40 protein-coding genes and 3 pseudogenes (1 of these 43 only partly in view) are annotated in these 46,682 nt (G+C 75.0%); 18 read left to right on the top strand and 25 right to left on the bottom strand.

Annotation, left to right across the window (positions count from 1 at the left end; all coding sequences use genetic code 11):
• Positions 1-813: pseudogene (locus GQS09_RS00440) on the top strand (hypothetical protein); the annotation flags it as partial.
• A gap of 53 nt (positions 814-866) precedes the next feature.
• Here GQS09_RS00440 and GQS09_RS00435 read toward each other — a convergent pair.
• From GQS09_RS00435 to GQS09_RS00420, 4 genes are read right to left on the bottom strand one after another with little or no spacing between them, the layout of a single operon-like run.
• Positions 867-2,135: a sugar ABC transporter permease gene (locus tag GQS09_RS00435; protein ID WP_207957301.1), complete on the bottom strand. Its 1,269-nt coding sequence runs from the start codon at positions 2,133-2,135 to the stop codon at positions 867-869.
• A complete protein-coding gene (locus GQS09_RS00430) occupies positions 2,132-2,884 on the bottom strand; it encodes an ATP-binding cassette domain-containing protein (RefSeq protein WP_165983920.1) in 753 nt (250 codons plus the stop codon). The genes GQS09_RS00435 and GQS09_RS00430 overlap by 4 nt, the downstream gene beginning before the upstream one ends.
• A gap of 50 nt (positions 2,885-2,934) precedes the next feature.
• Entirely contained in the window at positions 2,935-4,245 is a 1,311-nt protein-coding gene (locus GQS09_RS00425) for a substrate-binding domain-containing protein (protein WP_165983907.1), read from the bottom strand.
• Positions 4,242-5,360 (bottom strand): ROK family transcriptional regulator, encoded by a 1,119-nt coding sequence (locus tag GQS09_RS00420; protein WP_313895927.1) that lies wholly within the window; start codon positions 5,358-5,360, stop codon positions 4,242-4,244. Before GQS09_RS00420 ends, GQS09_RS00425 begins: the two co-directional genes overlap by 4 nt.
• A 319-nt stretch (positions 5,361-5,679) precedes the next feature.
• Between GQS09_RS00420 and GQS09_RS00415 the strand changes: the two genes are divergently transcribed.
• The 3 genes from GQS09_RS00415 (at position 5,680) to GQS09_RS00405 (ending at position 8,889) form a co-directional block, all read left to right on the top strand.
• Positions 5,680-6,969 (top strand): ABC transporter substrate-binding protein, encoded by a 1,290-nt coding sequence (locus tag GQS09_RS00415; RefSeq protein ID WP_165983905.1) that lies wholly within the window; start codon positions 5,680-5,682, stop codon positions 6,967-6,969.
• 115 nt (positions 6,970-7,084) lie between these two features.
• Positions 7,085-7,984, top strand: coding sequence for a carbohydrate ABC transporter permease (locus tag GQS09_RS00410; RefSeq protein WP_165983904.1), 900 nt, complete (start codon positions 7,085-7,087; stop codon positions 7,982-7,984).
• Positions 7,984-8,889, top strand: a complete 906-nt coding sequence (locus GQS09_RS00405; RefSeq protein WP_165983903.1) for a carbohydrate ABC transporter permease — start codon at positions 7,984-7,986, stop codon at positions 8,887-8,889. Before GQS09_RS00410 ends, GQS09_RS00405 begins: the two co-directional genes overlap by 1 nt.
• 76 nt (positions 8,890-8,965) lie before the next feature.
• On the opposite strand, the gene GQS09_RS00400 is transcribed toward GQS09_RS00405, so the two are convergent.
• Entirely contained in the window at positions 8,966-10,063 is a 1,098-nt protein-coding gene (locus GQS09_RS00400; RefSeq protein WP_165983902.1) for an epoxide hydrolase family protein, read from the bottom strand.
• A gap of 111 nt (positions 10,064-10,174) precedes the next feature.
• On the opposite strand from GQS09_RS00400, the gene GQS09_RS00395 reads away from it, so the two are divergent.
• Complete coding sequence (locus GQS09_RS00395) at positions 10,175-10,639, top strand: MarR family transcriptional regulator (protein ID WP_165983901.1); 465 nt, start codon at positions 10,175-10,177, stop codon at positions 10,637-10,639.
• Between the two features lie 4 nt (positions 10,640-10,643).
• Here the strand turns inward: GQS09_RS00395 and GQS09_RS00390 are convergent, their stop codons facing one another.
• Entirely contained in the window at positions 10,644-11,549 is a 906-nt protein-coding gene (locus GQS09_RS00390; RefSeq protein ID WP_165983919.1) for a DMT family transporter, read from the bottom strand.
• 51 nt (positions 11,550-11,600) lie between these two features.
• Positions 11,601-12,476, bottom strand: a complete 876-nt coding sequence (locus GQS09_RS00385; RefSeq protein ID WP_165983900.1) for an AraC family transcriptional regulator — start codon at positions 12,474-12,476, stop codon at positions 11,601-11,603.
• A 242-nt stretch (positions 12,477-12,718) separates the two neighbouring features.
• Here GQS09_RS00385 and GQS09_RS00380 point away from each other — a divergent pair, with 242 nt between their 5' ends.
• On the top strand, positions 12,719-14,896 hold the full coding sequence (locus tag GQS09_RS00380; protein WP_165983899.1) for a restriction endonuclease: 2,178 nt from the start codon (positions 12,719-12,721) through the stop codon (positions 14,894-14,896).
• Positions 14,897-14,954: 58 nt separating this feature from the next.
• Here GQS09_RS00380 and GQS09_RS00375 read toward each other — a convergent pair whose 3' ends face one another.
• Positions 14,955-15,263, bottom strand: a complete 309-nt coding sequence (locus GQS09_RS00375; protein WP_165983898.1) for a DUF1540 domain-containing protein — start codon at positions 15,261-15,263, stop codon at positions 14,955-14,957.
• Between the two features lie 207 nt (positions 15,264-15,470).
• Here GQS09_RS00375 and GQS09_RS00370 point away from each other — a divergent pair, with 207 nt between their 5' ends.
• On the top strand, positions 15,471-15,761 hold the full coding sequence (locus GQS09_RS00370) for a hypothetical protein (RefSeq protein ID WP_165983897.1): 291 nt from the start codon (positions 15,471-15,473) through the stop codon (positions 15,759-15,761).
• Between the two features lie 24 nt (positions 15,762-15,785).
• Complete coding sequence (locus GQS09_RS00365) at positions 15,786-16,355, top strand: NUDIX domain-containing protein (protein WP_165983896.1); 570 nt, start codon at positions 15,786-15,788, stop codon at positions 16,353-16,355.
• 82 nt (positions 16,356-16,437) lie between these two features.
• Here the strand turns inward: GQS09_RS00365 and GQS09_RS00360 are convergent, their stop codons facing one another.
• The 6 genes and pseudogenes from GQS09_RS00360 to GQS09_RS00345 form a co-directional block, all read right to left on the bottom strand.
• Positions 16,438-18,573, bottom strand: coding sequence for an MMPL family transporter (locus tag GQS09_RS00360; RefSeq protein WP_165983895.1), 2,136 nt, complete (start codon positions 18,571-18,573; stop codon positions 16,438-16,440).
• Positions 18,574-18,810: 237 nt separating this feature from the next.
• Entirely contained in the window at positions 18,811-19,023 is a 213-nt protein-coding gene (locus GQS09_RS30870) for a response regulator transcription factor (RefSeq protein WP_399552364.1), read from the bottom strand.
• A pseudogene (locus GQS09_RS30865) lies at positions 18,972-19,094 on the bottom strand (hypothetical protein); the annotation flags it as partial. The pseudogene GQS09_RS30865 and the gene GQS09_RS30870, both read right to left, overlap by 52 nt.
• A gap of 169 nt (positions 19,095-19,263) precedes the next feature.
• Positions 19,264-19,494, bottom strand: a pseudogene (locus GQS09_RS30860) (response regulator transcription factor); the annotation flags it as partial.
• A gap of 61 nt (positions 19,495-19,555) precedes the next feature.
• Entirely contained in the window at positions 19,556-20,914 is a 1,359-nt protein-coding gene (locus GQS09_RS00350; RefSeq protein WP_165983893.1) for a sensor histidine kinase, read from the bottom strand.
• A 121-nt stretch (positions 20,915-21,035) separates the two neighbouring features.
• Positions 21,036-21,482 carry a DUF2000 domain-containing protein gene (locus GQS09_RS00345; protein ID WP_165983892.1) on the bottom strand — a complete coding sequence of 149 codons (447 nt, stop codon included), beginning with the start codon at positions 21,480-21,482 and terminating at the stop codon, positions 21,036-21,038.
• On the opposite strand from GQS09_RS00345, the gene GQS09_RS00340 reads away from it, so the two are divergent.
• Together GQS09_RS00340 and GQS09_RS00335 are read left to right on the top strand one after the other, a co-directional pair.
• A complete protein-coding gene (locus GQS09_RS00340) occupies positions 21,481-22,407 on the top strand; it encodes an AraC family transcriptional regulator (RefSeq protein ID WP_165983891.1) in 927 nt (308 codons plus the stop codon). The two genes, GQS09_RS00345 and GQS09_RS00340, sit on opposite strands and share 2 nt — an antisense overlap.
• A 28-nt stretch (positions 22,408-22,435) precedes the next feature.
• Positions 22,436-23,575 carry a CapA family protein gene (locus GQS09_RS00335; RefSeq protein WP_165983890.1) on the top strand — a complete coding sequence of 380 codons (1,140 nt, stop codon included), beginning with the start codon at positions 22,436-22,438 and terminating at the stop codon, positions 23,573-23,575.
• Here GQS09_RS00335 and GQS09_RS00330 read toward each other — a convergent pair.
• The 10 genes from GQS09_RS00330 to GQS09_RS00285 form a co-directional block, all read right to left on the bottom strand.
• A complete protein-coding gene (locus GQS09_RS00330; RefSeq protein ID WP_165983889.1) occupies positions 23,559-25,286 on the bottom strand; it encodes an ABC transporter ATP-binding protein in 1,728 nt (575 codons plus the stop codon). The two genes, GQS09_RS00335 and GQS09_RS00330, sit on opposite strands and share 17 nt — an antisense overlap.
• A complete protein-coding gene (locus tag GQS09_RS00325; protein WP_165983888.1) occupies positions 25,283-26,176 on the bottom strand; it encodes an ABC transporter permease in 894 nt (297 codons plus the stop codon). Before GQS09_RS00325 ends, GQS09_RS00330 begins: the two co-directional genes overlap by 4 nt.
• Entirely contained in the window at positions 26,173-27,126 is a 954-nt protein-coding gene (locus GQS09_RS00320; protein ID WP_165983887.1) for an ABC transporter permease, read from the bottom strand. Before GQS09_RS00320 ends, GQS09_RS00325 begins: the two co-directional genes overlap by 4 nt.
• A gap of 13 nt (positions 27,127-27,139) precedes the next feature.
• Positions 27,140-28,729 carry an ABC transporter substrate-binding protein gene (locus GQS09_RS00315; RefSeq protein WP_165983886.1) on the bottom strand — a complete coding sequence of 530 codons (1,590 nt, stop codon included), beginning with the start codon at positions 28,727-28,729 and terminating at the stop codon, positions 27,140-27,142.
• Between the two features lie 186 nt (positions 28,730-28,915).
• The gene (locus tag GQS09_RS00310; protein ID WP_207957299.1) at positions 28,916-29,743 is read right to left on the bottom strand and encodes a class I SAM-dependent methyltransferase; all 828 of its coding nucleotides are present in this window, start codon (positions 29,741-29,743) and stop codon (positions 28,916-28,918) included.
• Positions 29,740-31,152 carry an MFS transporter gene (locus GQS09_RS00305; RefSeq protein ID WP_165983917.1) on the bottom strand — a complete coding sequence of 471 codons (1,413 nt, stop codon included), beginning with the start codon at positions 31,150-31,152 and terminating at the stop codon, positions 29,740-29,742. The genes GQS09_RS00310 and GQS09_RS00305 overlap by 4 nt, the downstream gene beginning before the upstream one ends.
• Positions 31,152-32,552, bottom strand: a complete 1,401-nt coding sequence (locus GQS09_RS00300) for a mandelate racemase/muconate lactonizing enzyme family protein (protein ID WP_243760976.1) — start codon at positions 32,550-32,552, stop codon at positions 31,152-31,154. The genes GQS09_RS00305 and GQS09_RS00300 overlap by 1 nt, the downstream gene beginning before the upstream one ends.
• Positions 32,549-33,667 (bottom strand): PLP-dependent cysteine synthase family protein, encoded by a 1,119-nt coding sequence (locus tag GQS09_RS00295; RefSeq protein WP_165983885.1) that lies wholly within the window; start codon positions 33,665-33,667, stop codon positions 32,549-32,551. The genes GQS09_RS00300 and GQS09_RS00295 overlap by 4 nt, the downstream gene beginning before the upstream one ends.
• Positions 33,664-34,596: a Rossmann-like domain-containing protein gene (locus tag GQS09_RS00290; protein WP_165983884.1), complete on the bottom strand. Its 933-nt coding sequence runs from the start codon at positions 34,594-34,596 to the stop codon at positions 33,664-33,666. The genes GQS09_RS00295 and GQS09_RS00290 overlap by 4 nt, the downstream gene beginning before the upstream one ends.
• Positions 34,593-35,858: an ATP-grasp domain-containing protein gene (locus tag GQS09_RS00285; protein ID WP_313895925.1), complete on the bottom strand. Its 1,266-nt coding sequence runs from the start codon at positions 35,856-35,858 to the stop codon at positions 34,593-34,595. The genes GQS09_RS00290 and GQS09_RS00285 overlap by 4 nt, the downstream gene beginning before the upstream one ends.
• Positions 35,859-36,083: 225 nt before the next feature.
• Between GQS09_RS00285 and GQS09_RS00280 the strand changes: the two genes are divergently transcribed.
• From GQS09_RS00280 to GQS09_RS00245, 8 genes are all read left to right on the top strand, one after another.
• Complete coding sequence (locus tag GQS09_RS00280; protein ID WP_165983883.1) at positions 36,084-36,803, top strand: response regulator transcription factor; 720 nt, start codon at positions 36,084-36,086, stop codon at positions 36,801-36,803.
• Positions 36,800-38,551, top strand: coding sequence for a cell wall metabolism sensor histidine kinase WalK (locus tag GQS09_RS00275; RefSeq protein WP_165983882.1), 1,752 nt, complete (start codon positions 36,800-36,802; stop codon positions 38,549-38,551). Before GQS09_RS00280 ends, GQS09_RS00275 begins: the two co-directional genes overlap by 4 nt.
• A 40-nt stretch (positions 38,552-38,591) precedes the next feature.
• Entirely contained in the window at positions 38,592-39,212 is a 621-nt protein-coding gene (locus tag GQS09_RS28910; RefSeq protein WP_165983881.1) for a hypothetical protein, read from the top strand.
• Positions 39,209-40,357, top strand: coding sequence for a peptidoglycan-binding domain-containing protein (locus GQS09_RS28905; RefSeq protein ID WP_313895924.1), 1,149 nt, complete (start codon positions 39,209-39,211; stop codon positions 40,355-40,357). Before GQS09_RS28910 ends, GQS09_RS28905 begins: the two co-directional genes overlap by 4 nt.
• Entirely contained in the window at positions 40,354-41,106 is a 753-nt protein-coding gene (locus GQS09_RS00260) for an ABC transporter ATP-binding protein (RefSeq protein WP_313895923.1), read from the top strand. Before GQS09_RS28905 ends, GQS09_RS00260 begins: the two co-directional genes overlap by 4 nt.
• Positions 41,103-42,296, top strand: a complete 1,194-nt coding sequence (locus GQS09_RS00255; protein WP_165983879.1) for an ABC transporter permease — start codon at positions 41,103-41,105, stop codon at positions 42,294-42,296. The genes GQS09_RS00260 and GQS09_RS00255 overlap by 4 nt, the downstream gene beginning before the upstream one ends.
• A gap of 194 nt (positions 42,297-42,490) precedes the next feature.
• A complete protein-coding gene (locus GQS09_RS00250; protein WP_165983878.1) occupies positions 42,491-44,641 on the top strand; it encodes a heavy metal translocating P-type ATPase in 2,151 nt (716 codons plus the stop codon).
• Positions 44,642-44,779: 138 nt separating this feature from the next.
• The gene (locus tag GQS09_RS00245) at positions 44,780-45,496 is read left to right on the top strand and encodes an RNA polymerase sigma factor (protein ID WP_165983877.1); all 717 of its coding nucleotides are present in this window, start codon (positions 44,780-44,782) and stop codon (positions 45,494-45,496) included.
• A 159-nt stretch (positions 45,497-45,655) separates the two neighbouring features.
• Here GQS09_RS00245 and GQS09_RS00240 read toward each other — a convergent pair whose 3' ends face one another.
• Positions 45,656-46,682, bottom strand: the 3' portion of a protein-coding gene (locus GQS09_RS00240) for a class I SAM-dependent methyltransferase (RefSeq protein ID WP_165983876.1). Its footprint extends 62 nt past the window's final position; 1,027 of the gene's 1,089 nt are visible here — the last part of the coding sequence; its start codon lies beyond the right edge, outside the window; the stop codon is at positions 45,656-45,658.

Genomic DNA, 46,682 nt, shown 5'->3' with positions numbered 1-46,682 from the left:
CACCCCGCGCAGCCGTCCCCGCCGCCGCCCACACAGGCCGCGGCGCCCCGGGCGGGCAATCCCTACGCCGGGCCGGCGACCCCGCCGCCACCGGGGGCGGGGCCGCCGGCCGGGAGCTTCGGTGCCGCCGTCCCCTCCACCCCGTATCCGCCGGTCTCCCCCTACGCGCACGCGGGCGGACCCGGCGGGCCCGGCACGCCGCGCCGCTCCTCGCGGACGGTGCTGGCGGTGGTGGGCGCGGTGCTGGCCACCGCCATGGTGCTGACCGGCGGCTGGGTGCTGTTCGGCGACGACGGGAAGGAGACCCGGAGCGGCGGCGAACAGGGCGGGAAGGACAACAGCGGCGGCACCGGCGGCACCGGCGACAAGGACGGCACGGGCGGCACGGGCGGCGTGGAGCAGGCGGACCCGGACGCGCTGCCCGCGGAGTACGTCGGCACCTGGGAGGGCTCGGCCGAGGTGCCGAGCCGCTCCGACATCGACGGCGAGATCACGGTGACGCTGACCCTGGACCCCGGCTCCGTCGACGACCATGTCGGCACCCTCGTCACCCATGCCACCGAGATCCTCACCGGATGGAATCTCGGATGCACCGAGACGGTCAAGCTGATCGCGATCCAGGACGGCTCCATCCGGCTGGAGGGCGCCTCCAGCCGGAACACCGATGCGGAGAATCCGTTCGTCACGGGCTGCCAGGCGGGCAACGTGCACGTGATCACGCTGGACGAGGACGATCCGGACATGGTGCTCGGCGAGACCATCTACCCGGCGAGCGAGGAGCCGCCGATCGCCCTGCACCGGGTGGACGGCTGAACCGCATCATGAACCGTCCGCCGCCCGCCGGCCGGCGCCGCCCGGCCGGCCGCTCAGCGGGAGCGCGGGGCGCGCAGCAGGGTGTCCGCGGTCAGCGCCAGCACCAGCACCAGGCCGGTGACGATGTAGCGGGAGGCGGTGTCCAGGTTCAGCAGGGTGAGCCCGCTGGAGATGGAGGTGATCACCAGCACCCCGACCAGCGCCGACCAGGCACTGCCCCGCCCGCCGAACAGGCTNAGCGCCGACCAGGCACTGCCCCGCCCGCCGAACAGGCTGGTGCCGCCGATCACCGCCGCGGCGATGGCGGTCAGATACGTCTCGGCCCCGCCGGTGCCCTGGTTGGCGGCGGCCAGCCGGCCCGCCGCGAGCACCCCGCCCAGTGCGGCGAAGGTGGAGCAGGCCACGAAGCAGGACACGGTCACCCGCCGCACCGCCACCCCGACCAGCATGGCCGAGCGGCGGTCGCCGCCCACCGCCCGCACCGAGCGCCCCCAGCGGGTGCGGCGCAGCAGCACGTCCACGACGGCGACCAGCGAGATGAACAGCACCACCGGGTAGCCGATGCCGCGTGCCGTGCCCAGGTAGGCGACGGTGGCGCTGAGCAGCGCGGCCAGCGCGCCGACCCGCAGCAGCAGCCGGGCCAGGCTCACCCGCGGCAGTTCGGCACGAGCCCGCCGGGAGCGTTCCACGAGCTGCACCGCCGCCACCACCGCGACCACGCCGGCCACCAGCGTCCAGGCGGCCACCGGGGAGAGGAAGCCCTGCTGGGCGAAGCTCACCAGCCAGGATTCGAAGGGCAGGTTGATCGAGCCGCGGGAGCCGAGCACCCTGAGCTGCACCCCGGCCAGCACCAGCAGCCCGGCCAGGGTGAGGACAAAGCTGGGCAGGCCGAGCCGGGTGGCCAGCAGCCCGTAGGTGAGGCCGACCACCACGCCCACCGACAGGGCGAGCAGGATGCCCAGCCCGATCGGCCACTCCCACAGCACGGTGGTGACCGCCACCACCGAGGCGGCCAGGCCGCTGACCGAGCCGACCGACAGATCGATCTGCCCGACCAGCAGCACCAGCACCACGCCCAGCGCGATCACGCCGGTGGGGGCGGACTGGAGGGTGAGGTTGACCAGGTTCTCGGCGGACAGGAACGCCGGGTTGATGATCCCGAACACGGCCCAGATCAGCACCAGGGCGGCGATGATCGGCAGCATGCCGAGCTCGCGGTCGGGCAGTCTGCGCAGCAGGCGCGGCCACGGCGCGTCGCTGTCGAACGCGGCGGTGGCGGCGTACGGGGTGCGGGAGGAGGGCGGTGCGGAGGCGGGCGTCATCGGGATTTCCTGCCGCTGGGCCGGCTCGCTCCGGTCATCGCGGCGAGCAGATCCTCGTATCCGACGCTGGCCGCGTCAAGCTCTCCGCCGACCCTGCCCAGCCGGAGCACCACGAAGCGGTCGGCGACCGCCTGGAGATCCGACGCCTGGTGACTGATCAGCACCACGGCGTGGCCGCGCTCGCGCAGCCGCTCCACCAGATTGAGCACCTCGGCGGTCTGCCGGATGCCGAGCGCGGCGGTGGGCTCGTCCAGCACCACCACCCGGGGGGAGCCGAGCAGCGCCCGGGCCACCGCCACCACCTGCCGCTGGCCGCCGGACAGCTCCCGCACCGGCAGGCGGACCGACGGCACGCTGGTGCCGAGCTGGCCGAGCAGCTCCCACGCCGTGCGTTCCATGGCGACCTCGTCCAGGAAGCCGCCGCGGGTGGGCTCGTGGGCGAGGAAGAGGTTCTCCACCACGTCGAGGTTGTGGCACAGGGCGAGGTCCTGGAAGACGGCGGCGATGCCCAGGCTGCGGGCCACCGCAGGAGAGCCGAGCACCACGGGTCTGCCGTCCAGCAGCACCTGGCCGGCGTCCGGGCGGTAGACCCCGGCGATCACCCCGGCGAGGGTGGACTTGCCGGCGCCGTTGTCGCCGACCACGGCCAGCACCTCGTGCGGGTGGACGTCCAGGCTGACGTCGGCCAGGGCGCGGACGCCGCCGAAGTTCTTGCAGACGCCGCGCAGCGACAGCACCGGGTCGGACAGCGAGGGCGGGGTGGCGGGTGCGGGGGAGGCGGCCGAAGCCGCGGATTCGGTCACGGCGCCTCCTGGAGCAGTCCGGCCCGGGTGCAGGCGTCTTCGTAGTAGCGGGTGCAGATGTCGTCCACCGAGTGCACACCGCCGTTGACGATGACCCGCTCGATGTCGTTCACGCCCACCGCGCGGGGGGCGAGCAGCAGGCTGGGCACGCCGTCGATCACCGCGGTGGTGCGCGGTGACTCGCCGCGCAGCACCCGCACGGCCAGTTCGGCGGCGGTGCGGGCCTGCTCGGTGGCGGCCTTGTAGACGGTCATGTACTGGTCGCCGGTGAGAATCCGCTGGACCGCGGCCAGCTCGCCGTCCTGCCCGGTCACCGGCGGCACGGGCTCGATGCCCGCGGCCTTCATGGCGGCGATCGCGCCGCCGGCGATGGCGTCGTTGGCCGCGTAGATGCCGTCGACCCGGCCGGCGTACTGGGTGAGCTGGCTCTCCACCCAGTCCGTGGCCTTGTCGGGGCTCCAGTCGGGGGTGTCGTACTCGGCGAGCACCTCGATGTCCTCTCCGTCGAGCGCGCGGTCGACCCCGGCGGCGAGCTCGGCGGAGTTCGGGTCGGTCGGGGAACCGTGGACGAGGAGTATGCCGGGTGGGTCCCCGCCCGTTCTCGGGGCCCGCTCCTTGAGGGCGGCCACCAGGGCGGTGCCCTGGAGGTAGCCGATCAGCTCGCTGTCGAACGAGACGTAGTAGTCCACGTCCGCATCCGCGATGAAGCGATCGTAGGCGATGACGGGGACTCCGTACCGCTCGGCCTGCTGCACGATGCTGACCGCGGCGACCGCGTCCACGGCGTCCAGCACCAGGACGTCGGCGCCGCGGGCGAGCATGGACTCGGCCTGCTGCTGCTGGATGGCGGCGTCCTGGTCGGCGTTGGCGTAGTACACCTCGCAGTCCGGGCAGCGGCGTTCCACCACGCCGGCGAACGCGGGACGGTCGGCGGTCTCGTAGCGGGCGGTCTTCACCTCGGGCAGCAGCAGCGCGATGGCGCCCTCCGAGTCCTCGGCTGCGCCGCCCGCGCCCCGCGGCCCGCACGCCGCACCGCCCAGCGCCAGGCCGGCCACCACTGCCAGCCCCACGATCACCTGCCAGGCCCGCCCCCGGGCACGAGGGCCCGCCCGGCGGTCCGCGGCGCCCGGGGCGTCAGGCTCCGTGCGGCGGCTTCCCGGGCCCGCGGCACCGGCCTGCGCGGCACCGGCCTGCGCGGCGGAGTACGGGGAGCGGACTGCGGTACCCACGGCGGGGGAACCCGCGGAGCGGTCCGCGGCGGAGCCCGGGCGGCGGAGCGCGGTGGCTATCCCGCGCAGCGTGGTCATACGCTCACCCCCAGGGCTCCGCTGAGGCGGGCGGTGTCCAGGGCCACGGCGAGGGCGCCGCGCACCTCGGCCGCCGAGCCCAGCTCGCCGGCCACCACCTCCACCGGCCCGGCGGTGGAGGGCATGGTGCGCTGGGCGACCACGTTCCGCATCGGGCCGAGCAGGATCTCCCCGGCGTCCGCGAGCTGGCCGCCCACCACGACGATTTCCGGATCGACCAGGTTGCACAGGTTGGCCGCGGCCACCCCGAGGTGCTGGCCGGTGTCGGACAGCACCCGGCGGCAGCCCGGGTCGCCGTCCTTGGCCCGGGTGATGACATCCCGCAGCGTCAGGTGGCCGTGGCTGGCGGCCAGCATTCCCAGCAGCGCCGGAGCGCCGACGAATGTCTCCAGGCAACCGCGGTTGCCGCAGCGGCAGATGGGCCCGTTGTCGTCGACCGTCACATGCCCGATCTCGCCGGCGCCGCCGCCGCGGCCGTGCATGAGCTGGCCGCCGAGGATCAGGCCGCCGCCCACTCCGTGCGAGACCCGCAGGTAGGCGAGGTCCTCGTGTCCGGCGCCGGCCCCGAAGCGGGCTTCGGCCAGGGCCCCGAGGTTGGCGTCGTTGTCCACGGTCACCGGGGCGGACAGTTCCTCGCCGATCACCTCGGGCACGGCCACGCCGTCCCAGCCGCGCAGCATGCCGACGGTGGTGATGCGGCCGGTGCGGCGGTCCACCGGGGCGGGCAGGCAGACCCCGACCGCCAGCAGTTCCTCGGGCCGGGCCTCCACCGACTCGACCATCTCGCTGACCAGCATGGCGGCGCGGCGCAGCCCGGCGTCGGCCCGGTGGTCGGGGGCGAGCGGCATCCGCTGGTCGGCCAGGACCTGCATGGAGGCGTCGGCCAGTGCCACGCGCAGCGAGCGGCTGCCGAAGTGCACCCCGGCCACCAGTCCCAGGTTGCGGGCCAGGGTGACCAGCAGGGCGCGGCGTCCGCTGCGGGTGGAGGGGGAGGTGTGCAGCACACCGGCGGCGGTGAGCTCCTTGACGATGTTGGAGACGGTGGCCGGGGACAGGCCGGTGACGCCGGCCAGCTCGATCTGCGTGAGCGACCCACGCCGCTGGACGGCGCTCACGATCCGGGCTCGGTTGGCCTCACGTAGTGAAGTCTGCGAACCCGGGGTCACCCGGTCAGCGCGCACAGCGGTCAGGATACCGCCTGGTCTTCCACGAGCTCTGAACCCGGAAGCGGGCAGGGGCGCCGTCTCCGCAGGTTTGGATACACGACCCAACCCGAAGACACGGTTGGATGTCACTTTGAATTTACTTCTTGACTTCAATCGGGGGCGGCCCTTTGATGGGCCGCGGACGGGCGCACCACGGCGCTTCCGGCCGGTGCGTGACTCCCCACACGCACCGACCCCCTGATACGGCAACGAAGGCGTAGGGATACGAATGCGTGTCAATCGCAGAACGAACGCGATGGTGGCGGGCGCCGTCATCGCCGGCCTGACGCTGGCCGCCTGCGGCGGCGACTCGGACGACGGAGGCGACGGCGGCGGCGGTGGCTCCGCCGCCGAGGTCGAGGTCTTCACCTGGTGGGCGGCCGGCTCGGAGAAGGCGGGCCTGGACGCTCTGGTGAACGTCTTCGAGGAGCAGCACCCGGAGACCAAGTTCGTCAACGGGGCCGTGGCCGGCGGTGCCGGTTCCGCGGCCAAGGACCTGCTCCAGTCCCGCCTCCAGGCCAACGACCCGCCGGACACCTTCCAGGCGCACGCCGGCATGGAACTGCTGGACTACATCAACGCCGGTCAGCTGCAGGACGTCTCGCTGCTCTACGACGCCTTCGAGCTGCGCGACGCCTTCCCCGCCGACCTGATCGAGCGTCTGACCCACGACGGCAAGATCTACTCCATCCCCTCCAACATCCACCGCGCCAACGTGGTGTGGGCCAACCCGGCCGTGCTGGAGGCCAACGACATCGACCCGGACAAGACCTACGCGGACCTCGACGAGTGGTTCGCCGACCTGGACACCCTGCAGGAGGCCGGCGTCACCCCGCTGTCGGTGGCCACCGCCTGGACCCAGGTCCACCTGCTGGAGACCATCCTGCTCTCCAGCCTGGGCGCGGACGCCTACACCGGTCTGTGGGAGGGCACCACCGACTGGAACGGCCCCGAGGTCACCGAGGCGCTTGAGAACTTCGAGCAGGCCATGAGCTACACCAACAGTGACCGCGACGGTCTGGACTGGCCCGAGGCCACCCAGATGGTCATCGACGGCAACGCCGCCTTCAACGTGATGGGCGACTGGGCCGTGGCCGCGTTCGAGGAGCAGGGCAAGGTGCTGGGCACCGACTTCACCGCCTTCCCGGTCCCGGGCACGGACGGGGTCTTCGACTTCCTCGCCGACTCCTTCACCCTGCCCGAGGGCGCCCCGCACCCCGACGGTGCCCGCAACTGGCTGGAGACCGTCGGCTCCCTGGAGGGCCAGACCGCGTTCAACAAGGCCAAGGGCTCCATCCCGGCCCGCGTGGACGCCGACCCGGCCGAGTTCTCCGCGTACCAGCAGACCGCCATCGAGTCCTTCGGCCAGGACACCATCGTCTCCTCCCTGGCGCACGGCGCGGCGGCCCCGGTGGCCGTGCTGAACGCCATCTCGGACGCCACCAGCAAGTTCACCGCCGGCGCCTCCGACGTGGCGACGTTCCAGTCCGAACTCGCCGCCGCGGCAGCCACGAGCTGACCGCGCCCGCCGGTCCGGCCGTGACCTGACCGGCATCCGGTCCCGGCCGGACCGCGGCGCGCCGCCGCCGGCACGATCCCGCCGGCGGCGCGCCGCGGCGCTCCAGGGAGATTTGATGATCAAGACCGTCAAGAAAGCCGGGGCGCCGCTGCTGCTGATAGCGCCCTCGCTGATCCTCGTGGGCATCTTCGTCTACGGGCTGATCGGCGCCAACTTCCGCACCTCGCTGACGGACGTGCACACCGCCGCCCAGACCACCGGCCGGGCGCCGTCCGAAACCGTGTGGCTGGACAACTACTTCGACCTGCTGGGCAGCGAGGCGTTCCAGCACTCGCTGAAGAACCTGCTGCTGTTCACCGGCGTGTTCCTGGCCGGGACGATGCTGATGGGGTTCCTGTGGGCGTGGCTGCTGGAGCGGCCCCTGAAGGGCGAGGGGATCTTCCGCTCGATCTACCTCTTCCCCATGGCCGTGTCCTTCGTGGCCTCCGGTGTGGTGTGGCGGTGGCTGCTCAACTCGAACCAGGACGCGAGCGCCACCGGGCTCAACCGCCTGTTCCAGATGGCCGGCCTCGACTTCCTCCAGAACAACTGGTGGAACAACGTCGACTACGGCATCACCGCCATCGCCATCCCCGCCATCTGGCAGCTCTCCGGCTATGTGATGGCGCTTTTCCTGGCCGGCTTCCGCGGCATCCCCGACGAGCTGCGCGAGGCGGCCCGGGTGGACGGCGCCTCCACCTGGCAGCTCTACCGGCTGGTCCTCTTCCCGCAGCTTTCGCCCATCGCGCTGTCGGCGCTGATCATCATCGGGCACATGTCGCTGAAGTCCTTCGACCTGATCATGTCGATCTCGAAGCCGGCGAACTACCAGACCAAGGTGCCCGCGGTGGACATGTACGTGTTCAAGTCGAGCTTCGACTACGCGAACGCCGCCGCGGTCGGGTCGATCCTGCTGGTCATCGTGGCCCTGGTGGTCGTGCCCTATCTCGTCCGCACGAATCGCAAGGAGAAGTGATGACCGCGGTCACCACCCAGCCGGTCCCGCCGCAGGAGGTCGCGGGCACTCCGGCAGGCCGGGGGCGCGGCCGTCGCCGGGGCGGCGGTTTCACCCTCGCCCGCACCCTGCGCTACGCGGCCCTGCTGTTCTTCCTCCTGGTCGTCCTGATCCCCGTCTACGTCCTGCTGGTCACCAGCTTCAAGGGGCCCGGCGACGCCTCGCCGGCGCGGGCCTGGTCCCTGCCCACGAGCTGGACGCTGGACAACTGGGAGGCCGCCTGGACCACCCTGTCCCCGGCCATCTGGCGCACGCTCCAGATGGTGGTGCCGTCCGCGCTGATCGCCGCGCTGCTCGGCTCCGTCAACGGCTTCGTGCTCTCCCGCTGGTCCTTCCGCGGGGCCAACCTGGTCTTCACCCTGATCCTGTTCGGGATGTTCATCCCGTACCAGGCGGTGATCATTCCGCTGAACGAGCTGGTGCTGGAGCTGCAACTGCCGAGCGGCATCCCGACGCTGATCCTGCTGCACTCGGTGTTCGGCATCCCGATCACCACGCTGATCTTCCGCAACTACTACCAGACCGTGCCGCACGAACTGGTGGAGGCGGCGCGGATCGACGGCGCCGGCATGCTGCGCACCTACTGGTCGGTGATCCTTCCGATCTCCGTGCCGAGCTTCGTGGTGGTGCTGATCTGGCAGTTCACCTCGGCCTGGAACGACTTCCTGTTCGCGGTGTTCTTCTCCTCCAGCCAGAACGGCCCGGTGACCCTGGCGCTGAACAACCTCGCCAACGGCGCGCTGCTGCAGAACTACGGCGTCTCCATGGCGGGCGCCCTCTTCGCCTCGCTGCCCACGCTGGTGGTCTACATCGTGCTCGGCAAGTACTTCATCGGCGGCCTGATGTCCGGCTCCGTCAAGAGCTGACCCGCCCGTCCCCCCGACTCCGCCCCCTTCCCGGACGGTTCCCCCTATGCCGCTCCGGGAAGGGGGCGGACCCCTCTCAGCCCCGGTCGCCGTCCTTGGCGAGGGTGAGGAAGAAGTCCCGGACGTCCCCGGCGAGCAGGTCCGGCACCTCCATCGCGGCGAAGTGGCCGCCGCGCCCGAACTCCGACCAGTGCCTGATGTCGTACCGCCGCTCGGCCAGGGGCCGCACCGGCTGCGTGATGTCGTGCGGGAACACCGCCACGCCGACCGGTACCGGGCACGGCTCGGTCCGCCGCGGCGCCTCGCGGTGCAGCCGCGCCGAGGAGGCCGCCGTGGCGGTCAGCCAGTACAGCGAGATGCCGGTGAGCATCCGCTCGTCGCTGATCGGCGAGCGGGGGTCGGTCCACTGGGCGAAGCGTTCGGCGATCCAGGCGAGCTGGCCGACCGGGGAGTCGGTCAGCGCGTAGCCGATGGTCTGGGGGGTGAGGGCCTGCAGCGCCTGGTACGGCGGACGGTTCGCCATCAGCCGCCTGACCTTGTCCAGCCGGGCTTCGTCCGTTGCGGACAGTCCGATGCCGGCGTCCGGGTCCGGCCGGGTCGGCAGGTAGTTGACGTGCACCCCGATGACCTGCCCGGGCGCCACCGCGCCGAGCGCCAGTGAGATGCCCGCGCCGAAGTCGCCGCCCTGCGCGCCGTAGCGCTCGTACCCGAGGCGGCGCATCAGCTCCGCCCAGGCCCGGGCGACCCGGACGATGTCCCAGCCGCGCTCGTGGGTCGGCCCGGAGAAGCCGTAACCCGGGATGGAGGGGATCACCAGGTGGAAGTCGCGGGAGAGCGGCCCGATCACGTCGAGGAACTCCAGGAACGAACCGGGCCAGCCGTGGGTCAGGATCAGCGCCGGCGCGTCCGGTGCCGGGGACCGGACGTGGACGAAGTGGATGTTCTGGCCGTCGATCTCGGTGGTGAAGTGGGGCAGCTCGTTCAGCCCGGCCTCGTGCTCGCGCCAGTCGTAGCCGGTGCGCCAGTACGCGGCCAGTTCCCTGAGCCGTGCCAGCGGGAAGCCGTAGTCCCAGCCGGCGTCCGCGATCTCGTTGGGCCAGCGGGTGCGGGAGAGCCGGTCGGTGAGGTCGTCGAGGTCGGCCTGGGGGATGTCGATGCGGAACGGCTCGATCACGGTGCTGACTCCAGTGGGATCGTCCGGAAGGAAACGTTAGGGCGACTAATGTTCGGCTCCCGAACGATACCACAATCGTTAGTGCACCCCATGATTTGTTAGGCTCCAGGCGTGGAGGACCCGTCCGAGACGACGCGCGCCAGGTGGGAGGCTCTCCCCAGCTGGCTGCTCACCCAGACCGCCGGCCACGCGCACCGCCTGGTCGCCGACGCGTTCGCGTCCGTGCGCGCCCGCGGCTACCACTACCGCCTGCTGGCGGCGCTGGAGGACTTCGGCCCGGCCAGCCAGGCCGAGCTCGGCCGCCGCAGCGGCATCTACGTCAGCGACATGGTCACGGCCGTCAACGAGCTCGCCGGGCAGGGACTGGTCAGGCGCGACCCGGACCCCTCCGACCGGCGGCGCAACATCATCTCGCCGACCGCCGCGGGCGTGCGGCAGCTTCGGCGGCTGGAGAAGCAGCTCGCCGCATGCCAGGAGGACCTGCTGGCTCCGCTGTCGCCCGAGGAGCGACAGCGGCTCACCGGGCTGCTGTCCACACTGCTGGACCACCACAACCGGCCGACCGGGAGCGCCTGACGGCTCACCTCCGCGCGGGCACCCCGGCCGGGGCGGGCCCGGCCGCGGGAGCGGGGCGGCGGCCGGCCGCGGTGGCGAGGACGGAGCCGGTGAGGATGGCGGCGAAGGAGGCGAGGACGGCCGGGGTGAGCGGCTCGGAGAGGAAGAGGACGCCCGCGGCCACGGCCACCGCCGGATTGACGTAGGTGAAGACCACGGCGCGGCCCGTGCCGACCTCGCGGAGCAGCTCGAAGAAGAGCAGGAACCCGAGCGCGGTGCACACCGCGCCGAGTCCGGCGAGGGAGGCCACGGCCTTGCCGGAGGGCACGGTCTCGGGACGGGTCAGCCAGGCCGGTACGGCGTAGACGGCGGTGGCCACGGCCAGGCAGGCCGCGGTGAGCTGCAGCGTGGGCACCTCGCGCAGCCGGCGGGCGGCGATCAGCGGGGCGACGGTGTAGCACAGCGCGGTGAGGAGCACTTCGCCGACCGACAGGGCGCTGCCCCCGGCCAGATGCGGGGCGGCCAGCAGGGCCACCCCGCCCAGGCCGAGCAGCAGGCCGGTCCAGCGGCGCAGCCCGAGCCGCTCGGTGCTGCCGGTGAGGCGGGTCAGCAGGGCGGTGAGGATCGGGACGACGGCGATCAGCAGGCCGGTCATCGAGCTGGAAAGCTCCCGCTCGGCGTGCGAGAGCAGCGCCCAGGGGCCGAGGATCTCGATGGCGGCGAAGAGCAGGACGGGCCCCCAGTGGCGGCGGAGACGGCCGGGCCCTCCGGCCCGCAGCGCGAGCGGCAGCAGGAGCAGCAGGCCGATGGCACAGCGGGAGAAGACGACCACGGGCACGGAGACCTCCTCCACCGCCACCTTGATCATCAGGTAGGGGATGCCCCAGACGACGCCCATCAGCGAGAACAGCACCCAGCCGCGTGCGGACACCGCGTCCTCCGATCGCCCTGCCGTGTCGTCGTGGTACGTCACGGACGGGGCTCAGGATGCGGGGGTGCGGCGGGCCGCGTCTTGAACGCTGTTGCGGTACGCGGCCGGGGTGACGCCCAGCACCCGGCGGAACCAGCGGGTCAGATGCGCCTGGTCGGCGAAGCCGGTCAGCGCCGCTGCCTCGGCCGGGCGGTGCCCGGCGGCCAGCAGGACACGGGCCCGGTCCACCCGGTACTGGGCCAGCCAGGCGTACGGCGGCATGCCGCTGCCGCGCCGGAACGCGCGCAGCAGCTGGTAGCGGGAGACGCCCAGTTCGGCCGCGAGGTCGGCGAGCGACGGCGGGGCCAGCAGGCCGGCGGCCAGGCGCTCCCGGACGTGCCGGACCAGATGCCCGGCAGGATCGGCGATCTCGCGCGGCGGGCGGGCCGTGCCCGGAGCGGCGTGCCGCCGGGCCAGCTCGGCGAACAGGCCCAGCAGCCGGGACTCGTGCTCCAGGGCATCGGCCGTGCCGGCCGCGGCGGCCGCGGTCCCGGCCCCGGCGGCCTCGCGGTAGGCCCGGTGCAGGGCGGCGGCCAGCGGCGGGTCCTCGATCACCGGCCGGCGGAAGCGCGGCGGCCGGCCCCCGGCCACCCCCTCGGCCAGCAGCGCCTCCGGCGGATACGCCACCCGGTAGGCGAAGCCGTCGTCACCGGCCGGGCCGCCGGTGTGCACCTCGCCCGGCTCCAGCACCACGATGCTGCCCGGCCCCGAGTACAGCCGCCCGCCGCGGTAGTCGATCACCTCAAGGCCGCCGAGCGTCACCCCGACGGCGAACTCCTCGTGCGCGTGCGGGGCGTACCGGTGCTCGTGGAAGCGGGCGGCCATCAGATCGAGCGGACGGTGGCCGGTGCCCATCGCCAGCCGCGTCCACTCCGCCCGTTCCCGCATCCGCCGATGGTAGGACGCGCCGCCGACAGCCGCGCCCGGCCCGGCGGCCCACCGGGCCGGTCCGCCGGACACAAGCCGACGCGCCGCCGAACTGGCGTGCGCCTTGGGGAAGTTGTGTGGAGCATCCGGGTGAGCAGGGCGGCCGGAAGGGGCTAAAATCGCACAACTCGCCGCATGGGTCGCCCGGCCGATCCGGCGGACGGTCATGGGATGCCGGATTCCCGGGGAGGGCCCGCAGCGCAATGAGTCGTCGCTCCAACGGTCTCATCGGAGTCTGGGTCGAGGCCCAGCGCCAGCAGCAGCGGCAGCGGGAGGAGCAGCAGCGGGCCCAGCTCAGGCACCAGCGCGATCTGGAGCGGCAACAACGGGCCAGGGAACGCGAACTGGCCCGCGCGCACCGCGAACGCCAGGCGGCCTACCGCCTGCAGCGGGAGACCGACGCCCGCAAGCGGACGGCCGAGCTGGAGGCGCAGGTCGCCGCCCTGGAAGGGCTGCTGGCGGCGGGCTGCCGCGCCCCCGCGTTCACCATCGCCCGGCTCACCCGCCCCGAGCAGGTCGAGCCCTTCGACCCCGGCCCGCTGGCCCACCCCGTGCCCCTGCCCGACCCGGCGGCGTACCAGCCCCGCGGCGGCGGCTGGACGGCCCGGCGGGCGCAGCAGGAGGCCCGCGCCCGCTACGAGCAGGACTGGCATGCCGCGCAGGCCGCCGAGGCGCAGCGGCAGCAGCAGCTCGCCGCCCACCGGCGGCAGTACGACGCCTGGGCGGGCGCTCAGCTCGCGGAGATCCGCGGCCACAACGCGGGCGTCGCCGAGCTGGCGGCGGCGCTGCGCGCCCGCGATCCCGGCGCCGTGGTGCAGTTCTTCTCCGCCGCCCTGTACTCCGCCACCGCCTGGCCGGAGGGCCTGGAGCTGCCGCTGCGGCTGTCCGCGGCCTATGACGCGGCGGCCCGGCAGCTCGTGGTCGACTGGGAACTGCCCCGGTACGGCATCGTGCCGGCCGCCAGGTCGGTGCGCTACCTGCCCGGCTCCGACCAGGACAAGGAGACGGCCCGGCCGGTCACCCAGCGCCGGGCACTGTACCGGGACGTGCTGGCCCAGTGCCTGCTGCTGGTGCTGCACCGGCTGTTCGCGGCGGACGACGCGTACGGGCTGCTCGACTCCGTGGCGCTGAACGGCTTCGTGGACGACCACGATCCGGCGACCGGCCGCCGCACGGAGACCGTCGTGGCCACCGTGCTGGCCGAGCGTGCCGTCTTCCGGGAACTGCATCTGGCGCAGGTCAACGCCGTGGAATGCCTGACCGGCGCGCTGCGCGGCCAGCTCCCGGCCCGCCCGGACCAGCTCACCGCGGTCCGCCCCGGGCGGCGGCCGGACGAGGTGGGCGAGGACGTGGTCAGCCACGGCGGTCACGGGGCGGAGGAAGGCGCGGAGAAGGGCGCGGAGGAGCCGGATCTGTTCCAGATGGATCCGCTCGCCTTCGAGTCGCTGGTCGCCGAGCTGTTCCGGGCCATGGGCATGCGGGCGGTGACCACGCAGCGCTCCCGCGACGGCGGGGTGGACGTGAACGCGGTGGACCCGGCCCCGATCCGCGGCGGCACCCTCGTGGTGCAGGTCAAGCGGTACCGCAACACCGTGCCGCCGTCCGCGGTGCGGGATCTGTACGGCACCGTGCAGGACGCCGGCGCCAACAAGGGCGTGCTGGTCACCACCTCCCGGTTCGGCCCGGGCTCGCACACCTTCGCCAAGGGCAAGCCGCTGGAGCTGGTCTCCGGCACCGAGCTGGTCGACCTGCTGCACCGCCACGGCCTGCGGGGCCGCCTCGGCGACGGCACCGGCGGCCCGTCCCCGGCCGCCGCCCCTGCCGCGGCCGGGGCGGTGCCGCGCCGGGGCGCGGCACGCCGGGCCGGGAACGACGCGGCGGACCCTGCGGACCACAACGTGCTCGGCATGTCCTGGGCGGGCGGGGTGGCGCTGGACGTGTGCGCCCTGGTCTGCCAGGGGCAACGGGTGCTGAGCGACGACCACTTCGTCTTCTTCAACAACCCCAGCACCCCGGAGGGCGCGGTCTCCTCGGTGCCCGAGCCCGCCGCACCGGACCGGGCCGCGATGCGGGTGGCCTTCGCCGCCCTGCCCGCCCGCGCCGACCGCCTGGTGCTGGTGGCGGCGGTGGACCCGGAGGCCGGCCCGCAGGCGGATCTGTCCGGCTTCACCGCGGCCGGCATCCGGCTGCTGGACTCCTCCGGCACCGAACTGGACCGGCTGGCCGTGGCGGACGGCCGCCCCGGCGAAACCGCGCTGGTGCTCGGCTCCTTCCGCCGCCGCGCCGGCGGCGACTGGCACTTCGTCGGCGGCGGCAAGGGCTACCCCGGCCCCTCCGGCCTGGAGTCCCTGGTCCAGGAGTACGGCATCGACGTGGCCTGACCGGCGCGCGAGCGTCCGGAGGGAGGATGCCGGCGGGGGGCGGCGTCAGGCGGGCATGTCAGGCGGGGGCGTAGGTCAGGCAGTCGACCTCGGAACGGTGGTAGCCGACGGTGATGCCGGGGGCGTGGCATTCGAGGCGGTTGTTGTGGCGGCAGTCGGCCATCTTGCAGGCGCCGACCCGGCCGGTGGTGCCGGGGTCGCCGCCCTCGAGGCCGGCACGGAGGAAGGTGTCGCAGTGCGGGTGGCGGAGGTCACCCACGGTGATGGCCAGGGCGTGGCAGTCGCCTTCGCGGTTGTAGGCGCAGTTCTCCACCGCGCACGCGTTCACGGCGGGCATCTCGCCGGGCATCTCGCTGGGCATGTCCATGGGACCGAGGGTGGCAGCGGTCCGGGCGGGCGGCCGGTCGGGGTGCGCCGTCCGGGGGACGTGCGAGGCTGGGAGGGCAGTGCGGACGCGGCACACCGCGCGGACGTGCGCAGGTGCCTCCGGCGGGGCCGTTCGGCCCGGTCCGGCGGGCGGGAAGGCGGTGGAAAATGGGTAGGCGGGACCGGTCGCGGAAGGCGGTGATCAAGGATGGCCTGGGCATCTTGGACGACACAGGGCGTGTTCACCGGGCCCGGAGGCGTACGCACCGACGAGATGGGTGTGGTCACGGGTGACCTGACCGTCCACACCACCTGGGTCGGTGACCGCGCGGATGTGACGGTGCAGTACTCGGGCGCGTCCGACTGGTTCACGCTCTCCGGCAGCCCGGTGGAGTGCCACTCCGAGGAATCCAGCCGGGCACTGCACCAGGCGGTGGTCGAGGCCGTGCGGACGGGCGGCGGCCAGTCCACGCCCGCCGGGTGGACCCCGGTCCGCTGACCGCCCGGCCGAGGACGGCCCACAGTGGGCACGGTGCGTCGCAGCGCGGGTCTGCTGCTGTTCCGCCGGACCGCGGAGCACGGTCCGGAGGTGCTGCTCGGCCACATGGGCGGGCCGTACTGGGCACACCGGGACGCGGGGGCGTGGTCGGTGCCCAAGGGCGAGTACCTGCCGCCGGAGGAGGCGCGCGATGCCGCGCTGCGCGAGTTCCGGGAGGAGCTGGGCGTGGCGCCGCCGGAGGGCGAACTGCTGCCGCTGGGCGAGGTGCGGCAGTCGGGCGGCAAGACGGTGACGGTCTGGGCGGTGCACGGCGACCTCGATCCGGGGTCGGTGGTGCCGGGGACCTTCACCATGGAGTGGCCGCCGCGCTCCGGGATCAGGCGGACCTTCCCGGAGATCGACCGGGTGCGGTGGTTCCCGCTGGACCAGGCCCGCGCGAAGCTCGTGAAGGCGCAGGCGGTCTTCCTGGACCGCCTGCGCGCGCTGCTCACGGCCGGCGGCGCGGACGGCGCCGCCGGCACAGAGAGCACGGGCGGCACGGGCAGCACGGGCGGCACGGGCGGTGGCGCTCCGGACGGACCGGGACCGGCGTAGTGCCGGTCGCCCCGGACACCGCCGGCGCGGCCGGTCCCCGGCACGTGGCCCGGCACCGGCCGGCGGCGGTGTGCGCGTGCGCTCAGCCCGGCAGGGACACCTTCTCCCGCGCCCCGGGACGGGGCTCCTCGCGCAGGCCGTAGCGGTGGTGCAGCCGGCGCAGCGGCGCGGGCGACCACCAGGCCCGGCGGCCCAGCAGCGTCATGGTGGCGGGCACCAGCAGCATCCGCACCACGCTGGCGTCGATCAGCACCGCCAGCGTCAGGCCCAGCCCGATCTGCAGGATCGGTGAGAAGCCGCCGGTCATGAAGGCCGCGAAGACCACCGCGAGCAGCAGCGCCGCGCAGCTCACCACCCGGCCGGAGCGCTGGAGCCCGGTGACCACGGCCCGGCGTTCGTCCCCGGTGTCCAGCCAGCTCTCCCGCATCCGGGCCAGGATGAACAGCTCGTAGTCCATGGCCAGGCCGAAGGCGATGGCGAGGATCAGCGGCGGCGCGGTGAGGGAGAGCGCGCCCATCTCCTCGCCGCCGAGCAGCCCGGCCAGATTGCCGTCCTGGAACACCCAGGTGACCACGCCCAGGGCCGCTCCCAGGCTGAGCAGGGTGGTGGCGATGGTGCGCAGCGGGATCAGCAGCGAGCCGGTGAAGGCGAACAGCAGCAGGAACACCGAGAGCAGCACGGTGGCGGCGGCCCACGGGGTGCGCTCGGCCAGCATGGCGCGGAAGTCGACCAGCGCGGCGGCGTTGCCGGTGACCTCGACGGGCTGGTCGCCGCGCAGGTCCCGGATCTCCTCCACCAGGGCGGTGGCGGCCGGGCCGTCGACCGTGCCGGTCGGGGTGAGTTCCAGCAGGACGGTGCCGTCGGTCAGGACGCGGGACTGCGCCTGGGCCACGCCGGGGAGTTCGCGGAGACGGTCGAGCAGCGCCGGGTCGGTCTCCGGTCCGGCCAGCACCTCCACGGGGCGGACGCCGGTGCCCTCCGGGTAGTGCTCGTGCAGCGCGTCGTAGAGCTGCCGGGCCTCGGTGCCGGCGGGCAGCTGGCGGGCGTCGCCCAGTTCGATGACCGCCCCGGCGGCCGGCACGGTCAGGACCGCCAGTCCGGCGACCACGGTCACCACCACGGCCAGCGGGCGCCGGGCCGAGAAGCGGGCCAGGCGGGCGAAGAGGGCGCCGGGTTCGCCGCCGGAGCGGGTGGTGGCCGGCGCGGGGGTGATCCGGCGGCCGAAGCGGGCCAGCAGGGCGGGCAGCAGGGTGACGGCGGCCAGCATGTCCACGGCCACCACGGCGGCCACGGCCAGGCCCATGGAGCGCAGGAACGGGTTGGGGAAGACGAGCAGTCCGGCCAGGCTGACGGCCACGGTGAGACCGGAGAACATCACCGTCCGGCCGGCCCGCGTCACGGCGCGGCGCACCGCCTCCAGGTGGTCGTCGGTGCCGCCCGCCGCCCGTTCCTCCCGGTAGCGGACCACCAGCAGCAGCGCGTAGTCCACGGCCAGGCCGAGGCCGAGCATGGTGGTGACCTGCACCGCGTAGACGGAGACATCGGTGGCCAGGCTGAACAGATACAGGGCCAGGAAGGCCCCGGCGATGCCGCTGACCGCCACCACCAGGGGCAGGCCGGCCGCGCGCAGGCCGCCGAACACCACGATGAGCAGCAGCAGGACCAGCGGCAGCGAGATGATCTCGGCCCGCGCGATGTCGCCCTGGGCGCGTTCGCCGATCTGGTCGCCGAGCAGGGCGTCACCGCTGACGTGGACGTCCGCCCCGGCCAGGCCGTCGAGTGCGCGGATGCGGTCGGCGGCGTCCGCCACCGCGGTCTGTGCCGCGTCGTCGTCCAGGCCGGCCTCGAAGCCGACGGGGAGCAGCAGGGCCCGCCCGTCCTCGGCCGCCAGGCCGGGGGTGGTGTAGGGGTCCGGGGCCTCGGTGACGCCGGGGACGGCGGCCAGGTCGGCGAGTGCGGCGGCGACGCCGGAGCGCAGTTCCGGATCGTCCACGGCCGGTGCCGTGATCACGGCGGTGAGGGAGTCCCCGGCCGGGTCGAGTGCGTCGAGCCGCTCGCCGGCCTCTGCGGACTCGCTGCCGGGGGTGTGGTGCACGGCGTCGTCGAGCCGTTCGAACACGCCGGTGCCGAGGCCGAATCCGAGCACCAGCAGGAGCACCCAGGCGAATATCACGGTCAGCGGGCGGCGGGTGGCCACCCGGGCTAGTGCGGCGAGCATGGCATCTCCTCGGCGTTACTCGGCATTGCTCGGCGGTCGTCGCGAATGCCACTCAGCGTGGTGCCGGAGGGGGTGCCGGCGGATCGCCGGGAGGAGCGGTTTCCGCACCTCCCCCGTGCGGGGGAGACCTCTGCCGTACTCCCTCCCGAGAGGGAGCGCCCGCACCGCCGCCGCGCGCCCGGCGGAGGCGCCAGGCGGCGTCAGGCAGGGTCGTCAGACGGGGCGTCAGGCGGGGCGTCAGGCGGGGTCGGGGGTGCCGGGAGTGACCAGACCGGCTTCGTAGGCGCAGATCACGGCCTGCACCCGGTCGCGCAGCCCGAGCTTGGTGAGCACGCTGCTGACGTGTGTCTTCACGGTGTGCTCACTGACCGTGAAGGCCGCGGCGATCTCGGCGTTGGTCAGCCCGCGGGCCAGCAGCCGCAGCGTCTCCTCCTCGCGGGTGGTGAGCACCGACAGCCGGGCGGCCGACGACGATGACGACGGCGGAGAAGGAGAAGGAGAAAGAGAAGGAGAAGGAGGAGCGGGGGCCGGGGCGGGCGGTGGCTGCTGCCCGCGGCGCAGCCGGATGACGTCCGCGATCAGCCGCCGGGTCACCGTCGGGGCGAGCAGCGAGTCGCCGGACGCCGCCAGCCGCACGGCGTGCACCAGGTCGTCCCGGCGCACGTCCTTGAGCAGGAAGCCGCTGGCGCCCGCGGCGAGCGCCTCGTAGACGTATTCGTCCACGTCGAAGGTGGTGAGCATGACCACCCGGCAGTCGCTGCGGGCGCACACCAGGCGGGCCGCCTCGATGCCGTCCATCACCGGCATGCGCACGTCCAGCAGCAGGACGTCCGGGGCGTGTGCGCGGACCGCGGCCACGGCCTCGGCGCCGTCGCCCGCCTCGGCCACCACCTCGATGTCCGGCTGGGCTTCGAGAATCATGGTGAAGCCGCTGCGGACCAGTTCCTGGTCGTCGGCGACCACCACCCGGATACTCATCGGCTCAACGGCTCCCTCTGCCCGCACCGCCGCCCGCACGGCTTCCCGCCAGGGCCGCCGTGGGGCGCGCCGCGGCAGGCAGCCGGGCCACCACCCGGAACCCGCGGCCGTCCGCGCCGGGGCCGATCCGGACCTGCCCGCCGCAGGCGGCGGCGCGCTCCCGGATGTTGATCAGCCCGTTGCCGCCGCCGTCGCCGTTCCGCTCCGGCGTCGCGGGGGCCGGTCCCCGGCCGTCGTCCGCCACCGTGACCACCAGCATGCCGTCCTCGTCCTCCCAGTCCAGCACCACCCGGGCGGTACGGGCCCCGGCGTGCTTGACGGTGTTGGTCAGCGCCTCCTGGACCACCCGGTAGACGGCCACCTCGGTGTCGGCCGGCAGCGGGCGGGGCTCGCCCGTGGTGTGCAGTTCGGCGCGCAGCCCGGCGCTGCGGGCCACCTGCCGCACCAGCTCCGGCAGTTCCGCGACGGTCGGCTGCGGCGCCCGCGGTGCCGGGCCGCCGCCGGTGCCGCCGCCGGTGCCGGGGGCCGTGGCGGCGCTGTCCGCGGTGAGGGCGGCGGCGCTGCCGTCCCCGTCCTTCAGCACGCCGAGAATACGCCGCAGCTGGGTCATGGCGTCCCGCCCGGTCTCCGCGATGGCGTCGAACGCGGCCTCGGCCCGCGCCGGATCGCTGCGCACCACCACCGGCCCGGCCTCCGCCTGCACCACCATCAGCGAGACGGCGTGGGCCAGGATGTCGTGCATGTCGCGGGCGATCCGGGCGCGTTCCCAGGCGGCGGCGCGGGCCACCTCGATCTCCCGCTCCCGCTCCGCGCGGCGGGCCCGGTCCTCGGCGGCCTCGGCGTACGCCTGCTTGACCCGGGTGAGCACCCCGATGCCGTAGGCGCAGCACACCCCCAGCAGGTGGAAGGCGTAGTCGATCGGCTCGGCGCCGCCCTTGAACGCGAGCACGGCGGTCGTCCCGGTCAGCCAGCCGGCCAGTGCGACGCGGCGCTGCCAGGGCCCGCCGATGGCGGCCAGGGTGTAGACCGCGACCAGGCCCGCGTACAGCACGTCCGGCGGCGGCTGGTGGTGCACGCCCACGGCTGTGGTGGCGGCGCCGACCGCCAGACAGCTCGTCAGCGGCGCCCGCCGCCGCCACAGCAGCGGTACGGCGGTGGCGGCCGTGAGCACCCAGCCCAGCGCGTTCACCGAGCCGGGGCCGTCCTCGGGAAAGAGGCACTGCAGCCAGGCGGCGCACAGCACGGCCACGGTCACGGCCAGGTCCACGGCCAGCGGGTGCGGCAGCCGGAGACGGGCGGCGAGCGCCGCGGCGCGGTTGGCCGCGGGGTGGAGGCATGGCGACGGAGCGAGGGGTTCGGTCATCGGCGGCTCCTCTGCCGAAAGTTCCCCCCAGTATCCGGCCCGGCCGGGCCCGCCGTCCTCACCGGAGCGAGGGAGGTCTCCTCACCGGAGCGAGGGAGCCGGCGCGGGGCGGCCGGGCGGGTCAGGGATGCATGCGGGCGCCCTTGAGGGTTCTGTCGACGGCGTTCCGGGGGCCGTGCACGGCAAGGCCGACCAGGTCGAGCCGGTCCCCCGGCACCGCCCGCACCGCCGCCCGGTTGTCCCGGTCGTTGCCGGTGGAGAACAGCTCCGCGGTGAAGACGGACAGCAGCAGACCGCGGGACAGGGCGCGGGCGCGCGCGGCGGTGAGCAGTTCCCCGGTGCCCTCGAAGACCAGCACCGGCTGCCGGAACATCGGCAGGTAGCCGGTGCCGTCGGCGTCCGCGTACGGCTCGCCGATCAGTTCGGGGCACTCCGCGGCGATCCCGCTGACCAGGAACGCCGTGGCGTTCAGGCGCTGCCAGCCGGCGAGGTCGTCGCGGAGCAGAACGGCGATCTTGGTGTCGAAGCGGACCGGTGCGGCAGGGGCCGTGGCTGTGCTGTCAGTCATGGTCACAGCGTCGGCCCGGGGCAGCGGCGGCGTCTTGTACGATCCTGGCGTGGCAGCCGCGTCCACGACGCTGAACGCCTGGCGGCCGCCGGTGGCGGGCATCCAGGAGGTGCTGCACGCCCATCTGGTGGGGCACGCCTACCCCATGCACACGCACGCCACCTGGACCCTGCTGCTGATCGACGACGGCATGGTCCGCTACGAGCTGGAGCACCACACGCACGGCGCGCTGACTCCCCTGGTGACGCTGCTGCCGCCGCACGTGCCGCACAACGGCAGCCCGGTGACCGCGCGCGGGCTGCGCAAGCGGGTGCTCTATCTGGAGGAGCGGACGCTCGGAGCCGAGCTGGTGGGCCCGGCCGCCGACCGCCCGGGCATCGACGACCGGCTGCTGCGCCGCCGCGTCCACGAGCTGCACGGTGCCCTGGCCGTCCGCGGGGAGGAGCTGGAGGCGGAGAGCCGCCTGGCCTTCGTGGTGGAGCGGCTCCGTCACCGCCTGCGTCCCCGGACGGTGCCGCCGGGCCCGGCTCGGCCCGGCCCCGCCGAGGACCTGCGGGACCTGCTGCGGGAGAACGTCCGCGAGGGCGTGACGCTGGCCGGGGCCGCCGCCGCGCTGCACGCCCATCCCACCCACTTGATCCGGGCGTTCACCCGGCGGTTCGGCATGCCGCCGCACCAGTACCTGATCACGCTGCGGGTGGACCGGGCCCGGCGGCTGCTGCTGGAGGGGTATCCGCCGCCGGACGCCGCCGCCCTGGCCGGCTTCTACGACCAGTCCCATCTGACCAGGCATTTCCGCCGGGTGCTGGGGGTGCCTCCGGGCCGCTACGCGGCGCATGCCGCCGGCCGGCGGGCGGTCGGCCCCCGCAGCCGCCGCACCGAGGGCAGCCGCCGTGGCGGCGGGAGCCGTCCGGTGCCGTTGTGAACGGCGGAGCACGCCCTACGCTGGAGACATGACCGGCGGCCCGGTGGGACTGGCGCTGTGCGGCGACGTGATGCTCGGCCGCGGCATCGACCAGATCCTGGCGCATCCCGGCGATCCGGCACTGCGGGAGCCGTATGTGCGGGACGCCCGGCGGTATGTCTCGCTGGCCGAGGAGGCCGCCGGTACGGAGGTGCCGCGCCCGGCCGCGCCGGAGTGGCCGTGGGGCGAGGCGCTGCGCGTGCTGGACGAGCGGGCGCCGGACGCGGTGCGCGTGCTCAATCTGGAGACCGGCGTCACCACCAGCGGCGATTTCGCGCCCGGCAAGGGCATCCACTACCGGATGCACCCGGCGAACCTCGCCTGTCTGGCCGCGGCCCGCCCGGATGTCTGCGTGCTGGCCAACAACCATGTGCTGGACTTCGGCCGCCGGGGACTGGCCGAGACCCTGGACGCGCTGGCCGGGGCCGGGCTGCGCACCGCCGGTGCGGGCCGGGACGCGGACGACGCCGGGCGGCCCGCGGCCGTCCCGGTGCCCGGGAACGGCGGCCCGGCGGCAGGGCCGGGCTGGCGCGTGCTGGTGTTCGCGCTGGCCATGCCGTCCAGCGGGGTGCCGCTGGAGTGGGGCGCCACCGCCCTGCGGTCCGGGGTGGACTTCCTGCCCGGGCCGTCCGGCGACGCCGCGGACGTGCTGGCGCACCGCATCGCGCAGGTCAAGCGGCCCGGTGACCTGGTGGTGGTCTCACTGCACTGGGGCTCGAACTGGGGCTGGGAGATCGCCCCCGAGCAGGTGGATTTCGCGCACGCGCTGATCGACGCCGGTGCGGACGTGATCCACGGCCACTCCTCGCACCATCCCCGTCCCCTGGAGGTCTACGCCGGAAAGCTGGTGCTGTACGGCTGCGGCGATCTGCTCAACGACTACGAGGGCATCGTCGGGTACGAGGAGTACCGGGACGATCTGCGGCTGCTCCACCTGGCCCGGCTGGACCCGGACAGCGGGGAGCTGGCCGGGCTGCACATGGTGCCGCTGCGTTCGCGCGGCCTGCGGCTGGAGCACGCCTCGGCCGGCGAGGCGGCATGGCTGTGCCGCACCCTGGGGGAGGCCGCCCGCCCGTTCGGCACCCGCCTGGCCGTGGACCCGGACGGCACGCTCAGTCTCCGGCTGTGAGGACCGCGGCGGCGGGCCCGGTGGCGGTGATCCTGCCGTGGGCGACGACGGCGACCCGGTCGGCCAGACCGGTGGCCAGCGGAAGGTCGTGAGTGATCAGCACCAGGGCGGTCGGCGGCCCGCCGGACGTGCCGGACGTGCCGGACGTGCCGGTGATGCCGGAGGTGAGCCCGGCCAGCAGGGTGCGGATGGCCCGGCGGTTGACCGGGTCGAGCCCCGAGGTGATCTCGTCGCACAGCAGCACCCTGGGGCGGGCCAGCAGCGCGCGGGCCAGGGCGGCACGCTGCAGCTCGCCGCCGGAGAGTCCGGCCGGCGGGCGGGCGGCGGTGGCCTCGTCCAGGCCCAGTGCGGTGAGCAGGGCCGCCGCCTCGGCACGGGCGGCGGCCGGTGCGGTGCCGCGCAGCCGGACGGCGGTGCGGGCCACCTGGTCCCGGACCGGGCGGTACTCGTCGAACGACGCCCGGGCGTCCTGGAACACGTACTGCACGGCGGCGAGCCGGTGGGCGGGGCGGTCGCGCAGGCTGCGCGGCAGCGGGGTGCCGTCCAGCAGCACGCGGCCGGACCAGCGGCGGTGCAGCCCGGCCAGGCAGCGGGCCAGGGTGGTCTTGCCGGAGCCGGAACTGCCCACCACGGCCAGGCATTCGCCGGGCCGCACGGCGAGTGCGATGTCCCGCAGCACCACGGCCCCGCCGCGGCCGGGCCGCCGCGGGCCGCCCCCGTGCCAGGCCGTCAGCCCCGACACCTCCAGCACCGCCGCTTCCGCCGGGGCACCGGCTCCGCCGTCCGCGGCGGCAGGGGCGCCAGGGGCGGCGTCGGCCGCCGCGCCCTCCGGCGCCGGTGCCTCCGGCGCGGTGGCGGTCCGCGGCGGCACGGTTGTCCACAGGCTGTGGGAGACGGCCGGCACCGCGCCCGGCGGCCCGGCGTCCGCCACCCGGCCGTCGCGCAGCACCACCACCTCGTCGGCCAGGTCCCGCACCACATCGAGGTCGTGGCTGAGCAGCACCAGCGCGATGCCCCGCTCCAGCACCGCCCGCAGCTCGGCCGTCACCCGCCGCTTGGTCACCGGGTCCTGCCCCGTGGTCGGCTCGTCCGCCACCACCACGGGCGCGCCGGAGAGCAGCGCCTGGGCCAGCACCACCCGCTGCTGCTGCCCGCCGGAGAGCTGGTGCGGATAGCGGCGCAGCACCGTCTCCGGCTCCGGGAGCTGGGCCGCACGCAGCGCCTCGCGCACCGCCTGCCGGGCCGCGCCGCGCCCGAGGCCGCGCAGCCGGGCGATGTCACCGAGCAGGGCGCCCGCCCGCCGGGCCGGGTTGAGCGCCTCGGCCGGGCTCTGCGGAATGTACGCGGCGCGCCCGCCACGCACCCGGACGGTGCCGGAGACCACCGCCCCGGCCGGGTACTCGCCGAGCAGCGCCAGCCCGGTGGTGCTCTTGCCGCTGCCGGACGGGCCGATCAGCGCGGTGCAGCGGCCGGGCAGCGCGGTCAGTGTGACGCCGTCCACCAGCGCGCGGCCGTCCACCTCGACCCGCAGCCGGTCGACGTACGCCACCGGGTCCCGGTCCTGGTCCCGGTCCGGGTCCGGGTCCGGGGAGAGCGGTGCGGATGCGGTGAACGGGGTGCGGGATGCGGAAGGAGTGGAAGGGCTGGAAGGGCCGGAGGGGGTGGAAGGGCCGGAGGGGGTGGAAGGGGTCGAAGAGGTCTCGCGGGTCATGGTGCCTCCGTCCTCCCGGCCGTCCTCCCGGCCGCGGTCCGGGCCGCGTCGCCGCGGCGGGCGGACAGCGCGGCGTCGAAGAGCAGATTGGTTCCGGTGGTCAGCGCCACGATCAGCACCGCCGGCACCACCACCGCCCACGGCTGCAGGAACAGACCGGTGCGGTTGTGGTCCACCATCACCGCCCAGTCGGCGGCGTCCGGGGCCACGCCCACGCCCAGGAAGGCGGCCGTGGCGATGAGGTACAGCGCGCCGGTCAGCCGGACCCCGGCATCGGCCGCCAGGGTACGCAGCATGCTCCGCCCCACATAGCCGACCGCCATCCGCCACCAGCCCTCGCCCTGGAGCCGCATGGCCTCCACGGCCGGCCGGCCCGCCGCCTCGGTGGCCGCGGCCCGCACGATGCGGGCGGCGTCGGGCACCTGGATCAGCGCCACGATCACCGCAAGTCCGGCCGGGCCCGGGGTGATCAGCGCGGCCGTCATCAGCAGCAGAAGCAGCGACGGCACGGCCAGCACCACGTCCAGCGGGCGCATCAGCAGCTCCTCCAGCCAGGCCCGGTGGGTGAGCGCGGCGGCCAGGCCGACCGGCAGCGCCGCCAGATAGGCGAGCGCGGTGGCGGCCACGGCGGTGAGCACCACGGTCCGCCCGCCGAGCAGGACCTGCCGCCAGACGTCCCGGCCGGTGAAGTCGGTGCCCAGCCAGTGCCCCTGGCCGAGGGTGAAGGAGACGCCGCGCGGGCCGGGTTCACCGGCGAACCACGGCCCGGCCAGGGCCAGCAGCAGCGGCACGGCCACCAGCGCGGCCCCCAGCACCGCCTGCCCGCGGGACCGTCGTGACCGTCCCGGCGGCCGCCCCGGCGATGGCCGCCGCACGGCCCGGGGCTTCATGCGGCGGCTCCGGTGCGCGGGGCGAAGCGGTGGGCGACCAGATCGGCGCCCAGATTGAGCACCACGGTGATCGCCCCGAAGAGCACGGCCAGGCCCTGGACGACGGGGATGTCGCGGGCCGCCACCGCGTCCATCAGAATGCTGCCCAGCCCCTGGATCACGAACAGGGTCTCCACCACGATCACCCCGCCCAGCAGCCAGTCCACCGTGCGGGCCAGTTGCTGCGCGGCCGGGGCCAGGGCGTTGGGCAGCGCGTGCGCCCAGCGGACGCGGCGGGCCGGCACCCCGTAGCGGCGGGCCTGGGCCGTGTACGGGGTGGCCAGCGCGTCGATCATCCCGGCCCGTACCAGACGGGCCATCGAGCACACCGGGCGGGCCAGCAGCACCAGCACCGGGAGCACCAGTACGGCGGGTTCGGCCAGCGGATCGGAACTGTGGCCGACGGCGGTGGGCGGCAGCCAGCCCAGCCGCAGCGCGAACACCACCACCAGCAGCACGCCGAGGGCGAACTCCGGCACCGCGTAGACGGCCAGGGTGACCGTGCTGATCAGCCGGTCGGTCCGGCCGCCCTCGCGGCGGGCGGCCAGCACGCCGAGCCCGACCGCGACCGGCACCAGCAGCGCCACGGTGAGCGCGGCCAGGACCAGCGTCGGGCCGAGACCGGCGGTGAGATAGTCCGTCACCGGGCGGCCGGACACCAGGGAGGTGCCCAGGTCGCCGCGGAGCAGCCCGGCGGCCCAGTGGGCGAAGCGCTCGGCGGGCGGCTCGTCCAGCCGCATGGTTTCGCGGATGCGGGCAATGCGTTCCGGGTCGGGGTGGTCCCCGGCGAGCGCGACGGCCGCGTCGCCGGGGAGCGCCTCGGTGAGGAGGAAGACCAGCATCAGCACACCGGCGATCTGGAACACCCCGACGGACAGCCGCCGCACCAGCCAGGCGCGGCGGTCGCTCATCTCGCGCGGTCCCTCACCCCTCCGCCAGCCAGACCCGGTCGAAGCGGGCCCAGTCCAGGGTGTTGGCGGGGGCGTCACCGGCGATGCCGCGCACGGTGCCGGCCGCGCCGACGATCCAGTCGGCGAAGCCCCAGACGAGGAAGCCTCCCTCGCTGTGCAGGCGGCGCTGCATCCGCTCGTAGAGCGCGGCCCGTTCGGTCTCGTCGCTGGTGGCCTGCGCCTGCCGGTACAGGTCGTCGAAATCGGCGTGGCGCCACTGGGTGGCGTTGGTGGGCGAGTCGCTCAGCAGCCGCTGGGAGATGTGGGACTCGATCGGCATGGTGCCGGAGCGGGTGCAGGAGAACATGCCGCCGTCCAGGGTGTCAGCCCAGTAGGTCTCGGCGTTGCCGACCTTGACCTCGACGGTGACACCGGCCTGCTCGGCCTGGGACTTGAAGATCTCGGCGGCCTCGACGAAGCCGGTGGCGACCGGGGAGGTGTCCAGGGTGACGGTCAGGCCGGTGCCGTCGTCCGGGTCGTACCCGGCCTCGCGGAGCAGCGCGCGGGCCCGGTCCAGGTCCTGCTCGCGCTGCGGGATGCCGTCGGCGTAGTACTGGTAGCCCTTGCCGAAGAGGTCGTTGCCGATCTCCCCGGCTCCGGAGAGGGCCCCGTCGATGAGTTCCTGGCGGTCGGCGATCAGGAAGAACGCCTCGCGCACCCGCTTGTCGTCGAAGGGCGGGCGGTCGGTCTTGAGGACGAAGCCCTGCATGGCGCTGTTGGCCAGCCGCACGATCTGTACCTGGCCGCCGTTCTCGTGGGCGCGGGCGGTGGCCGGGGTGAGCTCGTGGGCGTACTCCACCTGGCCGCCGAGCAGGGCGTTGATCCGGGCCGACTCCTCGTCGGCGATGACGAACTCCAGCTCGGCCAGGTGCGCGGCACCCTCCCAGTAGTCGTCGAAGCGGGTGACCAGGAGCGATTCGCCGGGCGTGAAGGAAGCGAAGCGGAACGGGCCGCAGCCGACCGGCTCGGTGAAGTCCTCCGCCCCGTCCTGGACGATGTAGGCGCCGAACGCGGCCATGACGTTGGGGAATTCGGCGTAGGGGCGCTTGAGCCGGAACACCACGGTGCGGTCGTCGGGGGCCTCGCTGGCGTCCAGGTCGATGGGCTCCAGTGCCGCCTTGGCGCGGAACGCCTGGTCGGGGTCGGCGATGCGGCGGTAGCTGTACAGCACGTCGGCGGCGGTGACCGGGGTGCCGTCGTGCCAGACGGCCTCGCGCAGGGTGACGGTCCACAGGTCCAGGCCGTCGTTCGGCTCCCAGCGTTCGGCGAGGCGCGGCTGGGGGGACATGTCGGAGCCGAACTCGGCGAGTTTGTCGAACAGCGCCTTGGCGCGGGCGGCGTCCGCGAAAAGGTTCGTCAGGTGCGGGTCGAGGGTTTCGTTGGCGCCGCCGCCGGCGAAGGCGGCGCGCAGCCGGCCCCCGCTGCGGGGCGTGCCGTCGCCGCCCTTGCCGTCTCCGCCGCCGGTGACTCCCGCGGAGCCGCCGCAGGCGGCGAGGGCGAGGGCGGCTGCCGCTCCGCCGCCCGCCGCCAGGACGGTACGTCTGCTGGTTCCCGTGGTGCGCATGCTGGTCTTCCTGTTCCGTGCTGGTTTCCGCTGGTGCTTGCCGGTTCTGCTTGCTGTTCGGTCACCGGTCCGGGACCGGCCGCGTGGCGCGGCGACCGGGAACCGGGACCGGGGATCTGGGCCGGGGATCTGGGCCGGGGATCTGGGCCGGGGACCGGGGATCTGGGGCCGGGTGCCGGGTGCCGGTCAGGCGAGACGGGCGACGAGGTGCAGCCGGTCGCCGTCGGCCGGGCCGTCCGGGGGCGGTGCCGCGCTGCCGGGCCGCCAGGGCGGGTCGGTGCGCGGGCCCGGCCCGTCGTGGAGTTCGAGCACCTCGAACCCGGCGGTGCGCAGCAGGTGCCGCAGCTCCTGCGGGAACAGCAGCCGCCAGGCCGAGTGCTGTTCGGCCGGCGGGGAGCCGTCGTCCGCGGTCCAGACCCGGCGGCGGCGCAGAAGCTGGGCGGCCCGGTCCAGCCACAGCGTGGTGACGGAGGTGAGCGTGGTGCCCTGCCAGGTGAGGGATCGGGTGCGCGGCGTGTCCAGCAGGTCGGTGCGGCCGAGGAAATACGCGCCGTTGCGCATTTCGGCGATCAGCAGCCCGCCGGGGGCCAGATGCCGGCGGCAGGAGGCGAGAAAGGCGGCCAGTTCGCCGTTGGTGTGGCAGTACAGCAGTGCGCTGTCCAGGCACAGCACCGCGTCGAAGACGCACCGGCCGAGGTCGAACCCGCGCAGGTCGGCGGCGAGGTATTCGGGGCCGGGGTGGTGGCGGCGGGCGTGGGCGAGCATGGCCGGGGAGAGGTCGAAGCCGGTGACCCGGCGGGCCCGTCCGTGGTGGTGCAGCCAGGCGGCGTCCCGGCCGGTGCCGCAGCCCGCGTCCAGCAGCCGGGAACCGGCGGCGTGGCGGCACAGCACATCCTCGGCCCAGCGGGCGGCGAGCCGCTGCGGATCGGGGAACTGCGCCTCGTAGAGCTCCGGACGGTCGGTCAGCAGATTGCGGTCGCTCACGTCGGCGGGCGGGGTGGCGTGGCCGGTCATGAGACGGTCTCCCGGGCTCGGTGCGTACCGCCCCGCGGCGCCCCGTCCGACGGCCGGGGGTGGGCGCCGGACTCGGTCCCGGTCTCGGTCTCCGGCTCGGTCCCGGTCTCGGTCTCCGGCTCGGTCCCGGTCTCGGTCTCCGGCAGGACGGAGCGCCGGTGCAGCACCGCCACGGCGGCGGCCGAGGCCAGGCCGATGGCGCAGCAGCAGAGCCAGGGCAGCCAGGGCCGTCCGCCGCTCGCGCCCGCGTCCATGGCCCAGCCGATGCCGGTGTTGCCGGCCGCCGCGGCCAGCCCGGAGACCATGAAGAACAGCCCGAAGCAGGTACCGGTGAGGGCGGGCCGGGCGAAGGCCGGTATCAGCTCCATCACGAACGGCTGGGCCACCATCACGCCCAGATAGAGCAGAAATGTTCCGGTGAGTACGGGCAGCAGCCGCAGCACCGCTTCGGCCACCCCGCCCGGCGGGCCGGCGGCCGGGGCGCGGCCGGTGACCAGCAGCGGGGGGAGGAAGGCCAGGCCGGTCAGGGCGAGCCCGGCGGCGATCCACCGGCCCCGGCTGCCGCGGGCCTTGAGCCGGGTGGTGATCCGCAGTTGCAGGCCCAGGGTGGCAAGGGTGCCGGTGAGGAAGAGCACTCCGGCCGCGCCGGACCAGCCGGTGGCGGCCCGGGCGCCCTCCGGGAGCAGCAGGTAGAGCTGGGTCTCCAGGGTGAACAGGCCGGTCAGGGCGAGCGCGAAGGCCAGGAAGCGGCGGTTGCCGAGCACCTCCCGCCAGTCGCCGAGCACCCCCGGGCGGCCCCGGCCCTGCTCGCGGCCCTGTTCGCGGTCCCCGCGGTCCGGCTCGCGGGCCGGCAGCACCAGCGCCTGGGCGACCGTGAGCAGCCCGAAGACCGCGGCGGCGGTCAGCGCCGACACCCGGAAGTCCGCCAGCAGCAGCACACTGCCCAGCAGCGGCCCGACCAGAGCACCGGCCGTGGCGAACACCTGGAACAGGGCGAACGCCTCGGCCTTGCGGTCCCCCGCCTCCAGCGCGATGTAGGCGCGCACGGCGGGGTTGAACAGCGCCCCGGCCAGCCCGCTGAGCACGGAGGCGGCCAGCAGCACGGCAAGGTCGTCACCGAAGGCGAACAGGCCGAATCCGACGGTGCGCAGGGCGCATCCGGCGATGATCACGCCGCGGGCGCCGAGGCGGTCGGCGGCCGAGCCGCCGATCAGGAACAGCCCCTGCTGGCTGAGTGTGCGCACCCCCAGCACCATCCCGATGACCGCCGCGGACATCCCCAGGTCCTCGTCCAGGTGCAGCGCCAGATAGGGGATCAGCAGATAGAAGCCGGTGTTGACCCCGAACTGGTTGACCAGCAGCAGCCGGACCGCGAGCGGGAAGCCGCGGACCGCGCGCAGCGTGCGCATCATGCGGGCCTCCCTCCGGTGCGCGGCCCGGCCTCCGGCACGGCCCGGGACACCGGGCCGGACGGTTCCGGCACGGCCGCCTCCGGTGCGGCCTCCGGTACGGGTGCGGGTGCCGGGGTGACGCCCAGCCCGGGGCGGCCGGAGGCCCGCACCGTGCCGTCGCTGCCCCCGATGCCCTGCCAGGGGTCGTGCGCGAGCAGCAGATGCCCGTCGAGATCGACCCAGCGGGCGCGGTCCGCCAGATGCACGGCGGGGGCGATGGAGAGCGAGGAGGCGGTCAGACACCCCAGCATCACGCCGGTGCCGCTGCCCGCCAGCGCGGCGCAGATCCGCAGCGCCTGCTGGACGCCCCCGCACTTGGCCAGCTTGATGTTGATGCCCTGCACCCGCCCGGCCAGCCGCCGGGCGTCGTCGACACCGGCGGCGTCCTCGTCGGCGATCAGCGGCACCGGCGACCGCGCGGCGAGCCGGGCCAGCGCCTCGGGATCGCCGGGAGCCGTGGGCTGTTCGACGGCCGCCACACCCAGCTCGGCGAAGCGCGGCAGCAGCGCCGCCGCCCGGGACGGCGTCCAGGCGCCGTTGGGGTCCAGCAGCAGCCGGACCCCGGGCGGCACGGCCCCGCGCACCGCCGCCACCCGGTGCAGGTCTTCCTCGGGATCGGCCGTCCCGGCCTTGAGCTTGAGCACGGTGAAGCCCTGCGCGACGAGGCGCCGGGCCTGGTCGGCGGCGTCGGCGGCGCCGGTGATGCCGATCGTCCGGGCGGTCACCGCCGCGGGCGGCGCGGGCCCGTCCGCCGTCACGGCCGCCTCCCCCGGGGCGGCCGTGACGGCGGCAGGGGCCGAAGCCCCCGGGGACGGCCCGCCGGGAGACGCCGCCGCCCACGGCCCCGGCTCCCCCGCCAGCAGCCGGTACACCGGCTGTCCGGTGAGCTTGCCCAGCAGGTCGAGCAGGGCCGAGTCCACCGCGGCCGCCACCGACGGCGGGCAGTCCGGCGGCAGCAGCCGCCCGGTGCGCAGTGCCTCCAGCGCGGTCTCCGGCCGGGCGTGCCGGGCCAGGGCCGGGCCGGCCTGCCCCCGCAGCACCCGCACCGCCTGCCGGGCGGCCACTCCCAGATAGCGGGAGCCGACCACCTCGCCGTATCCGGCCGCCGCCTCCGGGTCGGGCGGCGGATGGAGGTCCGCTCCGGGCGGCGCGGCAGTGGCGCCGCCCGGAGCGGTGCGGCCGGCGGAACCGGAACCGGCCGCTCCCGCGCCGCCCCCCGGCGTCCTCGGCTGACCGGGGGGCGGCGCGTGGTCCAGGGAGACCGCGACGCAGACCGCGTCGCGGTGGGTCATGACCGAGCGGGATATCCGCAGCGGGGAGTGCAGCCGCAGGGCGGTGGTGCGGGTGGTGAGCCTCATGGCCGGTCCCCCTCCTCCGCCAGCGGGTCGACCACGGTGCGGCAGCGGGTCCAGCCGGTGGCCTCCACCGCCCGCGGGTGCGGTATCTCCAGCGGCCGGTCGGCGGGCGGCGGTCCGTCCCCGGTCAGCCCCTGCCGCAGGCAGTAGCCGTCGTCGTAGAGGGTGGAGAGATAGCGGTGCGGTCCATCGGGAAAGACGGTGGCGACCACCGCGCCCGGCCGGGTGCGGGCCGCCCAGGCGGCGACCAGTGCCACCGCTCCGGTGCTCCAGCCGCCGCTGACGAAGCTGCCCCGGGCCAGGCGGCGGCAGGCGTCGGCGGCCTCGCGCGGGCCGACCCAGTGCACCTCGTCGAAGATGTCGTGCCGCACATTGCGCGGGTGGATGCTGCTGCCCAGGCCGCGCATCAGCCGGGGGCGGGCGGGCTGGCCGAACAGCGTGGAGCCGACCGAGTCCACGCCGATGATCTCCAGGGCGGGCCAGCGGCGGCGCAGCGGCCCGGCCAGCCCGGCGCTGTGGCCGCCGGTGCCCACGCTGCACACCAGCACATCCAGGTGGTCCAGCGCCTCGCCGATCTCGGCGGCCAGACCGGCGTAGCCGGCCGCGTTGTCCGGGTTGTTGTACTGGTCGGGCCAGTAGGCGCCGGGGAGTTCGGCCAGCAGCCGGCGCAGCCGGGCGAGCCGGGCGGCCTGCCAGCCGCCGCGCGGCGCGGGCCGGTCCACCAGCTCCAGGCGGACCCCGTGCGCGCGCAGCAGACCCCGCATGGCGGGCTCCAGTTCGGTGTCGCCGACCAGGACCACCGGGTGGCCGAGGGCCTGCCCGGCGAAGGCCAGGCCCAGGCCCAGGGTGCCGGAGGTGGACTCCACCACGGGCGCGCCGGGGCGGAGTTCGCCGCGTTCCCGGGCACCGCGCAGCATGGCCACGGCGGCGCGGGCCTTGAGGCCGCCCGCGCCGAGCGCCTCCAGTTTGGCCCAGAAGCCGGGATGGCTGCGCGGCAGCGGAACGGTGATCCGGGCCATGGGGGTGCGGCCCAGCAGCGCCAGCAGCTCCGGCACGGCGGCCGGTCCCGCTGACGGATCGGCGGACGGATCGGCAGAGGCTGTGACGGTCGCGGTCATCGGGCGGTGTCCGTTCCGTGGGGCAGGGGCGGGTGCGCCGGACGGTGGCCGGAGCGGTAGCGGTGCAGCAGGCCCGGCCCGCCGTCCAGCCAGAAGAAGGGGTAGGGCTCGGCGGAGACCGCGGTGACGCCCGCGCCGAGGAAGCGCGGCAGCACCGCGCTGCCGGTCTGGGCGAACATCACCAGCGGCTTGCCGGCGTCCCGGGCGTGCGCCAGCAGCGGTTCGAAGGTGCCGTTGCCCAGGGTCATTCCGGAGACCAGCAGGGCGTCGCAGTCGTCGAGCGCGGCCCCGGAGTCGGTGCGGACGGGCTCCCCCCACTCGGTGCGCCCGCCCTTGAGATCGCACGGCACGTAGGACTGGCCGCGGTCGCGCAACTGCTCCAGCAGCGAGTTGACCACCCCGACGACCAGCACCCGCCGCACCGCCGGGGTCTCCGGCAGCAGGCCGACGACCGCGCGGGCGCGGGCCCGGGACCTGGCCAGGCTGCTGCCGGCGGGCAGCGGATACGGCCGCGCCCCGTGCTCGGGCAGATGCGGCAGGACATGCCCGAGGTAGGCGTCCAGGGCGGCGATCCGCACCGCGGGCAGCGGGTGGCCGAGCAGCTCGGCGACCGAGGCGCCCACGCAGTCGTCGGGTGCTCCGGCGGGCAGGGCGCCGGGCTCCACGGCGCAGGAGCCGACCGCCGCGCCCAGCCGCAGACTGAGCACCTCGTTGCGGTAGCCGGTGCCGCGTCCCCGGTGGCGGGCGGCCTGGCAGGTGGTGAAGGCGACGGAGATCCGCTCCCCGGCCGGATCGGGGCCGAACTCCCCCGCCCGTACGCGGCCGACCAGCTCGCCCAGGGACCGCACTCCGCCAGCGGCCGGTGGCGGCCCGCCCCGGGCAGCCGGCACATCGTGCGCGTCGCGCACCGCGCCGCCGGGCCCGCTCATGCGGGGCCCTCCGTGATGCGGGGACGGAGCCCGGCCAGCACGTCCGCCACCCGGCGGCGGGCCGCGCCGGGCCGGGCGTCGGTCACCATCACATGGCCGAGATAGTCGTTGTTGCTGGCGGCCGGGCGCACGGCCCGGCCCGGGGCGGCGAGTTCGAGCTCCCGGACGCCGTCCGCGGCGGCGGCCGGGCCGGCGCCGTCGATCCCGGCCAGTTCGCCGTCCCGGTCGGGGAGCAGGAAACCGACGGCGGCGCTGCCCACGCCCGTCTCCCGGGGCTCCAGGTCGGGGCGGCGGCCGAGCGCCACGTCCACCGCCGCGCCGGGCAGGTCGATGCCGGTGACGTGCCGCACGAGCTCGGTGATCCGGTTCCCGGCCGGGCGCGGGTTGACCTCGATCACCCGCGGGCCGTCGGGGGTCAGCCTGATCTCGGTGTGGGCGACGACCCGGTCCAGGCCGAGCGCCTGCAGGGCCGCCACCGCGGTTCCGGCCGCCGCCCGCCGGTCGGCCGGCTCCAGCGCGGCGGGGAACATGTGCCCGGTCTCGATGAACGCCGGGGCGCCGCCGAGGCTCTTGTCGGTCACGCCGACCACCTGGCAGGTGCCGTCCCAGGACACCGTCTCCACGCTGACCTCGGGGCCGGTGAGGAGTTCCTCCAGCAGCACGGCGGGGATCCGGCGCTGGCCGCGGGCGTTGACCGGGAAGCCGCCGATGGCCTTCCACGCCTCCGCGAGCTGCCGCTCGTCGGCGGCCTTCCGGACGTACATCCCGGCGCACAGATCGACCGGCTTGATCACCAGCGGGTAGCCGAGATCCGCGGCGGCCTCGGCGGTCTCCGGCCAGTCCTGGCAGACGGCGAAGCGGGGGCCGGGGACGCCCGCCCGGGCGAGGAGCCGCCTGCTGGTGTCCTTGCGGCAGGCGGCCTCGACTGCCTCCGGGGCGGGGCCCGGCAGGCCGAGGCGGTCGGCGACGCGGGCCACGGCCGGGAGGTAGTAGTCGCACGAGGACAGCACCCCGTCGAACCGCAGCACCCGGTGCAGCCGTTCGGCGAAGTCCAGCAGCGCCGGGGTGTCGTTGGTCTCGGCGGTGAGCACGTGCTGTGCGGCCAGCAGCGGGTGCGGGCCGCTGCCGGGTCCGGCCGCGCGCAGGTAGTGGTGCAGGTCCCGGGTGAGGAAGGTGAACCGGTGTCCGGCCTCGCCGATGGCGCGCGGCAGCAGCCGGCTCATCGCTCCGACCCAGCTTTCGATCATCAGCAGATGTCCCACGAGCGAAAACAGTAGCGATAATCGTTTTCAATGTCACCTGTGCTCATGCCAAGGAATACCCGGAGGCGGACGGGCCCCGCGGCGGTACGGCTGCCAGTGGCAGCGGCCGCGGCGAGCGGCGACGGACGAGCGACCGCGGCGACGGACGAGGCGGCGCCCGGCGCCCGGGGGAGGAGACTCGTCGCTCTCAGGGAATTCCGAGCCTGAGGGTGTACCACTGGAGGAATGTCCGAGTCCGCCGCGCACCTGCTGATCGTCGACGACGAGCCCAACATCCGTGACCTGCTGGCCCAGACGTTCCGGCTGGCCGGCTTCGAGGTGACCTGCGCCGCCGGCGGCGCCGAGGCGCTCAACGCGGCCTCCGCCCGCCGCCCCGACCTGGTGGTACTGGACATCATGATGCCCGGCCTGGACGGATTCGACGTCGCCTCGCTGCTGCGCCGCGGCGGCGGGCAGATCCCGGTGCTCTTCCTCACCGCACGCGACACCGTGGAGGACCGTATCCAGGGCCTGTCCGCCGGGGCCGACGACTACGTCACCAAGCCGTTCAGCCTGGAGGAGGTGGTGCTCCGGGTCCGGGCCATCCTGCGCCGCACCGGCCACGGCGCGGACGGCCCCGACGCGGGCAGGCCCCCACTGCGCTGCGCCGACCTCACCCTCCTGCCCGACGCCCACGAGGTGCGGCGGGCCGGCCGCCCGGTGGAGCTCTCGCCCACCGAGTTCCGGCTGCTGGCCTACCTGCTGGAGAACACCGGCCGGGTGGTCAGCAAGGCACAGATCCTGGACCGGGTCTGGGGCTACGACTTCGGCGGCGACTCCCGGATCGTCGAGTCCTACATCCACTATCTGCGCCGCAAGATCGACAGCGACGGGCAGCCCTCGCTGATCCACACCCTGCGCGGCGTCGGCTATGTGCTGCGCACCCCGCGCGAGGAGACCCCATGAGCAGCAGCCCCACGCCACCCCCGCCCACGGCGGCGGCGCCGCGGCCCGCGCGGCGCCCCGCACGGCGGTGGCGGCCCCGCCCCTGGCGGCGCTGGACGCTGCGCGCCCGCCTGGTCGCGGTGACCGTCGCGCTCTCCGCGCTCGCCGTCACCGTGGCCGGCACGGCCGGCGTGGTGCTGCTGCGCGGCTATCTCACCGACAAGGTGGATCAGGAGCTGGCCGCCGAGAGCGCCGCGGCCGGCCGGTTCGCGCTGCTTCTGGAGCTGCAGCGGCTGTTCCAGCCGGAGGGGGAGACCTCCGCGCTGGAAGAACTCCTGGCGGATCGGTTCGGCGAGCGTTCCCGGTTCTACCTCTATCCGCCGGACGAGACCGAGCCGCTGGTCTTCCCCTACGGCATGGCGGATTCCGGCCCGAGCCTGCCCGGCCGGGCCGAGCTGGCCGAACGGTCCGGCGAGCCGTTCACGGCATCCGGCCCCGGCGACCAGCCCTGGCGGGTGTCCAGCTCCGTTGCCGAGACCGGCCATGTGCTGGTGAGCGCGGTGTCGCTGGAGCGGGTGGAGGCCACCGTCAACCGGCTGGCGGCCATCGCCGCCGTGGTCTCGGCCGCCGTTCTGCTGGGACTGGCCGCGCTGGCCGACAGCCTTGTCCGGTTCGGGCTGCGCCCGCTGACCAGGATGGCCGCCACCTCCGGCGAGATCGCCGCCGGCGACTTCACCCGGCGGGTGGCGGACGACGATCCGCACACCGAGCCGGGCCGGCTGGGCCGCGCCATGAACGCCGTACTCGCCCGGGTGGAGTGGGAGTTCGCCGCCCGCCGGGCCTCCGAGGAACGGTTGCGGCAGTTCCTCGCCGACGCCTCGCACGAGCTGCGCACCCCGCTGACCTCGATCCGCGGCTTCGCCGAACTCGCCGCCCGCCGGGGCGGCGACCCCGGTGCGGCCCTGGCCCGGATCGAGCAGGAGGCGGCCCGGATGGGTGTGCTGGTGGAGGACCTGCTGGTGCTGGCCCGGCTGGACCGGCAGCGGCCGGTGGAGCACCGCCCGGTCGATCTGCGGGAGCTGGCCGCCGACCTGATCCGCGATGCGCACGGGCGGCACCCGGACCGCACGCTGCGGCTGACCGGGCTCGCCGGACCGGGCGGCCCGGACGGCGGTGAGGCGGAGGGACGGGGGGCCCGGCCGGACCCGGTGACGGTGCTGGGCGACCCGCTGCGGCTGCGGCAGGTGGTGGGCAATCTGCTGGCCAACGCGCTGCGGCACACTCCGCCCGACGCCGGGATCACCGTGCGGATCGGCCGCGAGCCGGTGCCTTCCGGGGAACCGGCCGGCACCGGCGGAGCCGCCGGAGCCGCCGGAGCCCCGGGTGCCGACACCTCGGGCGGCACGGGCGGCACGGGCACGGTGGACGGGGAATCTCTGGCGGCCGTGGGGACACTCCCCTCCCGCGCCCCGGGGGTGGCGGTGCTGGAGGTGGCCGACACCGGCCCCGGCATCCCGCCCGAGGACGCCCGGCACGTCTTCGAACGCTTCTACCGGGCGGGTCCGGCCCGGGCCGGCGGCACCGGACTGGGCCTGGCCATCGCCGCCGCCCTCACCGAGGCCCACCAGGGGCGGATCGAACTGCGTGCCCGCGGCGGCGGGGGCGCGGTGTTCCGGGTCCTGCTGCCGCTTCCCGCACCGCCCGCGGAGCCGGTCGCCGGCCCCGGGACCCGCGACGCCGCCGCGCGTTCCCAGCTTGTTCCCAGGTAACGCCCAGCACCTTCCCAGACCGGCCGCGCAGCATCGGCCCATGACCATCACCACGAACCCCTCGCCCGCCGCGACCGCACCGGCGACCGCACCGGCGGCCCGGGCCACCGCCCGGCAGCGGCGCGGCGGCCCCCGCCGGACGGCGACGGCCGCCGCGCTGCTGGCCCTGGGCCTGTTCACGGCCGCCTGCGGCGGCAGCGACGAGGACTCCACCCCGGTCGCCTCGCTCAACGACGACTCCGGCACCGCCGCCGAGAAGAGTGCGGACGACACCGCCGAGCAGGCGCAGGCGTTCGCCGCGTGCATGCGCGAGCACGGCATCGACCTGCCCGACCCCGACCCGGAGACCGGAGAGTTCGGCCTCGCCGACGTGCGGAGCGGCGTCGACGACCTGGAAACCCTCCAGAGTGCCATGGACTCCTGCCGCGATCTGGCGCCGCCGCAGCTCTCCGACCGGGACCCCTTCACCGACGAGCAGCTCGACGCCATGGGCGACCTGGCCGCCTGCATGCGGGAGAACGGCATCGACGTGCCCGACCCCGACCCGGACGGCGGCTTCACCCCCGGCGAGACCGGCATCGACCCGTCCGACCCGCAGTTCCAGGACGCCCTGGACACGTGCCGCGACAAGCTCAACGACCTCATCGGGAGCGACGAGTGACACCGCGCGGAGACAGCAGCCGCGGCACCGCCGCCGACCCGGCGCGGCGTCGGCCCGGGCGGACGGTCCTGCTGGCCGTGGCGGCGGTGGCGGCTGCCGGGGCCGCCGGCGCCGCCGCCATCGGCTGGGGCGGCGGCAACGGCACCGCCGAGGCCGCGGCACCCAGCGGACCGCCCGCCACCGCCACCGTGGAGCGGACCACCCTTGTCCGCTCCGAGAAGGTCGGCGGCAGCCTGGGCCACGGCACCGCCACCACCGTCGAGGCCCCGCCGGCCGGTGCCGCGGAAGGCGGCGGCACCGTGACCTGGCTTCCCGAGGCGGGGGAGGTCCTGGGACGCGGCGACACCGTCTACCGGATCGACGAGCGCCCGGTGCCGCTGCTCTACGGCTCGCTCCCGCTCTACCGGCCGCTCGCCCAGGGCAGCGAGGGCAAGGACGTGCGGCAGCTCGAAAAGAACCTGGAGGCCCTCGGCTACACGGGTTTCACCGTGGACGAGGAGTTCACCGGCTCCACCGCCGAGGCGGTGCGCGCCTGGCAGGAGGATCTCGGCCTGGACCGGACCGGCACCCTGGTCCCCGGCGAGGCGGTGATCGCGCCCGGCAGCATCCGGGTGGACTCCCTGGCCGCCTCGGTCGGCGGCGCGGCCGCCGGACCGCTGCTGAACTGGACCGGCACCGAGCGGGTGATCTCCGTCGATCTGGATGTCGCCCTGGAGGGCCTGGTCGCCGAGGGCACGGCGGCGACCGTCACCCTGCCGGACGGCACCGAGGCCGCGGCCGAGGTCACCAGCGTGGGCACCGCTGCCACCGCCGGCACCGCCGCCACCGACCCGGCCGCCGCCGGGGCCCAGGGCGCGCCCGCCGCCGTCATCCCGGTCGAACTCACGGTCCTGGACGAGGAGAAGCTCGGCGGCTACCAGGCGGCTCCGGTGGATGTGGTGCTGGAGGCGGAGCGCCGCGAGGAGGTGCTCGCCGTCCCGGTCACGGCCCTGGTCGCGCTGCGCGAGGGCGGCTACGCCCTGGAGGTCGTGGAGGGCTCGGCCACCCGCTACCTTGCCGTGGACACCGGCCTGTTCGCGGACGGCATGGTCGAGGTCAGCGGCGACGGCGTGGCGGAGGGCCTGACCGTGGGGGTCCCCGAGTGACCGCCCCGGCCGACGCCGCGCCCGCTCCGGTGGTCGAACTGCGCGCCGCGAGCCGGGTCTACGGTGAGGTCGCCGCCCTGTGCGGGGCGGACCTGACCGTGCGGCGCGGTGAACTCCTCGCCGTGGTCGGCCCGTCCGGCTCCGGCAAGTCCACGCTGCTGAACGTCGTCGGCACGCTCCAGCGGCCGTCCTCCGGAACCGTCCGGATCGACGGTCACGACGTCTCCCGGATGTCCGACCGGGAGCTGTCCGCACTGCGCGCCGCCACCATCGGCTTCGTCTTCCAGCAGTTCCACCTGGCGCCCGGGGTGCCGGTGCTGGACAACGTGGCGGACGGCCTGCTCTACGCGGGTGTGCCGCGCGCCCGGCGCCGCGCCCTGGCCGAGGAGGCACTGCACCGGGTGGGGCTGGGCCACCGGCTCGGCCACCGGCCGCACGAGCTGTCCGGCGGGGAGAAACAGCGCACCGCCATCGCCCGGGCGGTGCTGGGCAGTCCCCCGCTGCTGCTGGCCGACGAGCCGACCGGGGCCCTGGACTCGGCCTCGGGCAACGGGGTGATGGACCTGCTGCGCGAGCTGAACGCGTCCGGGACCACCGTGCTGGTCATCACGCACGACCGGGACATCGCCGGCTCGCTGCCGCGTGCGGTGCACCTCAAGGACGGCCGCATCGTCCGTGACACCTCGCACGGCACCGCCACGCACGGCACCGCCGGCGCCGGTGCCGCGCCCACGGAGGTGACCGCATGACCCCCCGCCCCGCCCGCATGGCACCGGCCGACGTGCTGCGCACCGGCGCCTCCGGCCTGCACGCCCGCCCCCTGCGCGTCGTCCTCTCCGCGCTCGGCATCGCCATCGGCATCGCCGCCATGGTCTGCGTCACCGGCATCTCCGCCTCCAGCCGGGAGGACCTCAACCGGCAACTGGCCGAGCTGGGCACCAATCTGCTGACCGTCTCCCCCGGCCAGACCCTGGGCGGCGAGGAGTCCCCGCTGCCGGCCGAGGCGCCGCGGATGATCGACCGGATCGGCCCGGTGGAGACCGTCTCCGCCACCGGGAAGACGCAGGCCCGGGTCTACCGCACCGATCTGGTCCCGAAGGCCCGGAACAACTCGATCGCGGTGCGCGCCGCGGCCCTCGGCCTGCCCGCCGTCACGGGCGCCGAGGTCGCCGCCGGCGCCTGGCTCAACGACGCCACCGCCGCCTACCCCGCCGTGGTGCTGGGCAGCAAGGCGGCCGAGCGGCTCGGGGTGCACCGCGCGGGCGCGGATGTCCTCGTCTGGCTGGGCGACCGGTGGTTCACGGTGACCGGAATCCTGCACCCGGCGCCGCTCGCCCCGGAGCTGGACACCTCCGCGCTGGTCGGCTGGCCGGTCGCCGAGGCCGGGCTGGGCTTCGACGGATACCCCACGACCGTATACGCGCGCACCGCCGAAGACGCCGTCGAGGACGTCCAATCCGTACTGGGCGCGACCGCCAATCCGGCCGCCCCCAACGAGGTCCAGGTCTCCCGGCCCTCGGAGGCACTGGCCGCCAAGCAGGCCGCGGACGCCACGCTGAACGCCCTGCTGCTGGGCCTGGGCGCGGTGTCCCTCCTGGTCGGCGGGGTCGGGGTGGCCAACACCATGGTCATCTCGGTGCTGGAACGACGGGCCGAGATCGGCCTGCGCCGCTCCCTCGGGGCCACCCGCGGCCAGATCCGAACCCAGTTCCTGGTGGAATCCCAGCTGCTGTCCGCGCTCGGCGGCGCGGGCGGGGTGCTGCTGGGCATCGCGGTGACCGCCGGCTATGCGGCCTCGCAGGGCTGGCCCTCGGTCGTCCCCGCCTGGGCGATGGGCGGCGGCCTGGCCGCCACCCTGCTGATCGGCGCCTGCGCCGGCCTCTACCCGGCCCTCCGAGCCGCCCGCCTCGCCCCCACCGAGGCGCTCGCCGCGGCCTGAGCGCCCCGCCGCACGCGGCCGACGCCGAGTTGTCCCCGCCGGACGGCCCCTGGTGAATCCCGTCAGCCGTCCGGCGGGGACTGCCGGACGGATCACCGGGACATGTGGGAAGGGGCGGGCGGACCAGAGGGTTGCAGATATACCCCCAGGGGGTATAGTCGCTCCTTATACGGCGCACCCGAGGAGACGCAGCCATGAACCGGCACCACTCCGCCCAGGCGGACCACCACCAGCACGAGACACCCGCCGAGCACGACACGCACACCGCCCGGACCGGGCACGCCGGCCACGCCGGCCATGACGGGCTCGGCGGACACGCCGACCACGAAGGGCACACCGGCCACGGAGGGCATGACAAGCACGCCGGGCACAGTCCGGAGATGTTCCGCAGCCGGTTCTGGCTCTCCCTGCTGCTGACGCTGCCGGTGCTGGTCACCAGCCACATGATCATGGAATGGTTCGGCTACGGGCTGGACTTCCCGGGCATGGCCGCGGTCGCCCCCGCCCTCGGCACGGCGATCTTCCTCTACGGCGGCGGCCCGTTCCTCACCGGCGCGGTCGCCGAACTCCGCGACCGCCGCCCCGGGATGATGCTGCTGATCGGGATGGCCATCACCGTCGCGTTCGTGGCGAGCTGGACGGCGAGTCTGGGCCTGTTCGAGGTCGAGGTCTGGTGGGAGCTGTCCCTGCTGATCGACATCATGCTGCTGGGCCACTGGATGGAGATGCGCGCCATCGGCCAGGCCCGGGGCGCGCTCGCCGCCCTGGCCGAGCTGCTGCCCGACGAGGCCGAGCGGATAGGCCCGGACGGCGAGCCCCACCCGGTCCGCGCCTCGCGGCTCGCCGTGGGCGATGTCGTCCTGGTCCGCCCGGGCGGCCGGGTCCCGGCCGACGGCACCATCGTGCGCGGCTCCGCCGAGCTGGACGAATCGATGATCACCGGCGAGTCCAACCCGGTGAGCCGCACCGAGGGCGACAAGGTCATCGCCGCCTCGGTGGCCGCCGACGGCTCGGTCCGGGTGCGGGTGGACGCGGTCGGCGAGGACACCGCCCTGGCCGGCATCCAGCGGCTGGTCGCCGAGGCCGCCGCCTCCCGCTCACGTTCCCAGGTGCTGGCCGACCGCGCCGCCGCGCTGCTGTTCTACGTGGCGCTGGCGGCGGCAGCGGTCACCGTGCTGGCGTGGCTGCTGCTCGGCCGCCCCGACGACGCGGTCACCCGGGCGGTCACCGTGCTGATCATCGCCTGCCCGCACGCCCTGGGCCTGGCGATCCCGCTGGTGGTCTCCATCTCCACGGCCAAGTCGGCGCGCAGCGGGGTCCTGGTCAAGGACCGGCTGGCGCTGGAGCGGATGCGCGAGGTGGACGCCGTCCTCTTCGACAAGACCGGCACCCTGACCAGGGGCGCGCACGCCGTCACCGGCATCGCCGCCGTCCCGGGGACGGACGAGCGTGCGGTGCTGGCGCAGGCCGCCGCGGTGGAGGCGGAGAGCGAGCACCCGCTGGCCCGCGCCATCGTCGCCGCCGCCCGGGAACGCGGACTGGTCCCGCCCGCCGCGGCCGGCTTCCGCTCCATGACCGGACGGGGCGTGGAGGCCCTGGTGGACGGCACCGCGGTCGCGGTCGGCGGTCCCGCCCTGCTGCGTGAACGCGGCCTGGAACTCCCGGAGGCGCTGGACCCGGCGGTGGCGGAGTGGACGTCCCGGGGAGCCGCCGTGCTGCACGTGGTCCGCGACGGCGCGGTGACCGGCGCACTGGCCCTGGAGGACGAGATCCGGCCGGAGTCCCGGCAGGCCGTCGCCGCCCTGCACCGGCGCGGCATCACCGTGGCCATGATCACCGGCGACGCGCGGCAGGTCGCGGATGCGGTGGCCGCCGAACTGGGCATCGACGAGGTCTTTGCCGAGGTGCTGCCGGAGGACAAGGACTCGGCGGTGGCCGGTCTCCGGCGGCGCGGCCGGACCGTGGCCATGGTCGGCGACGGCGTCAACGACGCGCCCGCACTGGCCAGGGCCGATGTCGGGGTCGCCATCGGCGCGGGCACGGACGTGGCGATCGAGTCCGCCGGCATCGTGCTGGCCTCGGACGACCCGCGCGGTGTGGTCTCGGTGATCCGGCTGTCCCGGGCGAGCTACCGGAAGATGGTGCAGAACCTGTGGTGGGCCGCGGGTTACAACCTGCTGGCCGTCCCGCTGGCGGCGGGAGCCCTGGCCTGGGCCGGGATCGTGCTGCCGATGGCGCTCGGAGCGGTGCTGATGAGCCTGTCCACGATCGTGGTGGCGGTCAACGCGCAGTTCCTGCGGCGGACCGATCTCCGGCCGGAGGCCGTCGCCGCCGCCGCGGACTGAGCCCTCCCGGCACACCGCTCGTGGCCGCCCGTCCGGTCCGGACGGGCGGCTGCGAGCGTTCTGCAAGCGGACTGACAGACGCCCCCCTCATCGTTGAGCGCGAAACAAACGCTACGCGCGTCAACTGGGGGAAACCGCATGTACCGCAGTCCTTACCACTCCACCGGCACCGCCGAAACACCCCGCGGCGCGGCTCTCCTGAGCGGCACCACGGCCGATCCCCCGGGCGACACCGCCACCGCCCGGCCGAGCACCGGGCCGAGCGCCGGGCCGAGCACCGGGCCCGCCGGCACCGGCGGACGGGCCGACGGCCTGTCGGCCGTCGCGCTCGCGGAACGCTTCAGCCGCGGCGACCCCGAGGCCGTCGCCGAGGTCTACCGCCGCTATGCGGGCGTGATGCGCGCCGCCGCCCTGCGGGTGCTGGGGGACCGCGAACTGGCCATGGAAGCCGTCCAGCAGGGGTTCGTCCAGGCGTGGCGTGCCGCGGGTTCCGTGGACGCCTCCCGCGACCTGCGGCCCTGGCTGAGCGTCATCGCCCAGCGCGCCGCCATCGACGTGCACCGCCGGGAGCGCAACCGCCTGGCCCAGGTGCCGCTGGAGGACGAGCACCACGCCCGTCCGGCCCCGGAGGGCTCCGAGGCCGACTCGCTGGAACGGGCGTGGCTCCGCTCCCAGGTGCGGACCGCGCTGGCCCGGCTGCACCCGGACGAACGGGCGGTGATCGGCCTGGCCTACTTCCAGGGGCTGAGCCAGCGGGAGATCGGGCATGCGCAGGGCATCCCGCTCGGCACGGTCAAGAGCCGTACCACCCGCGCCCAGCGCCGCCTTGCCGCGCTCCTCGCCCACCTCGCCTGAGGCGGGGGCCGCACCGCGAGGACATGTGACGAGCATCCCTCGCGTGCCGCGTGCCGCGTGCCGCGCGGCACGCGGCGCCGCAGAGACCCTGTGTCCGGGTCCGGCTCCGGGGCCGGACCCGGACACAGCCACCGACGGCCGGTCATCCGGGTCAGCGGGTCAGCGGGTCATGCGGTAGAGGCGGAAGAACCCGGCGTCGACCGGGAGAACCTCCACGGCGCCGAACCCCGCCTCGGCGGCCAGCTCGCGCACCGTGTCCTCACGGATCACCGTGCCGATGGCGTGCCCCGGCCCCTCGGCCATCACCGAGGGCAGGCAGGCGCTGATGCTCCAGCCGTACATCATCCGCTCCAGATCGCCGCCCGGCGCGGTGAACCGCTCGGCCACCGCCTCGTCGGCGACGATCACCGACCCGCCCTCGGCCAGCGCGTCCCGCGCCGCGGCCAGCGCCTTCACCGGCTGCGCCATGTCGTGCAGCGCCTCCAGCACCAGGATCAGGTCGAACGGCCCGTGCGCCGCGACCGCCGACGCGTCGGCGGTGACGAACCGCACCCGGGCCTGGCGCGCCTCCGCGTTGGCCCGGGCGTCCTCGACCGACTCCGGGTCGGCGTCCAGGCCCCACACCTCCGCCCTGGGAAAGGCGGAGGCCAGCGCGATGGCGGCCCAGCCGTGGCCGCAGCCGAGGTCGGCGACCCGCCCGCCGGAGGTGCGCAGCCGCTCGGTCACGTCCTCCGCGGCGGGCAGCCACTCCTCCACCAGCGCGGTGGTGAACGCCGGCCGGTTGATGCCGCCCTGCCCGTGCCGGAAGTCCTCGCCGTAGCGGGCGTACGGCACGCCGCCGCCGGTGCGGTAGGCGTCCGCGACCTCGTCCAGCACCCCGGCGATGCCGACCACCATCCGGGCCAGCGGCGCCAGATGGTCCGCGGCCTCCTGGTCCACCAGGACCCCGGCGTGCGCCGCCGGCAGGTGGTAGCGGCGGGCCTCGGCGTCGGCGGCCGGGTCGTCCACCGCCAGCATGTCGGCCACCGCCTGCTGCTCCAGCCACTCCCGGGCGTAGCGCGGGTGGATGCCGGCCTCCGCGGCGAACTCGCCGTAGGTGACCGGGCCGCGGCCGGTGCGGCGGCGCTCGTCCAGCACCTCGTACAGTCCCAGCCGGGAGCCGAGATAGATCCCGAACAGTTCCAGG

The sequence above is a fragment of the Streptomyces sp. YIM 98790 genome (assembly GCF_011421595.1).
Taxonomy (GTDB): domain Bacteria; phylum Actinomycetota; class Actinomycetes; order Streptomycetales; family Streptomycetaceae; genus Streptomyces.
This window is presented reverse-complemented; position numbering and strand designations above follow the sequence as displayed.

Bases quoted from the DNA above. Each gene is read 5' to 3' on its own strand.
- GQS09_RS00425 (WP_165983907.1), bottom strand. From the start codon at position 4,245: ATGACCACGCTGCGCGGGATAGCCACCGCGCTCCGCCGCCCGGGCTCC.
- GQS09_RS00415 (WP_165983905.1), top strand. From the start codon at position 5,680: ATGCGTGTCAATCGCAGAACGAACGCGATGGTGGCGGGCGCCGTCATC.
- GQS09_RS00410 (WP_165983904.1), top strand. From the start codon at position 7,085: ATGATCAAGACCGTCAAGAAAGCCGGGGCGCCGCTGCTGCTGATAGCG.
- GQS09_RS00405 (WP_165983903.1), top strand. From the start codon at position 7,984: ATGACCGCGGTCACCACCCAGCCGGTCCCGCCGCAGGAGGTCGCGGGC.
- GQS09_RS00385 (WP_165983900.1), bottom strand. From the start codon at position 12,476: ATGCGGGAACGGGCGGAGTGGACGCGGCTGGCGATGGGCACCGGCCAC.
- GQS09_RS00380 (WP_165983899.1), top strand. From the start codon at position 12,719: ATGAGTCGTCGCTCCAACGGTCTCATCGGAGTCTGGGTCGAGGCCCAG.
- GQS09_RS00375 (WP_165983898.1), bottom strand. From the start codon at position 15,263: ATGGACATGCCCAGCGAGATGCCCGGCGAGATGCCCGCCGTGAACGCG.
- GQS09_RS00370 (WP_165983897.1), top strand. From the start codon at position 15,471: ATGGCCTGGGCATCTTGGACGACACAGGGCGTGTTCACCGGGCCCGGA.
- GQS09_RS00360 (WP_165983895.1), bottom strand. From the start codon at position 18,573: ATGCTCGCCGCACTAGCCCGGGTGGCCACCCGCCGCCCGCTGACCGTG.
- GQS09_RS00350 (WP_165983893.1), bottom strand. From the start codon at position 20,914: ATGACCGAACCCCTCGCTCCGTCGCCATGCCTCCACCCCGCGGCCAAC.
- GQS09_RS00340 (WP_165983891.1), top strand. From the start codon at position 21,481: ATGGTCACAGCGTCGGCCCGGGGCAGCGGCGGCGTCTTGTACGATCCT.
- GQS09_RS00345 (WP_165983892.1), bottom strand. From the start codon at position 21,482: ATGACTGACAGCACAGCCACGGCCCCTGCCGCACCGGTCCGCTTCGAC.
- GQS09_RS00335 (WP_165983890.1), top strand. From the start codon at position 22,436: ATGACCGGCGGCCCGGTGGGACTGGCGCTGTGCGGCGACGTGATGCTC.
- GQS09_RS00330 (WP_165983889.1), bottom strand. From the start codon at position 25,286: ATGACCCGCGAGACCTCTTCGACCCCTTCCACCCCCTCCGGCCCTTCC.
- GQS09_RS00325 (WP_165983888.1), bottom strand. From the start codon at position 26,176: ATGAAGCCCCGGGCCGTGCGGCGGCCATCGCCGGGGCGGCCGCCGGGA.
- GQS09_RS00320 (WP_165983887.1), bottom strand. From the start codon at position 27,126: ATGAGCGACCGCCGCGCCTGGCTGGTGCGGCGGCTGTCCGTCGGGGTG.
- GQS09_RS00315 (WP_165983886.1), bottom strand. From the start codon at position 28,729: ATGCGCACCACGGGAACCAGCAGACGTACCGTCCTGGCGGCGGGCGGC.
- GQS09_RS00310 (WP_207957299.1), bottom strand. From the start codon at position 29,743: ATGACCGGCCACGCCACCCCGCCCGCCGACGTGAGCGACCGCAATCTG.
- GQS09_RS00305 (WP_165983917.1), bottom strand. From the start codon at position 31,152: ATGCGCACGCTGCGCGCGGTCCGCGGCTTCCCGCTCGCGGTCCGGCTG.
- GQS09_RS00300 (WP_243760976.1), bottom strand. From the start codon at position 32,552: ATGAGGCTCACCACCCGCACCACCGCCCTGCGGCTGCACTCCCCGCTG.
- GQS09_RS00295 (WP_165983885.1), bottom strand. From the start codon at position 33,667: ATGACCGCGACCGTCACAGCCTCTGCCGATCCGTCCGCCGATCCGTCA.
- GQS09_RS00290 (WP_165983884.1), bottom strand. From the start codon at position 34,596: ATGAGCGGGCCCGGCGGCGCGGTGCGCGACGCGCACGATGTGCCGGCT.
- GQS09_RS00280 (WP_165983883.1), top strand. From the start codon at position 36,084: ATGTCCGAGTCCGCCGCGCACCTGCTGATCGTCGACGACGAGCCCAAC.
- GQS09_RS00275 (WP_165983882.1), top strand. From the start codon at position 36,800: ATGAGCAGCAGCCCCACGCCACCCCCGCCCACGGCGGCGGCGCCGCGG.
- GQS09_RS28910 (WP_165983881.1), top strand. From the start codon at position 38,592: ATGACCATCACCACGAACCCCTCGCCCGCCGCGACCGCACCGGCGACC.
- GQS09_RS00255 (WP_165983879.1), top strand. From the start codon at position 41,103: ATGACCCCCCGCCCCGCCCGCATGGCACCGGCCGACGTGCTGCGCACC.
- GQS09_RS00250 (WP_165983878.1), top strand. From the start codon at position 42,491: ATGAACCGGCACCACTCCGCCCAGGCGGACCACCACCAGCACGAGACA.
- GQS09_RS00245 (WP_165983877.1), top strand. From the start codon at position 44,780: ATGTACCGCAGTCCTTACCACTCCACCGGCACCGCCGAAACACCCCGC.